This window comes from Magnetococcales bacterium, assembly GCA_015228815.1.
In the GTDB taxonomy this organism is placed as follows: domain Bacteria; phylum Pseudomonadota; class Magnetococcia; order Magnetococcales; family UBA8363; genus UBA8363.
In genome coordinates, this window is record JADGCV010000005.1 from 1 (window position 1) to 57,671 (window position 57,671).

Below are 57,671 nucleotides of genomic sequence, written 5' to 3' on the forward strand. Positions count from 1 at the left end.
CTGGACGAAGAGTTCCGCGACATCCCCCAGGAAGTACGCAACGTCCTGCATCCGGTACGGATGATAGGCGCGGACCTCGATCGCCTGTTGCGGGCAGATCTTGACGCAGGAATAGCACTCCCAGCATTGCTCGGGTTCCTGATTGAACCCCTTCATGCGGGCCTTGTCCAGCTTCATCAGGTCGTTCGGGCAGATATACATGCAGGCCGTCTTGTCCTGGCCCTTGCATCCGTCACATTTATCCTGGATTACAAAACTTGGCATTGGATGCCCCTCCAAATTTCGAAAGTGAGTTGAATGACTGTCTGCTTCCCGGCCACCAATTTCAGCCGGTCGCAGCCTTGTTGAGCTTGATCTCCACCTTTTGTTCGTCCTCCAGACCGGCATAATAGGCCTGGAGAATCTTGACCACTTCCGGTCGGCTGAATTCAGCCGGCGGTTCCTTGCCTTCGGAAAGAGTCTTGCGCAGCGCCGTCCCCGACAGCAGCAGACGATCATCCTTGCCATGGGGACAGGTTTTCATCGAGGCCATTCCCTGACACTTGTAACAATAGAACGTCCAGTCGATCTTGAGCGGTCGTGTTTGCAGCATCGATTCGGGAACCTGGTCGAAGATGTATTGGGCATCGAATGGCCCGTAATAATCACCGACACCCGCATGATCCCGACCGACGATCAGATGCGAACAGCCATAGTTTTGACGGAAGACCGCATGCAACAGCGCTTCTTTGGGTCCGGCGTAGCGCATGTCCATCGGATAACCCGCCTGAACGACAGTATCCTTGACGAAATATTTGTCGATCAGGACGTTGATCGCCTCGGCGCGAACCTCCGCCGGAATGTCTCCCGCCTTGAGTTTTCCAAGGACCGAGTGAACCAGAACTCCGTCAAGGGTTTCGATGGCGATCTTGGCGAGAAATTCGTGGGAACGATGCATCGGATTGCGGGTCTGGAAGGCGGCAATTTTGCTCCAGCCCTTTTTTTCGAACAAGGCCCGGGTTTCGGCGGGCTTCATGTAGATGTTCGGATACTTGGCGGGAAATTCTCCTTCCGACAGAACCTGGACTGGACCGCCGATGTTGACATCCCCCTGTCCCATGACCATCTGGACCCCGGGATGGGCGGCATCGGTGGTCTGGAACACGCTCTGGCATTCCAGGGTCTTGTCGATGGTGTACTTTTCTTCGACCTTGATGATGCCGCGGATCTCTCCGGTTTCATCATCGATCAGGGCGACTTCCTGACCGATGCCCAGGGTATCCGCCTTTTGCTTCGTGGTCGAGAGGGTGATGGGAATGGGCCAGAACACGCCGTTGGCCAGTTTGGTGTGCCGGCAAACTCCTTCCCAGTCCGCCTTGTTCATGAATCCGGGCAACGGCGTGAAGGCGCCGATCCCCAGCATGATCAGATCCCCCGCTTCGCGGGAAGAGATTCTCAGGGATTCCAACCCATGGGCTTTCTTGACGGCGGCTTCCAGAGCGGCGCCGGTCAGCAACAGGGGCTTGAGTTCTCCACCGCCATGAGGTGGAACCAGTTTGGACATGATGTAACTCCTTCCAATGAAAAACGTGTTGGTTCGTTGAACGTTCGCCCCAGTCAAGAAGAGGGCGGACTCCGGGTCAGCGACCGTTCCAGAAGGGCCAGGGCCTGTCCGCGGTGGCTGAGCCGATCCTTCTCACGGGGGGACATTTCCGCGAAGGTCTGGCGATGCCCTTCCGGGACGAAAACCGGGTCGTAACCAAAACCATTGTCGCCGCGCGAGGCATCGATGATGAATCCAGAGACCGATCCGGAAAAATGCGCAACCTGCCCCTGGGGGTCGGAAAGGCTCAGAACACACTCGAATCGCGCCTTGCGATCGGCGCCGCCGTGATTTTTCAGGTTGTCGAGCAGAAGGTTCAGGTTCTGTCGATCGCTCGCCCCGACCCCGGCGTACCGCGCCGAATGGACGCCGGGGGCGCCATCGAGGACATCAACAACCAGACCCGAATCGTCGGCCAGGGCATGCCTCCGGGTGTGACGCGCGATGGCGCAGGCCTTGATGTCGGCATTCTCGGTGAAGGTGGCGCCGTTTTCTTCGACGTCGGGGCTGTCGGGGAAATCATTCAGGTCGAGAAAGGTGATCCCGGTTCCCATGAACATGCGTCGAATCTCTTCCACTTTTTTCTTGTTGCGCGTTGCCAGGACAATTTCCAATGGATGATACCGTGTCGCCGATCTTTAAGTTTTGTCCCTGAACACGGCCACCCGGTCGCATGCCGCGATGGTGCGGTTGGCCCGAACCCGTGTTTGACCATGCATCGTTAATCATGGCAAATGTGAATGGGAATGCCGACCGTGTCAAGATACCGTGAAGGGGCGAGGGGATTTTTTTCGGGACCGATGGACCGGGTATTCATTCTGGTGCGACTTTCCCCGTTTCATCGCTGAAGAATATGGAGAATGTGGGGGGTGAAATAGATGATGATTCCGAAGGCCACCGCGATGACGACCCCCATGAAACCGATCCACAGCTTGATGATCCATTCCGCCACATCGATGCGTCCCGTCAGTTTTCCGGTGATTTCGACGAATTCCTGACCCAGGTAGATGTTTTCGATCACCATGCCCAGGTGTCGCGCCGCCTTTTCGAGAACGATCCGATCCGCTTCGGTGAACCCCTCGTTTGCCGTCGTTCCCCTCTTGTTGAGCAGTTGGATGGCCCCCGGGATTTCATCGCGATTGGGACTTTTGATCGGAACGCAGAGCATGTTCCGGGTGGTGAATCCGGTGACGATTTCGACTTTGCGGGCAAAACTGGATTTTTCCTCTTCGGTGGTGATGCTGATCGACTGTCCGGTGGCGATCACCTTGCCGACGTTGGAGCCGGTCTTGGGGATGACGATGGCGCGTTCTTCCAGTCCGGTGCCGCATTTGAGCCAGACGCCATCGCTGACCGGATCGTGAATGAAAATGCTGCACCGTTCGGCGTCGAGGGCCGACGCCAGGATTTCCATGAAAAATTCGAGCAGTTCCCGGTTCTGGGTGGGATGCCAGTTCTTGTTGATGCACTCCTGCCAGGCGACCAGTTGCTTGAGGCGTTGTCCCAATTCCTGTTTCTTGATCATGTTCCCCTCCGTCCGACCTTCGAGCAGTGCTGCCCTTCGCGGCGATGCGCCCCCTGGCCGCGCGGTTGTTTCCGGGGTGTCGCACGGGTGAAGGCTGCGATTGGAGCACGGACAACCCATCATGTTAACCCGGTTTGGGGATGGAACTAAGGAAAATTCGCCATTGGTCTGGTCGGAACTCCTGGCTGGATAAATGCAATGGGAGACCTTGAGTGTCGTTTCCTTTCGCGCCATCACGCTTTTCGGGGAGTCTCTCCATGAACGAACAGACATCGTTTGCCGTGCCGGGCATCAAGGAATCTCTGCGTCAATCCCTGATCATGATGACCGCCATCGGCGGTTCCATGACGCTGGCCGTTGCCATTTCCCACGGGGTGGAGTATGCGTTCGGCCTGGTGAGCGATGTCTTGATCAAGTAGCGCGACGATGTCGGTCGTGGCCATCGCGGGTGATCATCGAAAGGGGGTTCCGGCGACATGAAGGATCTTTCTCCCGTTTATGGCAACCGGCGCACCTTCGCCATCATTGCCCATCCCGATGCCGGCAAGACGACTCTGACGGAAAAACTGCTTCTCTTCGGCGGCGCCATCCAGATGGCGGGCCGCGTCAAAGCCCGCGGACAGGCGCGCCGCGCCCGGTCCGACTGGATGAAGGTCGAACGGGAGCGGGGAATTTCCGTTACCGCCTCGGTCATGACCTTCGAGCATGAAGGCAATGTGTTCAATCTTCTCGACACGCCCGGACACGAGGATTTCAGCGAGGATACCTACCGCACCCTGACAGCCGTCGATACCGCCGTCATGGTGCTCGATGCCGCCAAGGGGATCGAATCCCAGACCTTGAAATTGTTCGAGGTGTGTCGCCTGCGCAATGTTCCCATCATCACCTTCATCAACAAGCTCGACCGGGATGGACGCAGTCCCCTGGAGCTGCTCGACGAAATCGAAAACCAACTGGCCCTCGAAGTGACGCCCGCCTCCTGGCCCATCGGCATGGGACGTGATTTTCTTGGCTGTTACGACATCCTTCACGACCAGTTGATGTTCATGCAGCGGGGCGACGGCTCGGAAATGCGCGAGGCCATTCCCTGTCGCGGTCTGGATGATCCCATTCTGGGGTCGCTTCTTTCGGAAGACACCTGGAACGCCTTGCGCGATGATGTCCTCATGGCCCGGGGGTTGTGTCCCCCCTTCGATACCCGATCCTTTTTGCGTGGCGATCTTTCACCGGTCTTCTTTGGCAGTGCCGTCAACAATTTTGGCGTCCGTGAACTCCTCGACGGGCTGGCGACGATGGCCTCTCCCCCCCGACCGCAGCCGGCACGGGAACGGCTGGTCGATCCCGGCGAGGAGACGGTGACGGGGTTCGTCTTCAAGATCCAGGCGAACATGGACCTCAAGCATCGCGACCGCATCGCCTTCCTGCGCCTTTGTTCCGGGCATTTCCGGCGCGGCATGAAACTGATCCATCAGCGGACCGGAAAAAGTGTCAACGTTCACAATCCCATGATTTTTCTCGCCCGGGAGCGGGAGACCCTGGAAGAGGCGTGGGCGGGGGACATCATCGGTATTCCCAATCATGGGGCGCTGCGCATTGGCGATACCCTGACCGAAGGGGAGACGCTCCGGTTCACGGGGGTTCCGAGTTTCGCCCCGGAATTGTTGCGACGCATCCGTCCCGATGATCCCATGCGCACCAAACATTTGGGACGGACGTTGATCCAGTTGGGCGAGGAGGGGGCGGCGCGGGTATTCAAGACCCGTTTGGGGTCCGATTGGATCGTCGGCGTCCTCGGGGCGTTGCAATTCGAGGTATTGGCGGATCGGATTCGGACCGAATATGAAATGGTGGTTCATTTCGATTCGACCCCTTTTTTCACCGCGCGCTGGGTCGATGGCGATGATGCGGCAAAGGTCAAGGCCTTTGCCGAGGCCAACGTCGCGGACATGGCCGAAGATCATGATGGACTGCCGGTCTATCTGGCCCGCAATGCCTGGCGGTTGGAGAATGCCGCGCGAGAATGGCCTTTATTGCGTTTTCTATCGACTCGCGAACAGCTTTGGTGATCTGTGTTTCGATGGAGCGCGAGTCGTTGTCCCGGTTGTCAGGCTTTCAAATCCGAAGTGCGTTTTTTAATTGCGACTCTCTTTGTGGGGTGCGTATCAGGGAGAGATTTTTTCTGATATACTCGAATGAAAAGGAGTTCGCCATGACGACAGCGACGTTTGATACCTTGAAGTTTGTGCGACGGCAATCGTTCAGAACCATCAGGAATGACGTAATCCTGGAGAGGCTCCCATGCGGATCGTTCGAAAACAACTGGTTACCGATGAGGAACACAAACCCATCGCTGTCCAGATTGACTACGATGATTGGTTGCGGATCGAACGGCAACTCAAAATACAATCCCCGCCGGTCCAAGAAGTTGACCTGTCCCGTTATGTGGGCACAGTGAACCTGACTGAATCGCCGTTGGCCTATCAGGCACGTAGCCGGAACGAGTGGTCGTGAATTACGTTTTAGACACCAACATAGGTACCCGTTCAGACGTAATCGTTCCCCCCCCTCTCTTTGGGAGAGGGGGGGGGAGGGAATGTGCGTTAAAAATCGCGACAGATCTTTGAATCATGGAGTTTTTGTTTGCCCTCATCTCGGTCCTCTCCCAAAGGGAGAGGGGGTGGTGAACGATTACGTAACTGTGTGGAGAGATTGCATTGAGCGACCATGACCTGAATCCCGACGAAGTGAAATGGTATTACGGGACGGTTTTGCAAGGGACCCAGGATCTCAAGACCAGCGCCTGCTGTATTGGCGATGGATCCCTGGCCCCGAGCGTCAAATCCGCCCTGGAACGGGTCAACGATGAGGTACTGGCCCGTTTCTATGGATGCGGTTCGCCATTACCCCCGGCCCTTGAGAACTGCACCGTTCTGGATCTTGGTTGCGGTTCGGGACGGGATGTCTATGTCGCCGCGCAATTGGTGGGGCCTGGGGGACACGTCATTGGCGTGGATATGACCGAGGAACAGCTGACCGTCGCCCGATCCAATCTTTCCTCCCAGATGCAGCGTTTCGGGTATGCCCGGCCCAATGTGACCTTCCACCTGGGACGGATCGAAAACCTTGCCCTTCTGGGCATTGCCGATGCCAGCGTCGATGTGGTGATCTCCAATTGCGTTTTGAACCTGTCGCCGGACAAACGGGCCGTCTTCGGCGAAATCTTCCGGATCCTGAAACCGGGCGGCGAATTGTTTTTTTCGGATGTTTTCGCCGGTCGCCGGGTGCCGGAGCGTTTTCTCGACGATCCGGTCCTTCGCGGGGAGTGCCTCGCCGGGGCCATGTATCGCGAGGATTTCCGCCGCTTGTTGCGAACGTTCGGGTGTCTGGACTACCGCGTTGTCGAATCCCGGCCTCTGAACCTGAAGCGTCCCGAGGTGGAACGGGTCATCGGCATGGTTGATTTTCACTCGGTGACCATTCGCGCCTTCAAACTGTCATCGTTGGAAGACCTTTGCGAGGATTACGGGCAGGTGGCCATCTACCATGGAACCCTTGCCGATGCCCCCCATTTCTTCGACCTGGACGATCATCACCGCTTTCATACCGGAAAACCCATGCTGGTCTGCGGCAATACCGCCTCGATGATTCAGGAAACCCGCTATCGCTCCCATTTTACCGTCCATGGCGACCGATCGACCCACTACGGACCGTTCGATTGCGCCTCCTCCCATGAAAAAAAGGAGAAGGAATCAGGTGTTGGCGGGAGTTGTTGCTGAGTGACGGCGCCACCCGGAATGGAGCGACCGTTCCGGTGGGAGGTGGATCCCATCGGGGGCGCTCCGGGCAGTGCCATCCTTCCGGGCGAGCCTACCCGTGGTCAAATGGGTTATCGATGATCAGGGTCTGGTCCCGGTCGGCCCCGGTGGAAAGAATGGAAATGGGGACGGCGGTAAGTTCTTCCAGTCGTCGGATGTAGGCCAGGGCTTCGGGGGGAAGATCCTCCAGCCGTTGGGCATTGGCAACCGATCCTTTCCACCCCGGCATTTCCTCGTAGACCGGCTCGCAGACTTCCAGAACCGAGGGATCGGCGGGCATGGTCCGGAGTGTGCTGCCATTGCGTCCGTAGGCGACGCAGATGCGCAGTTTTTCCAATCCATCCAGGACATCAAGTTTGGTCAGGGCCATGCTACTCAGGCCATTGATCCGGGCAGCGTGGCGAACCACCACCGCGTCGAACCAGCCGCAACGCCGTGCTCTGCCGGTCGTCGCGCCGAACTCGTGCCCCACCTGGCTCAGGTGTTCTCCCGTGGCGTCCTTGAGTTCGGTCGGCATCGGGCCGCTTCCGACACGGGTGGTGTAGGCCTTGGTGATTCCCAGGACATGGTTCAAGGCCATGGGACCGATCCCTGAACCGATGGCGGCATTGCCGGCGACGGTGTTGGATGAGGTGACGTAGGGATAGGTGCCATGTTCCACATCGAGCATCGTCCCCTGGGCCCCCTCGAAAAGAATCGATTCTCCCCGACCGATCGCTTCATGCAGCAACTGTCCCACATCTTCGATGAAAGGGGATAGAATATTGGCCATCCGCATCGTTTCGTCGCGTATGGTTTCGAAGGTGAAGGTGGTGGCGTCGTAGAAATTTTCCAGCATGAAATTATGATAGGCGAGGTTGTCGCGCAATTTTGCCTCGAACGCCTGTCGGTTCGTCAGATCGCTCAGACGAATGCCGCGCCGGGCGGCGCGATCCTCGTAGGCGGGTCCGATGCCCCGTCCCGTGGTGCCGATCTTCCCTTTTCCTTTCCGCTTTTCCCGGGCGACATCCAGTTCGCGATGGTAGGGCATGATCAGATTGGCCTGTGCTGAAATCTTGAACAGATTGCTGTTGACCGTGACCCCCATTTCCGCCAGATGCTGGATTTCCTCGATGAGCGCCCCGGGGTCGAGGACGACACCATTGCCGATCAGGCACCGCTTGTTGGCACGCACAATCCCGGAAGGTATCAGGTGCAGGACATACTTTTTTCCATGAATGACAAGAGTATGTCCCGCATTGTGTCCCCCTTGAAATCGGACCACCGCGTCGGCGAATTCGGTCAGAAGATCGACGATCTTTCCCTTGCCTTCATCTCCCCATTGGGTTCCAACGATCACGACATTTGGCATTGTTCCCGGAACTCCCTGCGTCCAAATTAATGTTTTTCGCGACTATAAACCAATTTGCGAGGGTTGGAAATTTTTTTTTCAAATGGTTGAATATTATTGTAATTTGGACCAGTTTCCTCGCGACTGTCGATTTCGCGTGGGCGATCTGGTGGGGTGAGAGGCATGATTAAAATGGTCCATTAATTGCATTAAGCCGATTGTCAAATCGATCGCCGAAGTGTGTCCGTTAACTTTAAAATATTGAAAGACAATGATTTTATCAACATTCGTGTCCGCAGGGCCGTTTCGCCCCGATGGGCGGGCGACAGAAAATTGACCCGTGGCTGCGTTCATGGGACAGTCCGCAACGGTGGCCAGACAGGTTCGGATGCGTCGATAGGGACCGATGGAGTTTGCGATGAATCGTCCGTGGTTGGCATTGAAGGTCGGAGTCGCGGCGGATCCGTGCGGAAGGAAAGGGCGATGGAGTTCGATCCGTTCCTGGGGGCTGGCCGGTCTGCTGGCCCTGTTGGCATGGAATGTTTCCGGGAGTGCCTGGGCGTTTCAGGCTGCCGGGACCAACGGTTCCGGGGAGGGGGCCATCCACGCGGTGACCGATCCTCCCGGGGCCGGAATTCTCATGGATGGCCATTTCGTCGGCGTGACGCCGGCCCGATTCGCCTGGGAACCGGGAACCCATCGACTGGAACTCAAGAAATACGGTTATCACGACCTGGTGTTGGACCTTCAGGTGGTTCGGGGACGAAGGATGGAGGTGGATCTCAAACTCTATCCGCAACAACCGACCCGGCCCCAGGGAAGTCCCTTGATGGACCGCTTCGGCGTTTCCGACCCTTCCGTTTCCGCGTCCGGTGAATCCGCACGTCTGGTCGATGCGCCGGTGCATGCCCCATCCATTCCGGTCCGGCAAGTGCCTCCGGTCGGGACCTCGGTGCCATCCGAAACCGCCAAACCGTCTGCCTGGGTCGTTCAGCCGGGACAGGGGGATTCCTTATCGTCGCGGAAGTCGGAGGGGGATGCCAAGGATCGCGATTCCGGCAGGGTCTATACGGTCGAAGAGGGGGGGAGTCAGAAAATTACCGGACGGGTACAGGAAATGACCCGCAGTGAAATGCCGTTTCGCTATTCCATTCAGGTCGGCGCCTTTCTGGATCGCGAAAGCGCATTGAAACAGGCGGCTCTGTGGCGGCGCAAGGGATACGATGCCTATCTGCTCGAATTGTATGGGATCAAGGATCCGAGCCGATTGTGGCAAAGCGTCCGCATTGGCCGCTTCGACAGTATCATTGAGGCGCGGCGGTTTCTCGATGATTTTCATGCCAGGGAAAAAAGTGATGGCTACGTTGCCATGAGCGATTCCTTCGCTCCGCCAACTCAGGCTCCGATCGTTGTCCAGGGAAAAGAAAGTCGAACACCCTTCCCGGAACCCGGGGAGATCAAGGAGGCACAAGCGTCGGGTGAAACCGGTATCCCGGTCGCAAAGTCTTTCGCGCCAGGGGCAAAGGAGGCAGGGGCGGCAGCCGGCGGGGATTCCGCCTTCGGGAAAATGCCGCCGTCATCTTCCCAAACGGTGGCAACCGCGGGTGTGGCGGATACGGGACCGGCTTTGGCGTCATCGGGAGCGATGGACCGGGCCGCGACGCCGAATCGTCCCGGACCCGAAATGACCGGGGGGGCTGCCATGCCGGCGGTTGTCCCGGTATCGGAACCGGGGAAGGCTGAATCCGGGAAAGCTGAATCCGGGAAGGGATTGGAGTTGGGACCGGTCGTGTTGTCGTCGGAAGATGGGCGTCCCAAGGTGGGGATCGGGGAAATAATGGACAAGGGGACTGCCGGTCCGTCCACGGGTTCGACGCCGGTGATGGATTTGAAGGTGGATCTGGCGCGAACCGCGGACCATTCGGTGGCGCTTGGTGACGTGGCCGCGGGGCAGGGGACCGGTGGTGGAAAGGAACCCTCTGGTGAAAAGGACCAGGTCCCGGCAAGGCCGGAAAAGGTTGCCGCGGTGGGCGATACATCCCAGGACGGGGCCAACGGAGGGGCGTCCGAGGGACAAGCTTTGTACGACCAGGCGAACGAAGCGGAGAATAAAGGAAATGTCTCCTCGGCGATGGAACTCTATCGACGGGCTTTGGAACGGGATCCGAACCATCTCCTGGCACGTCAACGTCTGGCGCGCATCCATGTCGAAGGAGGGCGTCCGGCCGAAGCCTTGGCGGTCCTCAAACCGGCGGTCGCGGGTCGGGACAGCCGTGGACTGGCCAACGCCGATCCCAATTTTTCCGCGTTTCTCGCCGCCCTCTACCAGAGGCAGGAGGAACATTGGAAGGCAGTCGATCTTTACGAAGCCTTGTTGCGGATTCATCCCGAACGGGGAATCTGGCAGATGGGAATGGCCATTTCATTGGAAAAACTCAATGAACCGGCCAATGCGTTGCGTTATTACGAGAAGGCGCTGGCAAGCGGCGACTTGAGTTCGCGCTTGCGCGGGTTCGTCCAGAAGCGTATCCGTAATCTTCGTTGAAGGGTATCCAAAGAGTTGTCTGTTCGATTGTTCACGGGTCATGTCCCATCATTCGGAAGAGGGGGTGTTTCTCAGGGGATGGTGGCGGTAGGCGGGGTTTTCCCACCAGTGCAACTTGTCGCGCAGAACGGAAAAATAGTCACGGTCCATGGCATGCAACACCCGCAGTTTATGCTGCGATTGCCGCACGAGCACCCGGTCGTTGTCGAAGAGGGCGAATCCTGCCTGACCATCCAGGGTCAGCAGTCGATCCAGCCCATCCCGGGCCAGGGTGACGGTGACGCAACCGGTGCCGGGGACGGCGATGGCGCGGTTGGCGAGGGTATGGGGACAGATGGGGACCAGAAGAATGGCGTCCAGGGCGGGATGAATGATCGGTCCTCCCGCCGAGAGGGCGTAGGCGGTGGAACCGGTGGGGGTGGAGAGGATCAGACCGTCCGACCGGGTCGAGAAGGCAAACATGTCGTCGATGGCCACTTCGCATTCCATCATTCGCGCCAGGGCCTCCTTGTGGACGACCGCGTCATTGAGAACCCGGGTCTTGAGAACCTGCTCTCCGTTACGGATGACCACGACATCGAGCAAGGTCCGGAATTCCTCGCGGAACTTTCCTTCGAGAATGCTGCTCAGGGTTGCGATCATGTTGTCCCGGACCACTTCGGTCAGGAAGCCGAGCCGTCCGACATTGACCCCCATCAGGGGGGTGTTGCGGTCGCCGACCGCACGGGTGGCGGCAATGAAGGTGCCATCGCCGCCGATCACCACCACCAGATCGCACTCGGACGGAATCTTCGACTGTGGCACCCCATCGGCGATGGTTTCATCGATTCCCGCATCACGGGCGGTTTCGATGGAGACGGTTGCCTTGAGTCCCTGCTCATGCACCCACGAGGCCAGTTGCGCACTGGCCTCCAGGGCCATGGGGTCGGAACGTTTGGTGATGATGCCGATGTTTTTCATGACGGTTCCCTGGGGTTTGGGGCTTTGCCATGGTTGAAACGGATGTTGTGGTCTTGCCGGAAGGCCGGTTGGGGCATACAATGCCCCTTTTTTCATGGAAATGCCAATGAATTCCCGTCATCGCCGGTCCATGTGATGCGGTCCGGGGTCGTGATCAAACGTCCGATGCAAGATCATAATGATGAACCTTCAAGCCACAACCGTCGATTCCGCGCCATTGACCGATGTCCAGAGTCGCGGCGACAGTCGCCGCATCGACATCGACAAGGTCGGGGTGAAGAATATACGTTATCCGATCATCGTTCGCGACCGCAGCCGGGGCAATCAACATACGATCGCCTCGGTCAACATGTATGTCCGTCTGCCGCACCGGTTCAAGGGGACGCACATGTCGCGTTTCCTGGAGGTGTTGAGCGCTCATGATCAGGCGGTCTCGGTCGAGAACCTTCCCAATCTCCTTCAGGGAATTCGCGACCATCTCGACGCCGAAGAGGCGCACATCGATCTGGAATTTCCGTTCTTCATCCAGAAGAAAGCCCCGGTGACCGGGGCCCAGGCAATGATGGACTACCAGGTCCGGTTTTCGGGCATCCAGAGCGGCGACGATTTTCGCATGACCCTGGGCGTGGTGATCCCCGTGACCACCCTGTGTCCCTGTTCCAAGGAAATCTCGGAACGAGGCGCCCACAATCAACGTTCCCATGTCACGGTCAATCTTTCCTTTCATCGTTTCGTCTGGGTCGAGGAGGTGATCGAACTGGTGGAACGTCAGGCTTCGTGTCCCCTGTACGCCATCCTCAAGCGGCCCGATGAAAAATATGTCACCGAGCGGGCTTATGATCATCCGATGTTCGTGGAGGACATGGTTCGCGCTGTCGCGGCGGAACTGGAAAAAGATTCCAGAATTGCCTGGTTTACCGTGGAATCGGAAAATTTCGAGTCGATTCACAACCATTCGGCCTATGCCTTCCTGGAAGGGGGCGGAAAAAAAGAAAGCCGGGACCTGTTACGTTACGGTTCGGATGCCTTCGGGGAAAGGAGACAGCGATGATTCAGTCGGTCGAGGCCGAGATCGGTGTTGATGGCATCGTGGTTCTGAAGGAGCCCCTGTTCCTTGCCGAGAGACGGCGAGCCGTGGTGACGGTTCTCGAACCAGTGGAGGATATGGCTGGAAAAAGCAACGCCAAACAGGTTTTGGAACTTCTCGATTCCATGGAGTTCCGGGGAACTTCCAGCCTGGGGCCGGAAGAGATCGATTGGATCATTTGCGAAAACCGTCATGCCTGGAGTGAATGGTCAGGATACCGGCGGAATGTTCCATGATGATCCGGATTCGGGGTTGGCGTTTTTTTCATGTCTTGACACGATGAAGAATAAATTTATCGAATGGCAGGCGGCTGTTTCCTGGAACATCAACACGTCGCGAACACGAGCGAGGGGCTATGCGTTTTGGCGCCACATTGATTCCCACATTGAAGGAAAATCCGGTCGAGGCGCGGGTGGAGTCCCATCGCCTGATGTTGCGGGCTGGTTTGATTCGGCAACTGGGGGCGGGGATTTATACCTGGCTTCCCCTGGGGTTGCGGGTGTTGCGCCGGGTGGAGGCAATCGTCCGTGAGGAGATGAACGCCGCGGGGGCCCAGGAAATACTGATGCCCGGAGTGTTGCCCGCCGAATTGTGGCGTGAGTCGGGACGATGGCAGGTGTATGGACCTGAACTGCTTCGCTTTCAGGATCGCGGCGGGCGGGAATTCTGTCTTGGCCCGACGCATGAAGAGGTGGTGACCGATCTGGTCCGCCGGGAACTTCGCTCCTATCGCGACCTTCCCGCCAATTTCTATCAGATTCAGACCAAATTCCGCGATGAGGTCCGTCCGCGCTTCGGCATCATGCGCGGACGGGAATTTTTGATGAAGGACGCCTATTCGTTCGATCTTGACGAAGAGGGATTGGAACGAAGCTATCGTTCGATGGTGGCGACCTACAGGCGCATCTTTGACCGCTGTGGCCTGCGTTACCGTGCCGTCGAGGCGGACACAGGGGCCATCGGCGGGGCTTTTTCCCATGAATTTCATGTATTGGCCGAGAGTGGCGAGGATGTCATCGTCTCCTGTGACGGGTGCGGCTACGCAGCCAATCTTGAAAAGGCGGAGGGGACGCCGGTATCCGCGATGACCGAAGTGGACGAAATGTCGCCGCCGCTTCGGGCGGTTGAGACCCCCGGACAAAAAACAATGGAGGAAGTCGCTTCCTTTCTGGGGGTGCCGCTTGAAAAAACGGTCAAATCCTTGGTGGTGGCGGGGGATGAAGGGGCGTTTCAACTGTTGTTGCGCGGCGACCATGAACTCAATCTTGTCAAGGCGGCGCGCGCCCTGGGGATGACCGTGGTCCATCTGGCGGAACCGGAACAGGCGGAACGATGGGCTGGGGTTACCGTCGGATCGATGGGACCGGTGGCGGGACGGTTGCCGATGGTGGCGGATTCGGTGTTGCGGAATCTGTCCGGTTTCGTCGCCGGGGCCAACATCGAGGGATGGCACCATGTCGATGTTGCGTGGGGGCGGGATTGTCCGGTTCCGCGCTGGGCCGATCTGCGCAATGTCGTGGCGGGTGATCGTTGCGGGCGTTGCGGCGCGGGGACGCTGCGGCTGGACCGGGGCATCGAGGTGGGCCATGTGTTCAAACTGGGCGATAAATATACCCGGGCCTTGAAGGTGACGGTTCAGGATGCCCAGGGGCGCGAACGGACACCGATCATGGGATGTTATGGAATCGGTGTTTCGCGGATCGTCGCTGCCGCCATCGAGCAGAATCATGATGACAATGGCATCGTCTGGCCTCTTTCCCTGGCACCGTTCCCGGTGGAACTGGTGGTGGTCAATCCTCGCGACGGAGAATCGATGCGCATTGCCCAGGATGTGGAGCGGGAATTGCTTCGGGGGGGCATCGAGTCGCTCGTCGATGATCGGGATGAGCGACTGGGGGTCAAATTCAAGGATGCCGATCTCCTGGGGATCCCCTTTCGCGCATTGATCGGCGGACGCTCCCTGAAGGAGGGGACGGTCGAAATTCAGCAGCGCGGCGGCGCGGAAAAAGTATCAGTCCCTCTGGGGGACGTCGTGGCCCAATTGCGTGCCCGGATTCGGGCGGCGGCGGATACGGCGGGCGACGACACCCATCTTCGATCCGTGGAAGTCCCGGAACATGAATGACCTTTTGTCGATGGCACTGTCCGATGCCGTGACCGAAATCGCCCAGACCATGTTGTTCACGGATATTGGCATCGGACCGTTCGAGGTCCAGGGCAACCTTCAGACAGCCGATTTCAGTGCCATCGTTGGTTACGGTGGCGGCTTGAACGGCAGCCTCAGACTTGGGGGATCCCTGAACGCTTCCCTGCGATTGGCTGGGGCTTTGTTGGGTGAAACCCGTGAATCGTGGGACCAGGAATTGGAGGATGCGTTTGGTGAAATGGCCAATATGATCGCCGGAGGGGTGCAGACCCGGATCGAGGGGTTGGTCGGGACGATCACTCTGACCCCGCCCATGGTGATTCAGGGGAAAAACCACCAGATCGCGGGCCAGCAGCCTTCCCACAGGTTGTGTCGCCACTTTGAAATCGATGGGATGGGCTTTTTCTGTGAAATTCACCGTACCGATCCTGCCTGAAGGCGGGCGGGCATGACCTTTGGGGAGGACGCATGAATCGGGATCAGGAGCGGAATCGGACCCGGAATCTGCATCGGAATCCGATGCAGAATGGCGGTCGGGGAAATCGGGATGCGTTTTCGGAAGCGGCGCGCGTGGACGCGATTTTTCCTGATTCGACCCGGGATGTGGTACGGGCGTGGGTGCGCGGCATGTTGCCCAGTATCGCCGAACCTTTGATCCGTGAGGAAATCGCCCGTTTGCGGGATGAGGAACTGCGACGGGTGCCCCCAGGGGAATTGGCGGAGGCGGTACGGGACTGGCTTGAACCGAGAATCGATTCGATGGCCCGGCAAACGATTCGGGACATGGTGGTTTCCATCCTTCCCGATATTGCCGCCTCCTTGATCGAGAAGGAGATCCAACGCATCCGCGAAGGGGGCTGACGGCGGCGCGTCTTGAGGGCGATCGGAAGGCAGGCTTGATTCGGGTTTGCATTTCCCGGAAGGGTTGATTGGGAATCGGGGATCCGATGGAAAAAGAAAACCTGATGATTCGGTTGCGGCAGGCTTTGCGGATTCACGAATCGGGTGATGTCGCCGCCGCCGAGACTGTTTATGCGGAGGTTGTTGGGGTTCTCCCCCATTTTTCCGATGCCTGGCATCTCTGGGGATTGGCGGCCCAGGACCTTGGACGCCATGAGGATGCGGTTTTTCGTTTGGGCCGCGCCATCGCCAAGGGGGGCGAACAGGGGCAAACTCTGTATCACCTTGGGGTATCGCTCCACGCCCTGGGACGGTGTTTGGCGGCGGTGGCGTGTCTTGAAAAAGCGGTTCGGCTCGAACCCGACAACCCGGAGTTTCTGGCGGAACTGGCCAATGCCATGCTGGAACAAAAGGACCTGTCGCGCGCGGAGTCGCTGTATCGACAGGTGTTGGCGCTCAAGGAGGCTTTTCCCCAGGTGCATTACAATCTGGCCACGGTGTACCGGGAAACGGGACGGGATGCGCAGGCAGTGCATCATTGGCTGCGAACTCTGGAACTTGATCCCGGACACTGGAAGGCCTGTTTCAGTCTGGGACTCACCTTGCAGTTCGACAATCGAATCGAGGAGGCGGTATCCTGTTTTTCACGCGCAATAACCCTCAAACCCGACTATCTGCGTGCGCGATGGGCGCTGCATCTGGCTTTGCCCACCTTGTTTGCCGACGAAGAGGAGATGATACGCGCCAGGCAACGTTGGATGGCGGGGGTGGACGAACTGCAACGCACCTTTTTTCCCGCTTCGGAAGTGGAACTGGAAGAAGCGCGGTACGCTTGTGAATCGACGACCAATTTCCATCTTCACTATCAGGGGGGCAATGATCTGGAGGCACAGAAGGTCCAGGGGGCACTTCTGACGCGACTGGCCCATCGGATTTATCCGGGCCATGAGGGACCGTTGCCTCCCGCCGTTCTTCATGAGGGGCGGATTCATGTCGCCTTTGTTTCTTCCTTTTTGTACGGCCATTCCGTATTCAAAACCCATTCCCGCTTCATCACCCGTCTCGACAGGAGACGATTTTTCGTCCGTGTGTTCTATACCGGGACCGTTCATGACGAATACCTCGGGTCGATCATGCGCGAATGCGATGTCTTTCACGATATTGGGCATCGGAGTTCCCGTCTGATCGAAGCCATTTGCGAGGTCGCTCCCGAGGTCCTGATCTATACCGATCTGGGGATGGATCCATCACTGAATCTGGTATCCGCGCTGCGGTTGGCACCGATTCAGTGCAATGCCGGGGGGCATCCGATCACTTCGGGCCTTGCCAACATGGACTATTTCCTGAGCAGTGATGATATGGAATGCGAACATGCGGCGGCTCATTACAGCGAAACGCTCATTCGCCTGCCACACCTGGCCCACTGCTATCCCTCCCCCAGGGTCGAACATGCCATCATTCCCCCGGGCGCCGAGCGGGAGGAGGGTACGGTGGTTTATTGCAATCTGCAAAACCTGATCAAACTGTTGCCACGACACGATCATGTCTATCCCGCCATCGCCCGCGCGTTTCCCCAGGCCCGTTTCTGGTTTATCGATGTCGGGGGAGGGAGCGGCAGCGTTTTTCGGCGGCGATTGCAGAGGGTTTTTTCCCGCTACGACTTGGACCATGAACACTATTGCCGTCTGTTCCCGAAGATGGATCTGTACCGTTTTTTTGGGTTGATCCGGCAGTCCGACATCATTCTCGACGGGATTTCGTGGTCCGGCAACAATTCCAGCATGGAAGCGCTCGCCCTGGACAAACCGATTGTCACCCTGCCGGGAGAGATGTTTCGCAGTCGTCATACCCATGGAATTCTGAAGCGTTTGGGGCTTTTTGAAACCCAGGCGGAAAACCTGGAGCGCTACATCGCCATTGCGGTTCGTTTGGGGAAGGATCCGGCCTTTCGTGCATCGGTCACACGGTCGATCGCCGAGCGAAAACATGTTCTCTACGAGGATCCCGAACCGATCCGGGGGTTGGAACGGGAATTGGAACGCCTGGTCGCCCTGAATCATGGTGGCTGAGCGGAAGTACCGGATGATTGGTTTTGGTGTTTGTTTTGGTCATGATCCATGCCGGCTGTCGAGACCCGAGACGATTTCCCGTTGCAGCATGGAAACGACAGCCAGGGGATCGGCGGCATCCTTGATGGGACGACCGACGACGACATGATCGGCTCCGGCATGGATGGCGGCGCGGGCGGTGGCGATTCGCTTTTGATCGTCGCCACCGTCGCGGTCGGAAAACGATCCGGGGCGAATCCCCGGGGTGACGATCAGGAAGCCGTCGCCGACCGCGGCACGCATGCGCGACACCTCCAGCCCCGAGGCGACCACCCCGTCACACCCCGCGGCAATGGCCCGCCGGGCGCGACTTAAGACCAGCTGTTCGACCTCGACTCCCGCAAGACCCAGGTCGTCAAGGTCGTGACGGTCGAAGGAGGTCAGGACCGTGACGGCCAGAATGCGCACCGATCCCCGCGCCGCAACAGCGGCACGGACGATGGATTCGGGGCCATGAACCGTGGCATAGGTCACCGGACGCTTCGCCAGTTCGCGCACCGCCAACGCGACCGTTTTGTCGATGTCGAACAGTTTCAGATCCACCATGACCTTGTGGCCGCGTTGGGCGATTTCTTCGATCAGCCCCAGCCCCCCCGCCAGAAAAAGCTGCAATCCGACTTTGTAGAAGCCAACGTATCCATCAAGGCGATCCAGCCAGTTGCGCGCCTCCTCGGGGCTGTCCACGTCGAGGGCGAAGATGATCCGGTCCTTGAGTGGAATGTCTGGTTTCATCGGATATTCCTGGAGGGGAAGGACATGTCAGTGAAGCGGCATGTAATTTTGGACGGAGGAAGGTTGTTGATCGTAGATCAGGGGGTGCGTTCCCCTTCGGAGGGTCGGATGCGGCTGGTGTTCGATGAAGCTCTGCCCTTCGACCAGATGGATGACGCGGTGTCCTTGAAAGGTGAGATAGTCGGCGATCAGGGATCGATGACATTGGCTGGGATGGATGGGAGCCCCCATGATCACCGTTCCGAAACGAAACGAAAGGTTGAGCAGGAGTTTGATGCCGGTGGCGAAGGTGCCTGATTCCATGTGATGGGCATAGGCCATTTTGTCAGGCGTCTGGAGACCCCAATGGCGGTCGATGTGCATCGGGGTTCGTTCTCCAAGGTGCTGTCCCCCCAGATGGTAAATGATTTCCATGTCGTTGAGGACCGGTCTGAGATTGGTTTCGTGGAACCAGAAGGGGTAGTCCGAGGCGTTGGGATTGGAGCGGATGTCGATCAGCGTCTGGGCATCGATATAGGTGAGTATTTCGATGAAGGTATCCAACGGCATACCGCCATGGCCGATGGTATAAATCGTCTGCCACCTGGAATTCATGAATTCTGACCCCTTGATTACGGCAAGAAAAAATCGTTTCCGTTCCGTCGAAGAAACATCTTCCCGCGCCTGAAATGCCATCCCGTTGCTCGATGTTGCATGCGTGAGGGGTGCATTTTGATCACCTGTATAATTTTCGTACCCGATTCATGGATGATACGAGTGTTTCATGGCGGAGACATCCATGATTCACACGCTGGCTCCGGCGCCGGGCCATCGGCGTATTCGGGACTTTGAAAATGCCGGGAACAACCACTTCGATCGGGCTTTTTTACGCCATTCGCAAACGGGATACAAGGAAACAGCGAAAAAAAAATAAGTCCATGATGTATTATAATAATTTCAGCTTGTTATAATCGGGGATGGGAGGGGGAAGGGTGGGGCTCCCAAAGGGGCGCGGTGGGTATGGGATGGGGTGGGATTCGCTTGTGGCATCGGTGGGGAAGTGTCGGTGTTTTTCCAGGGGTTGACTTTGCGATTTTTCCGAGAGGGATGGCGATGGGCGGATGCCACAATGGTTGTTTGACGCCCTGCCATCCGATCGGATCGCGCCGATGGATGCCTGGTCTTGCGGTCGGGTTGGCGCGGGAGGGCGAAGGAAAGACTGTGCATTCGTGGAATCGGTTCTGCTAATATCGGATCGAAGATTTGGTTTTACAAATGTTCAATCACCCATGCGCTTCAAGGCATCCGGGAGAACGAAAGATGGATCATATTATTAAAATACCCGTAATCAAAGGTGTCTATTGGGTCGAGATTCCCGAAGCCGGATTACAGATTCTCTGTGGATGTCCCGCCGATTGCGTCAAGCATCTGATGAAGCGGGGATTGATCATTCAGCGTGAGATCGAAGGGGTGATGTGTGAAACCGGGCCCAATGCCATTCTTCTGTCGGATGTCATGATCCAGCATGGTGAATTTTCCAATCTGGCCGAATTTCCAGTCCTGCAAATGCTCTACAAACAGGGACTGATCATTCCCAACCATCCCAACAATACGGGGCTGAAACCACTGCTCATTGGTTTGGGCGAGCAGGTTCACGCCCAGATGCAATATATTTTCCGGGGAAATTACGGGCTGGTCACGCAACAGGAGATCGAGCAGGCGGGGATCGACGAAGAGACGGCCCGGGAAATGATGCGACTGAAAACCCGTTTCGCGTTTGGTCAGATCAAGCCTTCCCACATGTTGCTCGACAGTTGCATTCTTGATCGGGGACGCAGGGAAATACGCAACGGGGTTGAAATCGAACGACTGGCAGTCAACGAATTCGAGATTTTTTATCGCGGCGCAAGTGTCCATGTGGACCTCAACCTGTATGGCGAGGACCGCTATGAACCGCCTTATCCCCTGGGATTCCAGAGCATTCCCAGGGATTATTTCGCGATCATTCATTCGGGGGACGGCGATGGTTGGGACGTCAACCGTCCAACGATGTCGAGTGTTTTGTTGTTCCAGGGGAAAATTTACCTGATCGATGCGGGGCCGAATCTTTATTTCAATCTGACGGCGTTGGGAATCGGCATCAATGAAATCGAGGGGGTGTTTCATACCCATGCCCACGACGATCATTTCGCCGGTATCACCACGTTGATGCGTTCGGAGCACAAGATAAAATATTATGCCACCCCGCTGGTGCGCATGACCGTGGAAAAGAAACTCGCGGCCTTGCTGTCCATGGAGGAAAATCAGTTTCGCGATTTTTTCGATTGTCGCGACCTGCCATTGGATCAGTGGACCGATATCCAGGGGTTGGAGGTCAAACCGATTTTTTCGCCGCATCCTCTGGAGACGACTGTTTTTGTTTTTCGCACCCTCTGGTCGAGTGGCTACTGCACCTACGGCCATTTTGCCGACATCGTCTCCCTGGGGGTCCTTGAAAAGATGATCACCGAGGATCCCCAGGCCCCTGGGATCCGGCGTTCGTTTTACGAAAAGACCAAGGCGGGCTATCTGGCCCCATTGAACCTGAAGAAGATCGATATTGGCGGGGGGATGATCCATGGGTGCGCCGAGGATTTTCGCCATGACCGTTCCGACCGGATCGTTCTGGCGCATTCATCCAGTGGACCCACCCCCGTCGAAAAGGAGATCGGATCGTCCGCTCCCTTTGGTATTTGCGATGTGCTGATTTCGGGCAAGAACGATTTTGCCCGCCGTCTGGCGTTCCAATATTTGCAGAGCCATTTTTCCCGGGTTCCGTTTCATCATCTGCGCATGTTGCTTAACAATGATGTGGTGACGATGAATCCGGGGGCGATCATTCTCAAGGAGGGGGAGGTTTCCTCGGATGTGCTGCTGATTCTTTCGGGATTGGTGGAAAAAATATTTCCGGGTGAAAACCGTCTGAGCCGTCTGATGGCGGGCGCTTTGATCGGTGAATTGTCCGCCCTGACCCAGGTCCCCGCGCAGTTGACGTTTCGGGCGGCCAGTTATGTCACCGCCATGAAGATTTCATCCGGCCTGTATCAGCAGATCGTTCACAAGAACGGATTGTTCGACCAGATCGAACGGACCGCGACCCTGCGGTCGTTTTTCGAATCGATGGATCTGTTCGATGAAGGGTTGTCCCATCCGGTCATGGCGGGCATCATTGCCCGCCTTACCCATAGCATTGTGGCTCCGGGAGCATCCCTGCCCGAGGAGGAATTCGGGTTTCTCAATGTCGTTCAGCGGGGAAAAATGCGTCGGTTTCTCGGGGGAGAACGGATGGAAGTCCTCGAATCCGGACGGTTCTTTGGGGAAGAGGGGGCGATCTTCGGCATGCCGGCCCTGCATCGGGTCGAGGCTCTGGAGGAGACGGAAGTGCTTCGGATCCGGGGGGACCTGCTCAAGGACATTCCGATCGTCCGTTGGAAGCTGATCGAATCCTACAAGGCCCGAACGATGCAGAATTATTGTGATGGCGATGATACCCTGGCCTTCCAATGGCGCGAGGAGGATGCCACCGGCATCGCCGCCATGGATGTCCATCACAAGCGGTTGTTTGAAATCGGCAACAGCATCGTCGCCATCCTTCGTTCGGGACAGTCCGGAGGATCGCTCATCGCCGCCATGACCGCCCTGGTCGATTATACCGAATACCATTTCGAGGCGGAGGAACGATTGATGGAACAATATGGTTTCCCCGAATTGCCAAGGCATCGTCAAGTGCATCGCGGGATGGCCCTTCAGGTCAAGGATCTCCAGGAACGACTTCATGGCGGTTCCTTGCCAGGCTCTGCCGAATTCCTTTCCTTCCTGAAAAACTGGATGGAACAGCATATCTCCATGGAGGACCGTGCCTATGCCGTCTTTCTCCAGTCGAAGGGAGTTTTCTAAATCGTGTCCGGGGCCATGGGGGGGCCGTGGCCTGGGTCACGGCATCGCCGGGAAAAAATGGCGGGCGATGTCGGGATTCCTTGACAAACGGAGGTTGGAAATCTATCAAGGAGCACATCGGTAACGATTAATCCGTTTTTGGTTGAACAAGACCATTAGGGACGCCGGTCATCCACCGGAATCAGTCCCCAAACCTGTCAAGAAAGCGCAAGGAGGCAGTAATGACCATCAAGATTGGCATCAACGGCTTTGGCCGTATCGGACGCAGTGTTTTCCGTGCGATTCAAAAGAATCCGGCATTCAAGGATGTCTCGGTTGTCGCCATCAATGATCCGGTGCCCAAGGCCACCTTGATCCATCTTCTGAAGTATGACTCCGTGATGGGAGTGTTCGGTGGTGAAGTCGCCGAGACCGAGAAGGGGTTCAGCTGCAACGGCAAAGGGGTTGCGGTCTATGGTTTGCGCGAACCCGCCAAGATTCCCTGGGGTGAAAATGGCGTGGAATTCGTGATCGAATCGACCGGGTTTTTCGTCAAGAAGGAAGATGCCGGCCAGCACCTGACCGGTTCGGTCAAACGGGTGATCATCTCCGCCCCCGCCACCGGCGATGTCAAGACCATGGTCGTGGGTGTCAACGAACACGAATTCAACCCCGCCGAGCATTCCGTGGTTTCCAACGCCTCCTGCACCACCAACTGTCTGGCCCCGTTCGCCAAGGTCATTCACGAGAAGTTTGGCATCGAGTGTGGCCTGATGACCACCACCCATGCCTATACCGGCGACCAGAGACTGGTCGATGCCCCGCACAGCGACCTGCGCCGTGCCCGTACCGCCGGCGTGTCGATGATCCCCACCAAGACCGGTGCCGCTGCCGCCATTGGCTTGGTCATGCCCGAACTGAAGGGCAAATTCGACGGTCTGGCCATTCGCGTCCCCACCCCGAACGTCTCCATCGTCGATGCCGTCATGCAGGTGAAGAAGGCCACTTCGGTCAAGGAAGTCAACGAGGCCCTTCGGCAGGCGGCGGACAACAAGGTCCTGGGTTACACCGACGAGCCCCTCGTCTCCGTGGACTTCCAGGGCGACCCCCGTTCCTCCATCGTCGATGGCGGTTGCACCCGCGTCACCGGTGGCACCACCGTGAAGGTCATGTCCTGGTATGACAACGAATGGGGCTATTCCAATCGTGTCGTTGACCTGATTCTCCATATGAAAAAGGTCGCTGGTTGATTGTCTGTCCGATCCGCGCAATGAAAAGACGCACCCTTCGGGGTGCGTTTTTTTTATCGGGTTTCATGCCTGTGGTGTCGTTGCACTGGGTATTTTCTTGAAAAACGTGTATTCTTTCCTTTTTTGACGTTTCGTTGACGTTGATTGGGGGTGGTTCATGGTGAAAGTCGGCATCATCGGTGGTTCCGGTCTGGACAATCCCGATATTCTCAAAGATACTGGATCGGTGGCGGTGGACACGCCGTATGGCCGACCTTCCTCGGCATTGACGACGGGGCGGATCGGTGGGGTGGAGGTGGCGATTCTGGCCCGTCACGGCCATGGGCATACCATTGTGCCGTCCAATGTCAACTTTCGCGCCAACATCGCCGCCCTCGAATCTTATGGGTGTACCCATATTCTGGCAACCACGGCGGTCGGATCCCTGAGGTTTGAAATCGCTCCGGGACATCTGGTTTTTCCGTCGCAGTTCATCGATTGGACCAAAAAGCGTGCCGGGACGTTTTTCGATGGCGACCATGTGGTTCATACTCCGATGGCTGAACCGTTCTGTCCCGGTTTGCGGTCTCTGTTGGCCACCACCGCTCGTGTGCTTGGATTGACCGGTCATGAGGATAAGACGGTAATCACCATCGAGGGACCACGTTTTTCCACGAGGGCCGAAAGTCATCTGTTTCGTCAGTTGGGGGCGGACATCATCAACATGAGCACCGTTCCCGAGTGTGTCCTGGCGCGCGAGAAGAAGATCCACTATGCTGCCGTCGCCATGTCCACCGATTATGACTGTTGGCACGAGGAGGAGGCCCCGGTGACCTGGGAGATGATCCAGAAAACCATGCATGCCAATGCCGACCGGGTGATTCGCCTGTTTCTCGAAGTCATCCCGAAAATTGCCGCGGAAGCGGATGTCTGCACTTCCTGATTGTGTTTTCCAAGCGCCCCGTCACTCAAGGACATGACCATGAAAAATTTGATCCGGACCATTCCTGATTATCCCAAACCGGGGATCATGTTTCGCGACATCACGACCTTGTTGAAAGATCCCATGGGGTTGCGCCAGTCGATCGATGCCCTGGCCCAACGCTGTCTGGCTGCGGACATGGCGTTCGATTGCGTTGTCGGCATCGAAGCGCGCGGGTTCATCCTGGGCGGGGCGTTGGCATATACCCTGGGGAAAGGGTTTGTCCCGGTGCGCAAGAAGGGGAAACTTCCCGGAGCGGTGGTGACCCAGGAATACCAGTTGGAATATGGTACCGACTCGATCGAAATTCACAAGGATGCCATTGTTGCCGGTTCACGGGTTTTGTTGGTCGATGACCTTTTGGCAACCGGGGGGACGGCCCTGGCGGCGGCGGCCCTGGTGGAAAAATTGGGAGGAATCGTGGCCCAGATGGCGTTTATCGTCGATCTTCCCGATCTGGGAGGCGGGAAAAATCTGGAGAAACGGGGCTACCGCTTCTTTACCCTGGTCGAATTCGAGGGAGAGTGATCGCAGGGGGCGGTCCTTGATGTATGCATGGGAGTGAGCGAAGCAATGCGCGTTTTTCCGGTTGTGGTCTGGATCGAGGATCATCTGCGTATGCTGGACCAGCGGCGGTTGCCGCACGAAGTGGTTTCCATCGATTATTACAGTGCCGTGGAGACGGCACAGGGGATCCGGGACATGGTGGTTCGTGGGGCGCCAGCCATCGGTTGCGCCACGGCCTTCGGCGTGGCGGTCGAGGCGTTTCGCATCGTCACCCAGGGGATTCCTCATTCATGGTCCGAGGCGATGGCCCCAGGATTCGATGCCCTCGAAAAAAGCCGTCCTACCGCGGTCAACCTGCGCTGGTCGCTTGAACGGATGCGACCGCTGCTGACCACAACGCTTCCGGAAGTGGTGCCACAACGCCTGTTGGCGGAGGCCCAGGACATCCTGCGCGAGGATCACGATGCCTGTTTGCGGATGGGACGACTCGGGGCCCAGGTGCTTCCCGAGGTTGGCGGGCGTCCCCTGACCATCATGACCCATTGCAACGCCGGGGCGCTCGCAACGGGTGGGGTCTATGGAACGGCGCTGGGGGTCATCCGCGGCGCTGTCGATGCCGGGCGCCAGGTCCGTGTCATCGCCTGCGAAACCCGTCCGTTTCTCCAGGGGGCCCGGCTGACTGCCTGGGAACTGCTTGAGGATGGCATCGATACCACCCTCGTCACCGACAACATGGCCGCCCACCTCATGAGCCAGGGCGAAATCGATGTCGTCATCGTCGGTTCCGACCGGGTGGCGGCCAATGGCGATGCGGCCAACAAGATCGGAACCCTGGGTCATGCCATCTGCGCTGCCCGCTATGACATTCCGTTCATGGTCGCCGCCCCATTGTCCACCATCGACCTGAAAGCCCCGGACGGGCGTCATATTCCCATCGAGGAACGTCCGGAGATCGAAGTGACCCACCTGGCCGGAAAACGGATTGCCGCCCCCAATGTCCGGGTACGCAATCCCGCCTTCGACGTGACACCGGCAGCGTTGATCACATGGTTTGTTTCGGAGCAAGGGGTGGTGGACAAACCTTCCGCGGAAAAAATCAGGACCTTGTTTCATGGTTGACCTGAAAACGGGATGGTTCTATCCTTGTATTTGACCCCGATGTCCAGGGATGGGTTGAGGACAGGACCGGGGATGCGTCGTTATTCATGACTTTGATGGTGGTTCCCCGAAGGACTGGGTGTTCGAGGTTCTTTCCATTCCCTGTTGATTTACTGTCATTCATCATTGTGTACTGGCGTTTTTGTTCTATCGTCATGCCGGTGGGCGTTTCCTCGGAGTCGATCATGGAGGAAAACGTTGCGCCATGTCTTGGTTCAATCGCAACAGATCGGGGTTATTATCGTGGCTGATGCCGTCCAGAAACATTGTTGGAAATGTCAAACAAACCTGGGAGAAATGGGGTTTTCAAGGGGCGAAACCTGTCCAAAGTGTGGTTTTTCGGTCCGGGTATGCAAAAACTGCCGCCACTATGACCCAAGGGCGTACAATGCCTGCCGGGAACCGCAGAGCGAACGGGTGGTGGATAAGGAAAAGGCGACGTTTTGCGAATTTTTCAAGCCCGGTCAACTGCAAAAGGTCGATAAGGTCGCCAATCTCCGCAAGGATGCCCGCAAGGCGGCCGAAGCACTGTTCAAATGATCTGGGAATGGTCCGATGCTTGTCAACGAAAGGACATATTTTTCCTCCTGGGGAGCGAAATTTGCCCTGTTGAAGTTGTCATGTCGGTTGTTCATCACGGGCGGAAGTATTTCCATCACGGCAGATCAACTTGGAACGTGTTGAAATAGCATGACAACATGATGATGCTTCCTTGTGATGGATTTATGGCACGCTATTTGAATAACCTTAAGGCAAATCAATAAGACTCCCTCGGGATGGTCCCAAGGGGCATAAAGCGTCCAGGAGAGCAGGAATGGCCAGCATTGCAAAACTCGTAGCGATGGAATCCATTCTGGAACAGATGACGGGAGAATTGGTCCTTGATGTGCAGAGTGGCAGGATGAGCGTGAGCGAAGAGCTGATGCAAGGCCTGGAAGCCCTGGTGGATGCCACCCGAAAGATCCAGATCGTGCGTGAAAACATGGAAGCGGAGGCGGGGGCGACTGCCGGACAGGATGAGGTCGAGGAACCGTTGTACCGCTTCCGCCTCGCCTCCTAAAGGGGCGATGATCCGTCTGGGGAAAAAAAAAGGGAGGCAGGATGCCTCCCTGAAGTCACCGGGATGAACCGGAACGTGGTTATTTCTTGAGAATTTTCGCAACCGCCGGCGCCTGAACGCGGGACCACACGGGCAAATCCCCTCCGAGAAGCGGGCGGAGGTAGTCCATGAAGGCGGGGGTGATGTCATTGCTGCTGCTGTTGATGAAGTTGTCGGACATGACTTTCGTCTTTGCGGCAACATCTTCCAACGCGCTCAGGCGGTATTCCACGGCATATTCCGCGACGCGGTGGATGGTGACGGTACCTGATTTGCCGCCATACATGGCGAACTGCACCCCTTTTTGACCGACTTCGCGGGCTTCTCTCTGATCGACATCGGAGACGACGCCGAGGAAGGAGCGTTGCAGGTAGCCGAAGGTATCGCCGCGGACCCGTTTGATTCCCAGCTTGCCCTTGATGGAATCGGTCAGCAGGTCGGCGAGGGCGCCGGTGCCGGAGAGTTGCACATTGCCATGGGCGTCACGTTCGACCTCCTTGGCAAGTTTGGTGGCGATGGCGGCACCCGACTCGTCGTGAATCCCCTCGGAGGCGGCGACGATGCAACGACCGTATTTGGCGTAGGCGGTTTTGACATCGGCGAGGAACTGGTCCATGGAAAAGGTCCGTTCCGGGACATAGATCAGGTGGGGACCGTCGGAGTCGTAGCGACGAAGGCCAGCGGCGGCGGCGGTGAGGAATCCGGCATGGCGGCCCATGACCACGCCGACATAGACGCCCGGCAGGGCACGGTTATCCAGGTTGGCTCCGGCGAAGGCGGAGGCGACGAAACGGGCAGCCGAGGGAAAGCCCGGGGTGTGGTCATTGATCATCAGGTCGTTGTCGATGGTCTTGGGAATGTGGATTCCCACGAGTTCGTAATTTTCCTTCTTGGCGAAGTCGTTGACCAGACGGATGGTATCGGAGGAGTCGTTGCCGCCGATGTAGAAGAAGTAGCGGATGTCGTGGGCGATGAGTACCTTGAGAATTTCGGCGCAATAGGCGGCATCGGGTTTGTCGCGGGTCGAGCCCATGGCGGAGGCGGGAGTCTCGGCGATGAGTTCCAGGTTGTGGTCCGACTCCTGGGTCAGGTCGAGGAGGTCTTCCTTGATGATGCCGGAGACGCCGTGGTGAGCGCCATAGATGCGATCGACGTTGGAGAACCTGCGCGCTTCCTTGACGATACCGACGAGGGACTGGTTGATGACCGCCGTTGGACCGCCTCCCTGGGCGACCAGTACTTTCCCTTTTTTCATTTGCCTTGCTCCTGTCATGAGTAGTTGTTGACGAAACTCCCAAAGCGCATATGCCTTGGATTTCATCGAGGTTTGGCCGATAAAGGGCCTGAAGGAAAGCGCCAATCCGTCCCTTTCCATTCCAATGGATCCATCCTCGGGGGCATGGCGAAATCCCGTGTGCGATGCCTTACTATAACCGCAAGAAAATCGTTTTGGAAGGCCGGGCGACAGAGAGGTTTCATGTCGTGGCGTTCCGGGACGCCGTGTGCCGTGCGACGCATGATGAATGGGGGGGTTACCGGGAGAGAAGGAGAATGATTGCCAGGTAGCGTCCCCCTTTTCCGATGGCGACGAGCGACAGGAACGGAAAAAAGGGGACGCGAAGAATGCCGGCGGCGAAGGTGAGCGGATCACCGATCACCGGGACCCAGGCCAGGAGAAGCCACCAGGGTCCATGACGGGCCAGGCGTTGTCGGGCGGTGTCCAGGGTGTCGGGGGCGATGGGAAACCAGGGTCGGTTTTGAAACCCGATCGCGAATCGTCCCAGGAGCCAGTTGACCACGGATCCGGCGACATTTCCCACCGTGACGCTCATCCACGGAAGAAACGGGGACTGTGTCTGTTCCATCAACACCGCTGAAAACCACAATTCCGAGGGAATCGGCAGCAGCGTCGCGGCAAGAAAGGCGTTGAGGCACAGGCCAAGGAGGGTGGTATCGGGCATGGAGCGTCCATGATGTTGGGCGAAACGATGGAAAGACAATCAGAAAATTGTATGATCATGTCGTTTTATCGCGGGCAGTCCGTTGCCGTGGTCCCGGCGCGGCCAAAAAAGACAGGATGATTGCGGTTTGAGAAAAAAATCAAGGATGCGGAAGATTTTTCCGAAGGTTGAGAATAGGGAATGCCGGGGCATGGCCATGAGGCGGGAATGATCGGTGGGGGGGAGACGGAGTGATGCCATGGACGTAGTCGAAGCCATCCTTGACAGAAGGTCGGTTCGGGGGTTTCTGGATCGTCCCGTGTCCCGGGAGACACTGACGTCCATTCTCGAAACAGCGCGTTGGTCGCCGTCGGGGGTCAATCTGCAACCCTGGCGGGTGGTGGTGGCGACGGGAAGGACTCTGGCAGTCCTGAAGGAACGATTGACGGCCCAGGCGTTGTCCGGTGCGCCGGCGGCGCCTGATTATCGGTTTCACCCGGAGATCTGGAAGGAACCCTATCTTGGGCGCCGACGGTCCTGTGGTTTTGGTCTGCTTGAGGCGATGGGAATCGATCGGGCGGATGGAGTGCGGCGCAGGGCGGCGTGGCTTGCCAACTATTCCTTTTTCGGAGCCCCTGCGGCGCTGCTGTTGTTCATGGACCGCGACCTGGGACAGGGTGGATGGATGGATATGGGCATGTTCATTCAAACAGTCTTGTTGGCCATCCACGCCCATGGCCTTGGCGGCTGTCCCCAGGCGGCGACGGCTGATTATCCCGACGTGGTGCGTTCGATTCTGGGTGTGGAGCGGCAGTTCTTGTTACTGGGCAGTCTTGCGGTGGGCCATCCTGATCCTGGGGCTTTGGCGAATGGATGGCGAACGTCACGAATGACGGTCGCGGAGTTCGCGACGTTTCTGGATTGACGGGCTTGAGCGGCGTGCGTCCTTTTTCGCGGTCTGCAAATGTTGGACTGGTGTTTCTGGTATGGATCTGGCAGTGTCTTCTTCACAGCTTGGGTCCGGGGTGGTGGGGTGATGGAATGCGTGGATGATGGTGGTTCTTACCTGGCAAGGAGTTCGATCCATGAGGTTGCGGTTTGTTGCGGTCACCGGATGGCGGGTGGTTTCGGCGTTGATGGTGATGTTTCTGTTGCCTGGGGCGGCGTGGTCCGAAACCTTGCAGGAGGCGGTGGATGCGATCCTGCAACAGCACGACCGTATCCTGGCGGCGCGAATGGATCTCGATGCGGCCCAGGAGCGCAAGGATCAGGTCTTTCGTTCCACCTTCATGCCGACGTTGACGACGACGTCGCATGTCGGTCATGAGCGGCAGAGCGATCAAACCAGTGGTCCCGACACCGACATGAACTCGCGGGAACTGGATGTGGCGCTTAAGCAGCTCTTGTTCGATTTTGGCAAGGGGATGGCGGATGTCTCGGTCCAGGAGTGGCAACAGCAGCAGATGCGGGCGGCTTTGGACCATGCCAGTCAGGGGTTGATTCTCGACGCGGTTGTTTCCTATCTGAACCTTGACCGTTCGACGAAGGTTTTGGACTTCGCCAAGAAATCGGTTGCCAATATTCGCCGTCAGGGGGAGGTCGAAAGCGCCCGGGTTTCCCTGGGGAAGGGATATTCCACCGATGTCCTTCAGGCCAAGGCCCAGCTTGCCGGGGCCGAGGCGCGTCAGGTGCAATCCCGGGGTATCCTCATGCGTGCCGAGGATCATGTCCGCACCGTTTTTCTTCGGGATCCGCGGGAGGTTCTTGGTCTGACGCCACCTGACGAATCATTGGTCGTCCTGCCCAAATCCATGGATGATGCGATGACCGCCGCCGTCAGCGGCAACCCCCAGTTGCGTCAATTGGCCGCCCAGGTCGATGGTTTGGATGCGGTTCGCCGTGGCACCCGGATCAGTGGTTTTCTCCCAACGGTGAATGGCGTTTGGGAATACAAGATGAAAAACGATGTCGCCGGGGTCGATGGGTTCGAGCGGGAAAATTTTATCAAGGCAGAGATGTCGTTTCCTTTCAATCTCGGTCTTGCCAGCGTCAGCGCCGTTCGTGCGGCGGAGCGTGATCTGGCGGCGGCGCGGAATCGTTACAACGACACCCTGCTTCTGGTTCAGGAACAGGTGCGGACCTCGTGGCACAACCTGGAAACATCGCGGGAAAATGCCGAACTTTTGACGACCCAGGCGGGATTGGCGGAAAAGTTTCTCGAACTGGCCAAGGAGGAACGGGCCATGGACAAGAGGACTTTGCTGGATGTCCTCAATGGTGAAACGGCCCTGATCAATGCCCGGAGCGATGCCCTGTCGGCGACGACCGATGTCCGTATCGCGTCCTATTCGATGTTGCAGGCGATGGGGGTGTTATCGACCGAGGTGTTGCGTCCGGTGAAGCCGCGAAAAGGCTTGTGAACTGTTGTGGGTCCAGGGGGATCATCCCCCTGGTGGGGTCCAGGGGCGAAGCCCTTGGTGGGGTCCGGGGCGAAGCCCCGTCAAGGTTCACGCAAGCATGCCATCAATAACGGTGGCTGGCGGGATGGAGCCTCCGAGGTCTGGAAGGGAAACGCATCATGAAAAAGACATTGGATACCTTTCTTCCCACCCCATCGCGTCTTTGGGCGCCGCAGGTGATGGAACCGGAAGGGGACCGCCCCCTGGTTCTGGACCATGGGGATTTTCTCCTTTCGGCCCAGTATACCCGGCAGGGTGGGGATCTGTTGTTGGAGGGAGGGGACGATCATCCGGGGCATTCGGTTTTGATTCCCGGCTATTTCTCCATGGATACCCCTCCCGATCTGGTCACGGGTTACGATGCGCGGATTCCAGCGGGTCTTGCGGGTTATCTGGCGGGACCGGCGGTGCCGGTGGTATATGCTGCCAACGAAACGGCGGCGCCCGTGGTATCGGCCAGTGATGGGGTGGGGCAGGTCGCCTCGGTGGAAAAGGGGGCGACCATCGTTCGTGCCGGGGTGCGCATGGCCGCGGAACCGGGGATGGCCATCAAGCAGGGGGATGTGGTCGAGACGGTCAAGGGGGGGGGCATCGGTCTGGTCTATGCCGACAACACGACCATTTCGCTGGCCAATTCGGGACGGATGGTGGTCGAGGAGATGAAATTCGACCCGGCAAAGGGGGAAGGTCGATCCACAACCAATGTCGTTCAGGGGGAGTTTTCCTTCGTCAGTGGCCAAGTGGCCAAGATGGGGGCCGATCGCATGGTGTTCAAGACCCCGGTCGCCGTCATTGGGGTGCGCGGCACGACGGTGGCGGGAAAGGCATCGGCGGAAGGGTCGGAGAACAGTTTTACCCTGTTGCAGGATGCCGATGGCAAGGTCGGTCAGATCGCGGTGACCAATCAGTCGGGGACCATTCTTCTGTCGCAGCCCAATCAGACCACGACCATCACCAGTTTTTCCGCCAAGCCCACGCCGCCGGTCATCCTTTCGCCCCAGGAGGTGCAATCGCGTTATGGCGCCGCCACGCGGAATCTGCCACCGCCGCCTGTCAATAATGACGCCGGAAAATCTCCGAAGGATGGTGGCGATGCCGCCGCCTCGGGCAAGGAGGGCAGTCCGGACGGGGGAGAGGGCAAGGAGGCCAAACCGACCGCCGATGGGGAAAAACCACCCGAAGGAGAAGCGCAACCCAAAGAGGGAGGTGAGGCCCCTCCCAAGGAAGGGGAAGGTGTGGGCGCCGAGGGTAAACCACCCCTGGCGGGAGAAGGTCAAACCGCTCCTGGCGCCGAGGGCAAGCCCCCGGGAGAAGGTCTTTCAGGCGCTCAGGGAACGACTGCACCCGTCGATGCGAAAAATGTCGCGCCGCCATCGGCCAAACAAGATGCCTTTTCACAAGTGACCGGTAATCCACTGGTGCAAAAATCGTTGACAACTCTTATGGGAGGCAACGACAACCCGATCCTGGGAGGGACCCAGCTTTCCACATCGCTGCGAACCGACGCGATGAACCTTAATCCTTCGCAGTCGGGTATCAATTCCGTCGGCGGTCTGAATCTTCAGGGAATGCAACAGGGAACGTCGATTCTTTCGAATCCCTTGGCGGAAAACAAAAGCGTCCTGCCTGCCGCAACACGGGTGGAAACGACGACTGTCGTGCCGCAGAACAATCAGCAAAACAATCAGACGACCCCGGCTCGGGATGCGCAACAGGTCTCCGCGCCGACAGGGGATTCGACCACTCCCGCTTCGCAGACGGGTCAGCCGGGAGGATCGACAACGACGCAACCGGGAGGATCGACAACGACACAACCGGGAGGATCGACTCCAAGCGACACACACCCTGGAACTTCCGGAGGGGATTCGGTGACTCCCGTGGTGACCGACCCCGTGACCTCCGATGCGATCATGCTGTCGGTCAAAGATGGGTTTGGTTCTGTCGAGGGACCGTTTTATCTCGACATCGACGCTTCTCTGGGAAATAGCACGGGCATGGGGCCGCTGTCGCTGACCGTGGGAGGATTGCCAGCGAACAGCACGCTGTCCGCCGGGTCGATGGGGAGTGACGGATTGTGGCATCTGACAACGGAACAACTGCCGGGTTTATCATTGTCGTTACCGCAAACCGGAGTGTCCGACACCTTTGCCCTGACGGTGACAGCCTCCTCCACCGAAACGGCCAGTGGCCAGGTCAAGACCGCTTCCGACACTCTGGGGGTCTGGATGGCGGGCCAGAATGATATTTACTACCAAAGCTATAGTTATTCTCCAGGAACGAACAACGAATCGGCGGTGTGGGAAAGCCACCGTTCCGCTACCGGTTCGGCGACGGTGGATCTGCTCCATCAATCGTTGACCTACCAGGAGGAATTCGCTACCGATTCTCCGATTACCAGTCCTTTTGGGAGCATCGTCAGTCAGGATGACGGCTCCTTTGAAATCGCCCTGGGGACCAATGGAACCGCGTTTGGCGCGGTGACTGAAACGGGAACCCTGGGGGCTTTTTTCTTCGATCAGGCAAGCTATCAAACGACGACGCCCAGCACCTTGTTCGGTTTGATCGTTCCTGATGGTGTCGGTCACGACCTCGCTTCCGTGGCAGGGACCTATCGTTTTGCCGCCGTGGATGACGATTCCGTGTCAGGACCAGCAACCTCCTACGGGGTGGTGACTTTGGATGGGGCGGGAAAAGGGACCGCAGTGGAACATGGTTCCTCCGATGGCCATCCAACGACCGAGGCATTCGACTATCAGGTTCAGAGCAATGGTGAAATTTTGATCACCGAGGCGGATGGAGGCATGATGCGGGGAAAGATTTCTCCCGATGGCTCGGCCTTTGTGCTGATGGATCTGCAAACCAATGCCTATAACCTTGTGATCGGCCTGCGCCAGGGGACGGGAACGCCTGATCTTGGCGTTTTGGATGGCGGATCCTATGCCTACGGAGCGTACAAAACGGTCATCAACGATTCCGCCGATCCGTCGATCGTCTACAACAATTGGTTCACCAAGACCGGGATTGCCGATTTCGAGGGGAATGGAACGACAGGATTTCTCGATCAAAGGATTGGTGACGACTATCTGGTGACCTGGGACGACGTCAATCTGATGACCGATTCCCAGGGATGGGTCCAGGTATCGAGTCTGTCGAACCCGCAACACAACGGAGTGGGATTTCTTTCCAGCGATGGCAATATTCTGATCCGGGTCGATACCACTACCGTCGATGGCAGCGACAGTGTCCTCGGGGTCGAGATTGCCTTGCGTCAGGATGTCGTCGAGAGCCAGTGGCAGGGTGAGACGACATCCACCGGGATTGCGCTACCCAAACTTGTCGCGGACGGGTCGGATCAGGGGGAGGGGGTTACGGGTATTGCGGTCACCAGTGTCACCGACGTGTCGGGAGGGGGCCTTTGGCAATACTCGTTGGATGGAGGAACGACATGGGGTGATGTTCATCAGCCCTCGACCGCCTCGGCGCTGTTTCTGTCCAATGATGCCAATACCCGGGTTCGGTTTCTCCCGGACGATGATTTTTCCGGTGACGCCACTTTGGACTATCAGGTTTTGCGGGGCACGGGAAGTTATCTCAACGGGCAGTCCGGGGTCGATGTCAACGCTCCCGGCGCGCTGTTTTCCAAGGTGACCGAGGAGGCCACGGTCGTGGTCCATTCTGAAATTCACGATGATTACCGTGTGGGGATCAATGGTTACGATACCGGTCTGGTCGGGACGACCGAAAAGGATCTCCTTCTGGGTCAGAACGGCAACGATGCGCTGCGCGGCAATGGCGGGTCGGATACCTTGGTGGGGGGGAGTGGAAACGATACCTTTTACTATTATTCCGCTGCCGATTCGACGGTCAACGCCCCTGACCGCATCGTCGATTTTGGCAATGGCAGTGGTGACAAGATCAACTTTGCGCCATCCATGATTGTCGGTTCGTTCAATTATATCGGTTCGTCCACGTTCCATTCGTTGGGGTATACCGAAGCCCGGTTCGACGCAACTTCTGGAATTCTCCAGGTGGATCTGGGTGGGGATGGGACGGCCGACATGGGGATTCAACTGGATGATGTATCCCTCGTGAACCTTGATTCCAGTGACTTTGGAACATCCAGTTTTACCATTTGATCCTGGTCAAAGTTCCGACCGGTGTGATGTCCGATCCTGGAACGTTCCTGATCATTGTGTGGGGTACAGGCCTGGTTGCCATGGAACGATTGATTCGCAGGTTGTTGGTCCGGCCGGGTCTTGTGGTGGAGGTTTTGATTGCCTCGCTCATGATTCATCTTCTTTCGCTGGGGACTTCGATCTATGTCATCCAGGTGCTGAACCGGTATGTGACCAATGGGGTCGATTCGACGTTGGTGACGCTGACCTCCGGGGTCGTTCTGGCGGTTGTCCTGGAGTGGATTCTGCGTCGGTTGCGTTTTCGGATGATGGACGGGTTTACGGTTCGTCCCGACGCGCAACTGGCGGGACGGGGATTTTTTCAGTTGACCGGCGCTCGTGGGGGGATGATCGACCGTTTGGGGGAGGGGGGGCGGCGCGAGGCGATGGCAGCCATTGGGCCGTTGCAACAGGCTCTGGGGCGGGAAAACCTGTTGGCCCTGGTCGATTTTCCGTTTGCGCTGTTGTTTGTCGTGGCATTGTTTTTTTTGAACGTTCGGATTGGCGTGGCGGCGGTTTTCTGTTTGTCGCTGGTTCTGGTCGCGGCGACGGTGGTGCAATGGTTGCTGAAAGGTCCCATGCGCCGGCAAAACCAGCGCAACCGCGAGCAGATGCACCTGTTGCAGTCGGTATTGCGGGCGATCGAGGAGACCCGCGTCTTCAATGCCCAGGAAATGTTGCGTCGTCTGTGGGGGGAGCGGCAGACCCGATGGAATCGGGAAAAGGCCCTGGTCGCTTCGCGACAGGACCTGTTGCGGCAGGTCATCCAGACCGGTTCGGCATTGATGAGCGTGGTGGTGGTGGCTCAGGGGGCGGTCCTGGTGGTTGGTGGGGATATGAGTGTTGGCGCCATGATCGGCGCCAATATTCTGTCAGCCCGGGCCCTGGCGGTGATTTCCCGGTTTGCCCAGCTGGGTGGGGCTTTGGAACAGGGAGCGTCGGCGGCGGAAAGCCTGGAACGATTGATGAGTCTTTCGCTGGAATCCTTCCAGGGGACGGCCTTGAATTCCTTTACGGGCCATCTGGAATTGAACGATTGCGCTTTTGCCTATCCCGGAAGCCATACCCCGTTGTTCGAGTCCCTGTCTCTGCGTTTGGTCCCTGGAAGCCTTGTGGTCGTGGTGGGCGACAACGGGGCAGGAAAGACGACCCTCGCCCGACTGCTCACGGGACATCTGGAGCCGATTCGTGGACGCATTCTGGCGGATGGTTTGGAATTTCGTCAGATGGCGCTCCCCTGGTGGCGGCGGCAATTGATCTATTTTCCGCAGGAGCCGGTTTTCTTCGACGGAACCCTTTTGGAGAACATCACCATCAACCGCCCCGATCTTGCTCCGGATCGTTTGAACATGATGGTCGATATTGCCGGATTGCGCCGTTTCGTCAATGAAAGTCCCGATGGTTTGCAAACCCGTCTGGAAGGTGGCGGCGGGTATCTGTCACTGGGATTGAGGCGCCGCATCGCCCTGGCCCGTGGCTTGGCGAGTGACGGGATGGTGGCCATTTTCGACGATCCCCTGGAAGGATTGGATGCCCCGGGGATTGCCGCAGTCCGGACACTGATTGCCTCGTTGAAGGAAAACCGGCGCACGGTCATCGTCATGACCCACGACGTGCGGCCTTTTCAAGAATTGGCCGATGCCTTTCTCGATCTGAACAGCAAACCCAAACCTTTGTTGCGACGGACCATGCCCGGCGTCGGTGGAGGGTGATCATGGCGGAAATGATCGACTACATCGAGGTCGAGACCGGTTTTCGGGGGCAACATCGTCGTTTTTTCCTTTTTTCGATACTGGTTTTTGCCCTGTTCGGCGCCTGGGCCCATTGGGGGGTGTTGGACATCATCTCGCTGGCGGAGGGCGAGGTTTCCCCTTCGGGCAAGGTCAAAATGGTCCAGCATCTGGAAGGGGGAATCGTTCGCAGCATTCACGTTCGTGAAGGGGATGAGGTGCAAAAGGGTCAGCAATTGGTGATCCTGGAGCCAACGGCCCCCGATTCCGATGTCCAGGAATTGGAGGCGCGTCAATGGTCGTTGCAGGCGGAGGAACGCAGATTGGCCGCCGAGGTGTCCGGAGCGACGAACCTGGAATACGATGCGGAGTTTCAGCGCAAACATCCCGAACTGGTCGCCCAGGGGCTGGAATTGTTTCAGAATCGTCGGCGACATTTGGACAATCTGTTGTCGGAACAGAGGGAACTGGTCCAGCAGCGGCAGCAGGATATCGAGGAAACCGAATCACGGATTGAAAATCAAAAGAAAAGACTGGCATTGTTGCGGGAACAGGTGTCCATCAGCACGTCCCTGCTGAAGCGGGACATTACCAATCGCTACGGCCATTTGGACCTGTTGAAGGAGACCAACGCCCTGGAAGGAAAGCTCGACGAGGACAGGGTTGCCCTGGGGCGGGCGCGGTCGGCGCTCAAGGAGGCCCAGGTCCGGTTGGGGGGACGCCAGAGCGCCTTTGTCGCCGAATCCCAGACGGAATTGCTTCGGGTGCGTCGGGAGTTGCAGGAAATTGCCGCCCGTTCGGGCAAGTTTCGTGACAATCTTGATCGGACGGTGATTCGGGCGCCGGTGGAAGGGGTGGTCAAGACGCTGAATGTGTTTACCATCGGCGGCGTGGTCAAGCCGGGCGATGTGGTTTTGGAACTGGTCCCCAAGGGGGATCGTCTGGTGATCGAAGCAAAGCTGCCGACGCGCGATATCGGCTATGTGCAACCGGGGCAGGTGGCGGAGGTGCGTTTGATCGGGGCCGATGCGGCCCGCTTCGGTAAGATCGACGGCGTGGTGGCGGCGATCAGTCCCGATACCCTGATGACCGAAAAGGGGTTGCCGTTCTACAGGGTGCGCGTGGAAACAGAACGGACGTTTTTCCAGAACGGCGAGCACCGCTACCTCCTCTATCCCGGGATGATCGTGCAGATACTGATCCATACCGGACAACGCACGGTGCTGGAATACCTCCTTTCTCCGTTTCTTTCGAGCGCCCGACTGATCATGAAGGAACCATGAGCGCAGGGAGGTTCGGGGATGACGGATCACGATTCCATCTACCATCGTCTTTTTTCCCATCCGGAAATGGTTGCCGAGCTGCTGCGGGGGTTTCTGCCGTCCGAGTGGATCGAGGAATTCGATTTTTCCGGGATGAAGCGGATGAACACGAAATATACTGCGACGACGGGAGAACGCCGGCGTGGGGATCTGGTGTGGGAGATTCCAACCCGTGCCGGAGGGAGTGTATTCATTCTGCTGGTGTTGGAATTCCAGTCGGACATCGATGATTGGATGGGATTGCGCCTGGCAGTGTATATTGGACTGTTGTACCAGCAGTTGGTGGAGGAGCGGCGGTTGCGGGCGGTCGATGGACTTCCTCCGGTATTGCCTGTGGTGTTGTACAATGGGGACTCCCGTTGGAACGCTGCGACCGACCTTCGGAAGCTGATTCGATTGCGGTGTGGTTCGGCGTTGTGGCCGTTTCAATTGCGGATGGGGTATCATGTCATCGATGAAGGGCGTTATTCCGAGGAGGAGTTGAAGGGACAGGGATCGTTGGTGGCACTTTTTATCCGGATGCAACACCCGACGACCCCAGAGTCGCTGTTGGAATCGGGTCGGGAGGTGGTGTCCTGGTTTGCCGGGCATCCGGATGGGCCACCGGTGAAACGATTGTTCCGGGAATTGATCGCATCCGGTTTGCGTCGGTTGGAGGATACGGTCTCCTTGCCCGGCATACCCGAAGACCTTGAGGAGGTGGTGAACATGTTGGCAACTCAGGTCGAGAAATGGTCGAGGGAAATTGAACGCAAAGGCCATCGTGAGGGCCATCGTGAGGGCCATCGTGAGGGTGAGGCCTGGATGCTGATGCGCCAGTTGCAACGTCGTTTTGGGATTTTGCCCGAATGGATTGGGGAAAGAATCGCCCAGGCCAAACCGGAACTTCTGGAGGAATGGGGTTTGCGGATTCTGGATGCCCGGTCGCTGGAGGAAATTTTTTCGGGGCGAGACTGAAGGACCTTTTCTGGAACGATGATCCAACATTTGGTCCATGTCGTCCAAGAGGAGGTAGTGAACATGTTGGCAACCCAGATCGAGAAATGGTCGAGGGAAATTGAACGCAAAGGCTATCGTGAGGGCTATCGTGAGGGTGAGGCTTGGATGCTGATGCGCCAGTTGCAACGTCGTTTTGGGATGTTGCCCGAATGGATTGGGGAAAGAATCGCCCAGGCCAAACCGGAACTTCTGGAGGAATGGGGTTTGCGGATTCTGAATGCCCGGTCCTTGGAGGAGATTTTCTGGGTCGGGACCGATGGCGATGTCTTGAGATAATTGATAATTATCAATAACCCTGAAAAACAACGATCCATGGCATGGGAGATGAACGTGGGGTGTTGCGTTGATGCGGGTGAAATGGATCGGGAGGTGGCCCGGGGATTGGGAATAACGGTGGCGGAATATGTCGATGCCCTTCTCAAGGGTCGGGTACGGGTGGAACGGATGGAACGGGGAGATGTCGTCGATGGCGCCACGCTCCTGTTTCCCCGGGTTGTATTTCATTATCAGGGTCGTTGGACCCGGTTGGACCTTGCGGGATGATGGTCGTTCCTTATGCGTCGGTCTGCCACAAGACACAGCAGCCTGACCGAAAAGGCGGCGCTGTTATGCAAGGCGCTGCGCCAGGCTGGATTTCATCCCCATCCCGGACCGATCAATGCCCGTGGTCGCGGCGGTGGCGATTGTCGTGTCAAGATCAATTCCGAACCGGGCCGGATTCGTTTGCGGGTGACCGGGCACGGGGTACAGGAGGTGTTCCTTTATGGTCCGGTGGCCATGGACCGGGTGGTCGCGACCATCAAGGAAATTCAGGGGGTGCGCATCGAATCCATCGCCGATGCCCGTCTTGTGAACAAAAAGGTCCTGGCCTCGTCGAAGGAACGCTGACCTCCGCATTGGGATCTCGTTTTGGTATTCCCTCATCGTCGGATTTCCCTCGTGGACGCTTCGATCCACCCTTTTTTCATGATTGAATTCACTAAAAAAGGGTGGGCAAGGGAGGTGAAATCGGGTAAAGTTCCAATCATCAAGGTATTGATCCGTCATCAAGCCCGCGGTCGATCCGGACCGCGACACTGCCAAGAAAAACACACGATCCCTTCATGAGCGACGCCGACAGCGCCAAACAGATTCCGGTCAACATCGAAGACGAAATGAGAACCTCCTACCTGGATTACGCCATGAGCGTGATCGTGGGTCGGGCGCTTCCCGATGTGCGCGATGGCCTGAAACCGGTGCATCGTCGGGTGCTGTTTGCCATGAACGAGCTTGGCAACGATTGGAATCGTGCCTACAAAAAATCGGCCCGCGTGGTTGGCGATGTCATCGGCAAATACCATCCGCATGGCGACGTTGCCGTATACGATACCATCGTGCGCATGGCCCAACATTTTTCCATGCGCTATCCCCTGGTCGATGGTCAGGGAAACTTCGGTTCGGTGGATGGCGATTCGGCGGCGGCCATGCGCTATACCGAGGTGCGCATGACCCGTCTGGCCGGGGAACTTCTGGCCGATATCGACAAGAATACAGTCGATTTCGTGGACAACTATGATGGATCGCTGATCGAACCGGTCGTTCTGCCGAGCAAATTTCCCAATCTGTTGATCAATGGTTCTTCCGGAATCGCCGTAGGCATGGCGACCAACATTCCCCCACACAACCTGGGGGAGATCATCGATGCCACCTGTGCCCTGATCGAGAATCCTCTGCTCGATGTGCGGGAACTCATGAAGTTTGTTCCAGGACCCGATTTTCCCACCGGGGGAATCATCCATGGCCGGGCGGGGATTCGCAGTGGTTATGAAACGGGCAGAGGATCGATCATCGTCCGCGCCCGGACGCATGTTGAACAAAAAAAAGATGGGCGCGAGGCGATCATCGTTTCGGAGCTGCCGTATCAGGTGAACAAGGCGCGCCTGGTGGAACGGATCGCCGAGTTGGTCCGGGAAAAGAAAATTACCGGCATCTCCGATCTGCGCGACGAGTCGGACCGTGAAGGGATGCGCATCGTCATCGAACTCAAGCGGGATGCCCAGCCCGATCTGCTGCTCAACCTTCTGTACAAGCATACGGCGCTGCAATCGAGTTTCGGCATCAATACCCTGGCGCTGGTTCAGGGAAAGCCGGAACTGTTGAGCCTTTCACGCACGCTCAACGAATTCATCAATCATCGCCGCGAGGTCGTCACCCGGCGCACCCAGTTTGAACTCGACAAGGCCCTTGCCCGGGCCCATCTTCTGGAGGGACTGGCGGTTGCCCTGGCCAATATCGATCGGATCATCGAACTGATCCGTCGCGCTCCCGATGCCGCCGTTGCCAAAACCTGGCTGACGGCGGAAGTCTGGGAGCGCGGATCGGTCGAATCGATGCTTGCCCGGGCCATGGGCGAGGGAGAGATCGCTTCGCCGCAATTCGTTCCCGGAGGATACCACCTGACCGAAACCCAGGCCCAGGCGATTCTGGACATGCGGCTGCACCGTTTGACCGGGTTGGAACAGGAGAAAATCCACAAGGAATTCGAGGAAACCCTGGGACAGATCGCCCGTTTTCGTTCGATTCTTGCTTCCGACGGGGTGTTGATGGGGGTGATCAGGGACGAACTGCTGGAGATCAAGGCGATGTTCGGCGATGCCCGCCGCACCGAGATCGTCGATGGCGGGGCCGATCTTCTGGCCACCGATCTGATCGCCGACGAGGAGATGATTGTTACCGTCAGTCATGCCGGGTATATCAAACGTCAACCCAGCGATGAATATCGAACGCAAAAACGGGGTGGCAAGGGGAAATCGGCGACGGGGATGCGGGATGAGGATTTCATTTCGCAATTGTTTGTCGCGTCCACCCATGACACCATTCTATGTTTCACCGACCGGGGGCGGGTTTTCAAGTTGAAGGTTTATGAAATTCCTCAGGCCTCGCGATCGGCCCGGGGACGACCGATCGTCAATCTTCTGTCGTTGGAGCACAACGAGAAGGTGCGTCAGATCCTTCCCGCGCCGATTGCCGACGAGGAATGGGGGCGCTGGGAATTGTTGTTTGCCACGAGCCAGGGTCTGATCAAAAAAACCGTCCTTTCCGCTTATGCCAATATTCGCGGCAATGGTTTGCGGGCAGTGGATCTGCGCGAGGGGGATGATCTTGTGGGGGTCGCCCTGTTGCCAATGTTGCCCGAGGAGTTGGGCGGCGGGGATGAGGAACGGAGTGTCGATGGGGTCGAGGAAGAGGAGGAGGAGCCGGTCGAGGAGGGCGATGACGAGGAGGATGGGGGCGATCCGGAGGGCGTCGATGCCCAGGGTTCCGGTCGCATCATGTTGTTTTCCCGTGGCGGCAAGGCGGTTCGGTTTCGCACCCAGCAGGTGCGGCGCATGGGCCGGGTGGCGCGTGGGGTGCGCGGGATGCGCCTGAAGGGCGATGATCGGGTGATCGCCCTGAACGTCCTGGAACAGGGGTCGGGATGCCAGGTACTGACGATCACCGAGAACGGATTTGGCAAACGGACCGCCGAGGAACTGTTTCCCACCAAGGGGCGTGGTACCCAGGGGGTCATCGGCATCGGGGTCAGCACGCGAAACGGTCCGGTTGTGGACAATCTGACGGTTTGGCCCGGAGATCAGGTGATGCTGATCACCGACAAGGGGACGGTTTTGCGCACCAATGTCGATACCATTCGCCTGACAGGCAGAAATGCCACCGGGGTGACCATCCTTGATGTCGCCGAAGGGGAGCGGGTAACCTCGGTCACCCGGATTGCCGAGGCGGAGGAACAGGAATCGGACGAGGATCCGGAAGAGGTGTAAACACGGGCACAGCCGCAATAACGATTGTGGGTCCGGGGGCGAAGCCCCGGTAAAGTTTGCATGCGACCGCATCGACGGATGGGTCATTCACTAAGGAGAATGTCGGGCCGTGTTGGATATCAAGTTGATTCGCGAACAACCCCAATGGGTTGAAGATCGGTTGAAACGCCGGGGTGGCCGGATCGATCTGTCGGGGTTTCATGCCTCCGAGGCCAGGTTGCGGGAGATCCGTGTCGAAACGGAACGGCTTCAGGCGCGGCGCAACGAGATTTCCACTGAAATCGGTCGCGGAAAAGCGAAAAAACTGGATATTTCCGAATTGTTCGAGGAGATGAAGACCCTGGGGCCCCGGTTGAAGAATCTGGAAACCCTGCTCCGGGAACAGGAACGGATCGTCGAATCGTCGCTGGCCCTCATCCCCAACATTCCCCTTGATTCGGTTCCCGACGGGAAGGATGAACACGACAATGTGGTTCTCAGGTATTGGCCCGGGGAAAAAAGTGCCGGACAGGAAGTGTCTACACCCAAACCCCACTGGGAGATTGGCGAGGCCCTGGGCATCATGGACTTCGATGCGGGGGTGCAGCTTGCCGGGTCAAGATTTACCGTGCTCAAGGGGTTGGGGGCGCGGTTGTCGCGTGCCTTGATCAATTTCATGCTCGACCTGCATACCGGCGAGCATGGTTATACCGAAATCATGCCACCCATGCTTGCCAACGAACGGACCCTGTTTGGCACGGGCCAGCTTCCCAAGTTCGAGGAAGATCTTTTTTCCTGCCGCGACAACCCGTTGTTCCTGATTCCGACCGCGGAGGTTCCCCTGACCAATCTGGTGGCGGACCGCATCATCGAGGAGCGGCAACTGCCGATTCGAATGACCGCCTGGACCAGTTGTTTCCGGCGGGAGGCGGGGGCGGCGGGAAAGGATACCCGCGGTTTGATCCGGCAGCATCAGTTTGACAAGGTGGAATTGGTCTGGGTGACCCGTCCCGAGGAGAGTGCCGCGGCCCTGGAACAGTTGACGGCCCATGCCGAGGAGGTCTTGCGCCGGTTGGAACTGCCGTTCCGGACTGTGGCTCTGTGTGCCGGCGACATGGGATTTTCCGCCGCAAAAACCCATGATCTGGAAGTGTGGTTGCCGGGCCAGGGGTGTTATCGCGAGATTTCCTCGTGTTCCGACACCCAGGCTTTTCAGGCACGGCGCATGAAGGCGCGTTTTCGCCGCAACGGCGAGAAAAAAACCGAGTGGGTCCATACCTTGAACGGATCCGGGGTCGCGGTGGGTCGTGCTTTGGTGGCGATTCTGGAAAACGGACAGCAGGCGGATGGCAGTGTCGTGGTGCCCAAGGCTTTACGTCCCTTCATGGGCGGCATCGAGGTCATAACGCCCGTATCAGGGTGATCCGGGAATGCGTTTCAAGGAGCGTCAGGAGAGAAATTTTTTATAATCCGTGGACCTTCGGGGCCAGGGTTCCTTGAATTCGCCACCGCTTCTTTTTTCGTTTCGGTTATGATGGGCCTTGAGAAAGGCTTCGACGACGGCAGGATCGAAATGAGTCCCCGATCCCCGTTGGATTTCGGCCAGGGCCTCGGCGACCGGCCAGGATTTTTTGTATGGGCGGACGCTTACCAGGGCATCGAATACATCGACCACCGCCACGATTCGGGCGGCGAGCGGGATTTCGTCCCCTTTGAGCCCCATGGGATAACCCGTCCCGTCCCAACGTTCATGATGGGACAAAGCGACCTGCAAGGCTACCTTGAAGCGGTCGTCCTCGGAGAGAATTGCCGCCCCGATGCCTGGATGGGATTTGATCATTTCGAATTCGTCATCGGTCAGGCGTCCGGGTTTGAGCAATACCGCGTCGGGGATGCCGATCTTGCCGATGTCATGCATCATGCTGGCCTGTCCCATTTCCATGGCTTCCTCGGCAGGACATCCCAGTTCCAGGGCGGTTTCCACCGTCTGGCGCGCCAGACGTTTGATGTGGTCGCCTGTTTCGCTGTCCTTGAATTCGGCGGCAACCGCCAACATGCGCATGGCATTGCGGTTGGCCCCCTCCAGGGCATCGTACAGGCGAAGGTTTTCCAGGGCGTTGGCGCATTGAATGGAAAAAACCTCCAGAAGGTGGCGTTCGTTTTCCGCCAGGGGACCGACCTGTTCCAGGAAAATCAGACCGATCGGTTTATGGTGTATCATCAGCGGCAGAAATACCTGGTCGGGAGGGAATGGTTGTCGCGTTTCATGGGGGGCCAGTTCCGCCAGACGATCCTTGAGGGATTGTATTTTCGCGTCATCGCCGATCTTTTCGCCCCACCAGGATTGGGGGGTCAGGAGACCATGGGCATAGGTGGCGATGAAGCCGCGGACATTGTTTTCTTCGACCTTTTCCTTGTCCTGGAAGCGACAGCTGATTTCGCACAGGCGGATGATCTGGGTCAGGGCATCCTTGAAGAAGGTCGTCGTTCCGCCAACCGGGTGCAGATACATTCCGGGGGCGGCGTTGAGGACCATCTCCAGGCCTTGACGGCTGTTTTCGATCTGTTTGATGTCGCGATAGGATTTGATGGCGGAACGGATCGTGGTATACAGTTTGATGGCAGTGAGTTCGGTTTTTTCCTTGTAGTCATCGATGTCGTAATTGTCGATGACGTAGCGTTCCGGGGCGTGTCCGGGTTGACCGGTGCGAATGATCAGACGAATGGCCGTATTGCCGAACTCCTCACGGATCGTCCGGACCAGTTTAAGCCCGGCATCGTCGGTTTCCATGACCACATCGATCAGCGCGACCGCAATTTCGGGTTCGCGGCGATAGAGTTCCAAGGCTTCTCCAGCCCCATGCGCCAACAGCAGGCGAAGTCCCCTTCCGGCGAATTGAAAATCCCTGAGACTGATCCTGGTGATGGCCAGTATGTCCGGATCATCGTCAACGACAAGAATCGTCCATGAAGTTCGGCTGCCGCTTTCCCGGGATGTGACAATCCCGGGTTGGACGATGGATTTGCGGATGATTTTCATTCATTCATTCCGGAATGGGAAAGGATATGTGAAACTGGGTTCCATGTCCCGGTGAACTTTCGCATGAAATGGAACCATTCAGCTTGGACGTCACAATATTGTAACACAAATAAAGCCCCAAACCACTCCCTCCCTGATTTCTGATGGTGGTGAAAAAAGGTTCGAACACCAGACCGCGAACCGATTCCTCCATGCCGCATCCGTCATCGGAATAATCAAGGAATAGTCTGTTGTCGAACCTGTGGGAAGAGATGACGATCGTTCCCGCGGGAGATTCTCCCTTGTAGCCATGGGTGAGGCTGTTGATGATCAGGTTGGTGAGGATCTGTTCAAGGGTTCCCGGCCAACTGAGGACTTTGAGCGTGGGTTCGATGGTGACCTGAATGGTGATGTTTGTTTTCTTGAGTTGATTGTGGAGGGAGCGGACGACATCCATGACGACCTCGCGGACATTGAACGATCGCTGGATGTCGGCGCTCTGATCGACGGAGGTTCGTTTGAAGCTGGCCACCAGTTCTCCTGCCCGTGAAATGTTGGCCATCGCCAATTCGGAAGCCTCCCGGATGGTGGCGATGATCACCTGAAGTTCCTCTTCGCGGACTTCGTCCTGTTCCAGCAAGCGTTCCAGGGAACGCAGGGACTCGCCGACAAGCGAGAATCCGGTGACGGCGACGCCGATGGGGGTATTGATTTCGTGGGCGAATCCGGCGACCAGACGTCCGAGGGAGGCCATTTTTTCACTTTTCACCAGTTCGTTGCGCGTCTGTTCGAGTTCGTCGATTTTGGCGTTGAGTTCCCTGGTTCGCTCCACGACCTTGATGTCGAGGGTGCCGAGCAGTTCGGCAAGCGAGGCTTCCAGGTGTTTGCGTTGGGAAATGTCCTCTTTGACCGCGAGAAAGAAACGGATGCCGCCGCTTTCGACACGAATGGGGGAAATGGAGGCGTCCTCCCAGTAGAGTTCACCATTTTTTCGGCGATTGAGCAGTTCTCCATGCCAGACCTGCCCGGCGAGGATGGTTTCCCAGAGTGTTTTGTAGATTGAAGGGGGCATTTCTCCCGAATTGAAAAGTTTTGGATTCCGCCCGATCAGTTCGCTGGTGTCGTAGCCCGAGACCCGGCAACAGGTCGGATTGACGTATTCGATCAAACCCTGGGTATCGGTGATGACGATGCTGGAGGGACTTTGTTCGAGGGCCTGGGACAGATAGCGCAATTTTCGTTCGGTCATTTTGCGGTCGATGATTCCGGCCAGGGTCTGGGCGATGGTTTCCAGGAACCGGACCTCTTCGACATCGCGGGCATGACCGACCTGAAGATAGAGGTTGATGACGCCCAGAAGGCGATCGCCCAGGAGGATGGGGACGCAATAATGTCCGTGATCGGACATTCCCTCGAATTGGAAGGAATGATCTTCGTTGACGTGGGATGCGAAGATCAATTGTTGGGTCGAGGCTGCCCTGCCGCACAGGCATTGCCCCATGAAAATTTCCCGGCATTCTGCCTTGACCGGGTCGGCAAGCCCGTGTTCGACGAGCATGTCGAGTTTTCCTGTTTTGTGATTCAACAGGAAGATGGCCCCTTTGTATTGCAGGGCGAGCCAGGGGACGGCGAGGAGGATTTGCAGGGACTTTGTCAGTTTTTCGTTGAGCGTCAGAGGTTTGAGGGCAACTTCAAGAATATTGTTGATGGCGACGCGGGACATGAAGTCGCGGTGGTTTTTTTCCGCGTTTCGTTTGCGTTTGCCGATGTCGCGCATGATGGCGCAAAAATAGCGGCGTCCGCCGATCGACCAGGTGGACAGAGCCGCCTCGACGGGGAGAATCTGGCCGTTCTTGTGCAGTCCCTGGAGTTCGAAGGTTTCCTCGCGGCGACGGGTGACGCCGGCGGCGACGGCGGAGGCGTATCCGTTGAGGTGCGCCGAAAGATGTTTCGCGGGGATCAACAATGCCACTGCCTTGCCGAGGATTTCCGCCTCCTGATGACCGAACAGGCGCTCGGCGCCGCGATTCCAGGAAGTGATGAATCCCTCTTCATCCGCCGAAATGATGGCATCGGTGGCGGATTGTGTCAGGGCGCGGAATCGGTTTTCCTCCTCTTCGAGTTCCTTGAGCCCTGCGTTCAAGGACAGTTGGGCGCGTTTAAGTTCCCGCCCCAGGTGTTCGAACATCCGGTGCTGGGATGCCAATTCGTCCCAAACCTGCCCCTCAGAGGCCAATCCCTGTTCCGGGGCGGCGGTGAATCGTTCCATGGCGCGACGGCTCGATGCCAGGGGATCAAGCACCAGTTTTCTCAGCAACAGCCACAGGAACAGGGAAGCGAGGATCACCCACCCCATGAGCGAAAGCGTTATGGCGTCGGAAAGGAAAAAATCGGCGTTGGAAAAGGTCGATGGATCCAGAAGGACCAGGGTTGCCGCCAAGGTCGCGGGGGAGGATAGGGGGGGGGATCCCTGATGCGCATCCTTCGTTGTGTCCAAGGCGACAGCGTCGCGGACGCCCTCGTGACATCCCAGGCATCGTGACGAATAGTGGATCGGTCGTGCCAGGGCATACCAGTCGGTCCCCTCGATGGGGACCCATCCTTCGGCACGGTTTTCAAGAATCGACGGCGCCAGGGAAGACAGGATGTGTCGTTCCTGGGGCGAAGGATGGTTCAGGGGGTTGAGCGGATGGAGACTGATGTCGCGGATGAGATAGGCGTTATGTGATCCTGTTGCGAAATGGCGTGTTGTCATGCACCAGGGGTTGCCTGGATCATCCCCGTGTTCCGCAGGTCGGGCGGCGCGGTATTGAAATACCATGTCCAGAATTTGATTGGCTTGAACGTTCAGCATTCGCTGCCAATCCTGGGTGCGATGATGGTGGGACAGCATCAGGAGCCCGGCAAGAAAGACGATGCCGAATGCCGTGATCCATCGTGAAAGCTGCGTTGCCAATGACATTCAGTTTAATCCGGCTCCCCCTCCGGGAGGAACAAAACAGGGGTTAAAAATTTACATTTTGTTACGGCATGCAGACATTGAACACCATCATGGTCAGGTTTTCAATCGAATTTTCCGGTTTCATGTTCAATTCATGGGCGTAATGGGAGGGAGCCTGCGATGAAATGGACATCCATTTCTGGCGGAAACAGGATCATCGCACGGATTATAATTGATAAAATGTTTTATTTGATGATATGGAATAAAAATTGCTCGATGGATCGAAAGCGGCATTATCGAATGTTGAACCCAAGCTTTCGGGGAGCCCGGACGATGACCATCGACATCCAACCTTCCGACCTGGCCAAGCTCAAGGAACTCGACGATTATGAAGAGTGGCTGGAGTTTTTCATCGAGATTGGCGAAATACAGGTCATCGATGGGGAGGATTCCTCAATGTGAACAAGGGGATGCCATCCGGAACGTAAAGACACATCCCCTTGAACCAGGCACTTTCCCGGGGAGGGAAAACGGGATAGAATCCTCGTTCAGTCTCCGGTGCTGCGTCGGGGAGTTTGGGGAACGCACATTTTGAGGTTTCCTGGCGCCGAAGGCCCGAGGGGCTTGGCTTCCGGTATTCCGGGATCTGGCTGCCTGGAATCGGATGGTCTCCTGGCATGCCACCGCGCAAAATTCAACCTGAACCTCAATCCCCATGCTTGATTCCCTCTTTTCCCGGTTTACCATCACCTTCTGGATCCGCTGGATCGCCGTCAGTTCCCTGGCGATATTCTTGACGGTCATCGGGTTGAACTATTCGTCGATCGGAGCGGTCCAGGAGATGAACCGGGCACTCCAGGAAGGCCCGCTGGATGCTCGGGGGCGATGGTTGTCGATTGCCTTGCGGTTTGCCCAGATGGAGGCCATTCGCATGGCCTTTCTGGCCCATCCATCCGCCGAGACCGCGGCGAAGGTTGAACCGATTCAGGAGTCCATGGCTGTGGATCTGGCGGCGCTTGGCGGGGCCGCCACGGACGAGGTGCGGCGGGAAGCGCGGAACTATTCCCAGGCCTACGCGCAGATTGTCGAAGCGGTCGATGAGAAAGTGCGATTGAACCAACTTCTGGTCAAGGATCGGGAGGAGGTCGAAACGCAGGTCTATGAGTTGGACAACAAGACCATGGAGGAGGTACTGGTCGAATTTCAGTTGGCCGAGTTGGGATACATGGCGCGGCAGACTGCGGAACGGGTCAATTCGATCCGGGTGATCCTGGACCGCATGGCCCGTGATGTTTCGGCGCATCCCAAGGCGGTGCCGGTGCTTGCGGCGGTGACGGGTTATCGTAAACGGTTCGAGGAGATCGTCGCCAAGGATCAACGGGTGACGGAGCGGACCGGGTGGATGTCGTTGACCGCCGAAAAGGTGACGCGGCTGGTCACCGAGCGGGTTGCGGAGGCGGATCGGCAGGCGGAAGCGGCGGCGCGAATGGCCCGGGACAAAGCGGCATCGGCGCAACGGATCGCCCTGGTGTGGACGGTGGTCGGGACGGTGGTGGCGATGGTTCTCTCTTTCCTGTTCGATCGTGTGTTCAAGGAGCGGATTCGTTTGACGCTGGAGGGGTTTTCGGTGTTGTCCCAGGGTGATCTGCGTTTTCGTTTTGCTGGCACCGGTCAATCTTCCAACGAACTGTATCGGATCAATGCTGCCGCCAATCGGATGGCCGATACGTTGTCGGCCTTGTTGACGACGATCACCACCCGGGTGAATGCTCTGAACAGCATGATCGACATCCTGAACGCCACCCAGCATGCGTTGCAAAAGAAGTCACACGACGGTCTGGAACGAATTGGCGCCATCCATGTCCGCAACGAGGCCGTCGAGGATTCGTCGCGCAAGGTGGATGACCATGCCCGGGCGACACTCGGACAGGCGGAGGAATCCAGGGATGGGGCGTTTTTGGTCCTCAACCATATCAATACCATTGCCGCGGCTTCCGAGGAGGCCAGCAGCAATGTTTCGACCATGGCCGCCGCCGCCGAGGAGATGACCGCGAATCTGGCGGGGGTCAACACCAGCCTGGCAGACACGACGCGATCGGTCGCCGATGTCGCCAGGGAGATCCGGCAATTGGATCAATCCCTGGATCAGGTACGGCAGCGTTGTGAAATGGCGGCCCATGAGGCCGGCAGATCCATGGAAAACGTGGAGAAGGCGCGGGAGATCATTCAGGTATTGACCGACGCCAATCAGGAGATTGGTTCGGTGGTCGAGCTGATCAACAACATTGCCGACCAGACCAACATGCTGGCGCTCAACGCTTCGATCGAAGCGGCGGGGGCGGGAGAGGTCGGGCGCGGGTTTGCGGTGGTAGCCAACGAAGTCAAGGAACTGGCCAAGCAGACCTCCAACGCCACCCTGACCATCACCGACCGCATCATGGAAATGCAGTCCCAGGCCAGGGATGCCCGGACCGTGATGGTGGACGTGGTTGCCAGCATTGTCAAGGTCAATGACATGAATGCCCAGATCACGTTGACGGTGAATGAGCAGAGCCAGACCACGCGCAGGATTTCCTCTTCGGTGGGTGATGTGGCTCAGGGGGCCGAGGCAGTCAGCGTCAATGCCCAGGAGTTGAATCTTGCCGCCAACGAAATCGCCCGGGCGGCGGGTGAAGCGGCGGCGGGGACCTCGGAAATCGCCCGGGTCGCCGCCGATACCTCGACCCAGACCCGGTTGCTCCATGGCAGCGCCGAAACGACCCGTGATCAGTCGCAACAGGTTTCCGGAATGACCCGGGAAATTTTTACCGCGAGCGACGAGGTGCGCAATCTGGGTTTGCGCATGATGGAGGAAATGAACGAACTTCAGGTCGTGACCGATACCATCAGCGCCATGGTTGACAAACTGCATGAAGTCGCTTCGGAATTGCATCAGGCGACGACGGTGTTCCGGGTTGTGGGATGAACGCCTCGATGTATCCGAAGAAGAAACCGTAACGTACCCGTCTCCCGTTTCCATTATTCATGTTTGATTGTCCGATGCGATTGCCATCATGACCTATAATGCTTCTCATATCGAGGTTCTCGAAGGTTTGGAGGGGGTTCGCCGTCGTCCCGGCATGTATGTCGGGGGGACCGATCTCAAGGCGCTGCACCATCTGGTCGCGGAAATTCTCGACAATGCCACCGATGAGGTGGTGGCGGGACATGCCGACCGGATCGATGTGCTCCTTTCCCGGAGCGGATCGATTGCGGTTCAGGACAATGGCCGGGGTATTCCGGTCGATCCCCATCCACGTTATCCCGACACCTCGGCGTTGGAAATCATCCTGACCCGACTCCATGCCGGCGGGAAGTTTCACAACAAGGCTTATGCGACGTCGGGAGGATTGAACGGTGTCGGCATTTCGGTCGTCAATGCCTTGTCCAGCCATACCGAAGTCACCGTCGAAAGGGATGGCCACTGTTGGCGTCAGACGTTTTCCAAGGGAGTGCCGAGTTCGCCTCTGATCGAGGTCGGCCCGACGAAAAAGCGTGGCACCCGGGTTGAATTTCTTCCGGACGTGGGCATTTTTCCCGATGTGGCGTTCCATGTGGAGCGGATCCTGGAGATGTGTTGCGCCAAGGCTTATTTGAATCGCGGGGTTCGGATTCATCTGACGGTCGAGGAGACGGGGGTGGGGCATGAGTTCCATTATCCCGGTGGCGTCCGGGATTACATGGATCAATGGCTGGCGGAAAAGAGCTTTGTCATCGACAAGAAGTTTTCCGGGAATGTGGATCAACAGGGGGAGGGGACCAATCCGTTGCGTCTGGAATGGGCCATGGCCTGGACCCATGAAGAGAAGGGGAGGATTCTGTCCTATTGCAACACCATTCCGACGCCGGATGGCGGGACGCATGAAGCGGGACTTCGTTCGGCTCTGCTCCGGGGGATTCGTGAGTATGCCGAAACGCGCAACCTGTTGCCCAAGGGGGTTGCCATCATTGCCGATGACATTTTCGATGGTTTGTGGGCGATCGTGTCCCTGTTCATTCATGAACCCGAGTTTTCGGGACAGACCAAGGAGAAACTGGCGGCGGCCTGGGTTGCGCGGCCCGTGGAGAGTGTGATCAAGGATCATCTGGATCATTGGTTGCATGGCGACGTGGAGCAGGCGACCCGTCTGGTGACGGTGATTGCGGATCGGGCCCAGGAGCGGCAGAACCGGCGAAAGGATTTGAACGCCGTCAAGCGCAAGACGGCGACCACCCGTCTGACGCTTCCTGGAAAACTGACCGATTGTTCCGTCGGCGACAGTTCCCAGTCGGAACTGTTCATCGTCGAAGGGGATTCGGCGGGGGGGTCGGCCAAGCAGGCGCGCAATCGTTTCAATCAGGCGGTTTTGCCGCTTCGGGGCAAGATTCTCAACGTCGAGCAGGCCAATCTGGAAAAATTTGAGAAAAACTCCGAAATACAAAGCCTGATCACCGCCATCGGGACCGGATTTGGACAACGATTCGATTTGGGGGGGTTGCGTTATGGTCGAATCGTGATCATGACCGATGCCGATGTCGATGGTGCGCACATTGCGAGTCTTCTGTTGACTTTTTTCTTTCGCTTCATGTTTCCGCTGATCGAGAATGGCCATTTGTACCTGGCGCAACCGCCTCTGTACCGGCTGACCTGCGGCGCCGACTCCTGGTATGCCCTGGATGATGCCGAAAAGGAGGTTGTGATTGCCAGGATCCACAAGAAAAAGGCCAAATCGGGCAAGGTCAAGATTGATCAATCAAGGTTCAAGGGATTGGGCGAGATGGATCCCCGGCAGTTGCGCGAGACAACCATGGATCCTGCATCGCGGCGATTGATGCGGGTGTTCGTTGACGATGGCGATTTGACCCGGGACACCTTCAACCGGCTGATGGGAAAAAAACCGTTGGAACGGTTCAGGTTCATTCAGGAGAAGGCGCCGTTCGCGGAAGGGAGTCTGGATATCTGACGACGTGGGATCGGGTTCGGACCGTCATGTTTCTCGGGTTGATCCATGGGGGAGGAACGTGACGGCTATGGTTCTGTCCGGATCCGGTGGCGTTCCGTCCATTGCACCATTCCCAGTGCCCCCAGACCCGACAGGACGAAACCACCGACCAGTGGCATCACGGTGCCATCGTACATTTGGCCGATTCCGGATCCCAGCGACAGGGAGATCAACGAGGAGAGGGAACCGACGACGCTTGCGGCAACGCCTGCATGATGGCCCATTGGTTCCATGGCCAGTGCCGTCAGGTTGCCGAAGAGTATTCCCATGCAGAACAGACTGCTTCCCCCCCACGCCAGCCACCCGCCCAGGGGCAATGCGGTTCCCTGAGTCACCAGCAACAGCAGGACGCCTGTTGCGATGGTGGTCATCAGGATGAGGGCGCCCCGGACCAGACGTTGCATGCCCCATTTCATGACGAGGCGGGCATTGGTCACCGTCGCCGCTCCGACGCACAGGGCCAGGAGTCCGAAGTAGACCGGAAACCGTTCTTCCAGGGCATATTGTTTTTGCAGTATTTGCTGCACCGACACCAGGTAGCCGATAAAGGCGCCGAAGATCATCCCCATCGCCAGGGTATAGCCCAGGGTGATGCGGTTGTGGCAGGTGTTGTTGACTGTTGCGGCAAGTTGCCGGAGGGAGAACGGGCGCTGTTTTTCCGGGGGCAGGGTTTCCGGATGTCGCAGACCGAACCACGCCAGGACGATCAGGGCCAGGAGCAGCAGCACGGCGAAGAGAATCCGCCAACTGCCGATGGCAAGGAGTCCCTGTCCCAGGGCGGGGGCGAGGACCGGGACCAGGATGAACACCGTCATCACCAGCGACATGATCCGGGCCATCCGGCGTCCGGTATAGAGATCACGGACCAGGGCGATCGAGACGGTACGTGGACTGGCCACGCCGACGCCCTGAAGGAACCGTCCCATGAGCAAGGTCGCATATGTTTCCGCGAGCGCGGCCATGAGACACCCTGTCATGAAAAGGGTCAGGCCGGCGAAGATTGTCGGTTTGCGTCCGATGCTGTCCGACAGGGAACCGAAGAACAGTTGTCCGACCGAGAACCCGAAAAACAGGAAGGAGATGACCATTTGATTGTCGTTGGGATCGGTTGTCCCCAGATCATGGCCGATGATTTCCAGGGCGGGCAACATGACATCGATGGAGAGCGCGACCATGGAACTCATCAACGCGATCAGGGCGACAAATTCTCTCTGGCCGATTCCGGGGAGCGTGGTGGCGGGTGGTGGGGCGGAGGCGGTGGCGGGCATGGACCGGATCAAGGAAGAAGGCGTCTTGGAAGTTTTCCCGATCATGTCTCATCCTGGAGCCTTTGTCCATGCCGACTTCCATATGGAAATGCGGGCGCAAAAAAGCCGCCATGGCTGTTGGAGGCGGTTGTCCTCTGTTGGTGTTTGTGGAGGTGCTCAAACTCCGGCCCCGGGCATGTCCCGGATGGCGGGGGGGGCGAACGAAAATTTTCTCGAATCTGGATTTGGTTGTGGTATGCTGTTGGTGGCATCAATCCTGGATGGAGAAACCGTCATGGCCATTGCCACCTTTGACACTCTTGAATTTGTCGCGTCTCTTGAATCGTCCGGCTTCACCAAGGAGCAATCCAAGGGGATGGTGAACGCCTTCAAGAAGGCGCAAGACGTTCAATTGAAAGAACTGGCGGCTACCAAGGGTGATCTGAAGGAACTGGGGATGCGCATGGATGCCAAGTTTGAGAAAGAACTGGCCCCCATACGCGCAGACCTGTTGCTCATCAAATGGATGTTGGCCCTGGTGATCACGGCAACCGTGCTCCCCGCATTGAAGATGTTCTTTCCGAATTGACCGTTCAAGCCTGTCTCCTTTGAATTCTCTCTGGCCGATTCCGGGGAGCGTGGTGGAGGGGGGGAGGGCATGGAGCGGATCAAGGAAGAAGGCATCTTGGAGATTTTCCTGATCATGTCTCATCCTGGAGTCTTTGTCCATGCCGACTTCCATTCAGGACTGTTTGCGTGTATCCCAGGTTTGCTGCTGACACTGCCGACACATTTTAATTGTTATATGATGTTTCGTGATGTACCATGCGTACATGAGATGTCATGGAGTCAATGTACGACATTTCCTTTCGATAACTTCTGCCGACGATGGACAGCCATGAAATTCCCCAGAAAAAACGTTTTAAGGGGTGTGGGAAGCGTGTTCTGCCTTTGTCCGGAAATCGACTATTTTCACCTTGTTCCCGATTCCCCACGCGCCCAGATTGCCCATGCCTGGTTCGCCACGGGCCATGAGATCATGAAGGCGATGGATCAGTTTGAACATGAGCAGAAAGCGGCGGCAGGCCAATCTTCCACGGGCAAACCTTCCTATCGTGTCCGTTCGGGTGTTGCCAACCATGAAGTCCGGCCACCATCCCGGGAGCTGGTCCATGCGAATATCAGTTTCGAAGGCCCCATTCCGCCTCCGAGGATTATGGAGAAATACGAGGAACTTGTTCCAGGTTCCGCGGATCGTATTCTTCGCATGGCGGAAAAGTCTGTCGATTTTCAGCATTCGATGACAAGAGACGCCCTGTCGCTTCAGGCGAACGATACCCGAAGGGGCCAATGGTTTGCCTTCCTGGTTGCCTTTGGCGCCCTTGTGGCTGGAGTGATTGCCATCCCGACGGGCAACCCTGGAACGGGGGCTGCGATCAT

46 protein-coding genes (1 of these 46 running past the window's edge) are annotated in these 57,671 nt (G+C 57.6%); 33 read left to right on the forward strand and 13 right to left on the reverse strand.

Annotation, left to right across the window (positions count from 1 at the left end; translation table 11 throughout):
- The 4 genes from HQL76_03050 to HQL76_03065 form a co-directional block, all read right to left on the reverse strand.
- Positions 1 to 264 (reverse strand): 4Fe-4S dicluster domain-containing protein (locus HQL76_03050; GenBank protein ID MBF0108138.1); only part of this gene is annotated, 264 nt, incomplete at its 3' end.
- 61 nt (positions 265 to 325) lie between these two features.
- Complete coding sequence (gene sat / locus HQL76_03055) at positions 326 to 1,543, reverse strand: sulfate adenylyltransferase (protein ID MBF0108139.1); 1,218 nt, start codon at positions 1,541 to 1,543, stop codon at positions 326 to 328.
- Between the two features lie 53 nt (positions 1,544 to 1,596).
- Positions 1,597 to 2,196, reverse strand: coding sequence for an XTP/dITP diphosphatase (locus HQL76_03060; GenBank protein ID MBF0108140.1), 600 nt, complete (start codon positions 2,194 to 2,196; stop codon positions 1,597 to 1,599).
- 224 nt (positions 2,197 to 2,420) lie between these two features.
- Complete coding sequence (locus tag HQL76_03065; GenBank protein MBF0108141.1) at positions 2,421 to 3,107, reverse strand: GAF domain-containing protein; 687 nt, start codon at positions 3,105 to 3,107, stop codon at positions 2,421 to 2,423.
- A gap of 257 nt (positions 3,108 to 3,364) precedes the next feature.
- On the opposite strand from HQL76_03065, the gene HQL76_03070 reads away from it, so the two are divergent.
- The 4 genes from HQL76_03070 to HQL76_03085 all read left to right on the forward strand — a co-directional run bounded on the left by HQL76_03070 (position 3,365) and on the right by HQL76_03085 (position 6,883).
- Positions 3,365 to 3,526 (forward strand): hypothetical protein, encoded by a 162-nt coding sequence (locus HQL76_03070; GenBank protein MBF0108142.1) that lies wholly within the window; start codon positions 3,365 to 3,367, stop codon positions 3,524 to 3,526.
- Positions 3,527 to 3,583: 57 nt separating this feature from the next.
- Positions 3,584 to 5,173: a peptide chain release factor 3 gene (locus HQL76_03075; GenBank protein MBF0108143.1), complete on the forward strand. Its 1,590-nt coding sequence runs from the start codon at positions 3,584 to 3,586 to the stop codon at positions 5,171 to 5,173.
- 232 nt (positions 5,174 to 5,405) lie between these two features.
- The gene (locus tag HQL76_03080; protein ID MBF0108144.1) at positions 5,406 to 5,618 is read left to right on the forward strand and encodes a hypothetical protein; all 213 of its coding nucleotides are present in this window, start codon (positions 5,406 to 5,408) and stop codon (positions 5,616 to 5,618) included.
- A gap of 203 nt (positions 5,619 to 5,821) precedes the next feature.
- Entirely contained in the window at positions 5,822 to 6,883 is a 1,062-nt protein-coding gene (locus HQL76_03085) for a methyltransferase domain-containing protein (GenBank protein MBF0108145.1), read from the forward strand.
- Positions 6,884 to 6,974: 91 nt separating this feature from the next.
- On the opposite strand, the gene HQL76_03090 is transcribed toward HQL76_03085, so the two are convergent.
- Positions 6,975 to 8,273, reverse strand: coding sequence for an adenylosuccinate synthase (locus tag HQL76_03090; protein MBF0108146.1), 1,299 nt, complete (start codon positions 8,271 to 8,273; stop codon positions 6,975 to 6,977).
- Positions 8,274 to 8,670: 397 nt separating this feature from the next.
- Here HQL76_03090 and HQL76_03095 point away from each other — a divergent pair, with 397 nt between their 5' ends.
- Entirely contained in the window at positions 8,671 to 10,797 is a 2,127-nt protein-coding gene (locus HQL76_03095; protein ID MBF0108147.1) for a tetratricopeptide repeat protein, read from the forward strand.
- Positions 10,798 to 10,845: 48 nt separating this feature from the next.
- On the opposite strand, the gene HQL76_03100 is transcribed toward HQL76_03095, so the two are convergent.
- Entirely contained in the window at positions 10,846 to 11,757 is a 912-nt protein-coding gene (locus HQL76_03100) for an NAD(+)/NADH kinase (protein ID MBF0108148.1), read from the reverse strand.
- A 181-nt stretch (positions 11,758 to 11,938) separates the two neighbouring features.
- On the opposite strand from HQL76_03100, the gene HQL76_03105 reads away from it, so the two are divergent.
- The 6 genes from HQL76_03105 to HQL76_03130 all read left to right on the forward strand — a co-directional run bounded on the left by HQL76_03105 (position 11,939) and on the right by HQL76_03130 (position 17,959).
- Positions 11,939 to 12,808 (forward strand): GTP cyclohydrolase I FolE2, encoded by an 870-nt coding sequence (locus tag HQL76_03105; GenBank protein ID MBF0108149.1) that lies wholly within the window; start codon positions 11,939 to 11,941, stop codon positions 12,806 to 12,808.
- The gene (locus HQL76_03110; protein MBF0108150.1) at positions 12,805 to 13,080 is read left to right on the forward strand and encodes a hypothetical protein; all 276 of its coding nucleotides are present in this window, start codon (positions 12,805 to 12,807) and stop codon (positions 13,078 to 13,080) included. The genes HQL76_03105 and HQL76_03110 overlap by 4 nt, the downstream gene beginning before the upstream one ends.
- A 119-nt stretch (positions 13,081 to 13,199) precedes the next feature.
- Positions 13,200 to 14,969: a proline--tRNA ligase gene (locus HQL76_03115; GenBank protein ID MBF0108151.1), complete on the forward strand. Its 1,770-nt coding sequence runs from the start codon at positions 13,200 to 13,202 to the stop codon at positions 14,967 to 14,969.
- Positions 14,962 to 15,426, forward strand: a complete 465-nt coding sequence (locus tag HQL76_03120; protein MBF0108152.1) for a chemotaxis protein CheX — start codon at positions 14,962 to 14,964, stop codon at positions 15,424 to 15,426. Before HQL76_03115 ends, HQL76_03120 begins: the two co-directional genes overlap by 8 nt.
- A 32-nt stretch (positions 15,427 to 15,458) precedes the next feature.
- On the forward strand, positions 15,459 to 15,851 hold the full coding sequence (locus tag HQL76_03125; protein ID MBF0108153.1) for a hypothetical protein: 393 nt from the start codon (positions 15,459 to 15,461) through the stop codon (positions 15,849 to 15,851).
- A gap of 86 nt (positions 15,852 to 15,937) precedes the next feature.
- Entirely contained in the window at positions 15,938 to 17,959 is a 2,022-nt protein-coding gene (locus HQL76_03130; protein ID MBF0108154.1) for a tetratricopeptide repeat protein, read from the forward strand.
- Positions 17,960 to 17,998: 39 nt separating this feature from the next.
- On the opposite strand, the gene pyrF is transcribed toward HQL76_03130, so the two are convergent.
- Positions 17,999 to 18,730 carry an orotidine-5'-phosphate decarboxylase gene (gene pyrF / locus HQL76_03135; GenBank protein MBF0108155.1) on the reverse strand — a complete coding sequence of 244 codons (732 nt, stop codon included), beginning with the start codon at positions 18,728 to 18,730 and terminating at the stop codon, positions 17,999 to 18,001.
- 27 nt (positions 18,731 to 18,757) lie between these two features.
- Positions 18,758 to 19,324: a DUF488 domain-containing protein gene (locus HQL76_03140; GenBank protein MBF0108156.1), complete on the reverse strand. Its 567-nt coding sequence runs from the start codon at positions 19,322 to 19,324 to the stop codon at positions 18,758 to 18,760.
- Positions 19,325 to 20,029: 705 nt separating this feature from the next.
- On the opposite strand from HQL76_03140, the gene HQL76_03145 reads away from it, so the two are divergent.
- The 7 genes from HQL76_03145 (at position 20,030) to HQL76_03175 (ending at position 27,560) form a co-directional block, all read left to right on the forward strand.
- On the forward strand, positions 20,030 to 22,645 hold the full coding sequence (locus tag HQL76_03145) for a bacteriohemerythrin (GenBank protein ID MBF0108157.1): 2,616 nt from the start codon (positions 20,030 to 20,032) through the stop codon (positions 22,643 to 22,645).
- A 221-nt stretch (positions 22,646 to 22,866) separates the two neighbouring features.
- Positions 22,867 to 23,874: a type I glyceraldehyde-3-phosphate dehydrogenase gene (gene gap, locus HQL76_03150; protein ID MBF0108158.1), complete on the forward strand. Its 1,008-nt coding sequence runs from the start codon at positions 22,867 to 22,869 to the stop codon at positions 23,872 to 23,874.
- 157 nt (positions 23,875 to 24,031) lie between these two features.
- Complete coding sequence (gene mtnP / locus HQL76_03155; GenBank protein MBF0108159.1) at positions 24,032 to 24,796, forward strand: S-methyl-5'-thioadenosine phosphorylase; 765 nt, start codon at positions 24,032 to 24,034, stop codon at positions 24,794 to 24,796.
- 33 nt (positions 24,797 to 24,829) lie between these two features.
- Positions 24,830 to 25,363 (forward strand): adenine phosphoribosyltransferase, encoded by a 534-nt coding sequence (locus tag HQL76_03160; GenBank protein MBF0108160.1) that lies wholly within the window; start codon positions 24,830 to 24,832, stop codon positions 25,361 to 25,363.
- Positions 25,364 to 25,408: 45 nt separating this feature from the next.
- Positions 25,409 to 26,461, forward strand: coding sequence for an S-methyl-5-thioribose-1-phosphate isomerase (mtnA, locus tag HQL76_03165; GenBank protein ID MBF0108161.1), 1,053 nt, complete (start codon positions 25,409 to 25,411; stop codon positions 26,459 to 26,461).
- A gap of 336 nt (positions 26,462 to 26,797) precedes the next feature.
- A complete protein-coding gene (locus tag HQL76_03170) occupies positions 26,798 to 27,040 on the forward strand; it encodes a hypothetical protein (GenBank protein ID MBF0108162.1) in 243 nt (80 codons plus the stop codon).
- 274 nt (positions 27,041 to 27,314) lie between these two features.
- Complete coding sequence (locus HQL76_03175; GenBank protein ID MBF0108163.1) at positions 27,315 to 27,560, forward strand: hypothetical protein; 246 nt, start codon at positions 27,315 to 27,317, stop codon at positions 27,558 to 27,560.
- A gap of 79 nt (positions 27,561 to 27,639) precedes the next feature.
- On the opposite strand, the gene HQL76_03180 is transcribed toward HQL76_03175, so the two are convergent.
- Both HQL76_03180 and HQL76_03185 read right to left on the reverse strand, forming a co-directional pair.
- Positions 27,640 to 28,854 (reverse strand): 6-phosphofructokinase, encoded by a 1,215-nt coding sequence (locus HQL76_03180; GenBank protein MBF0108164.1) that lies wholly within the window; start codon positions 28,852 to 28,854, stop codon positions 27,640 to 27,642.
- A gap of 277 nt (positions 28,855 to 29,131) precedes the next feature.
- The gene (locus HQL76_03185) at positions 29,132 to 29,560 is read right to left on the reverse strand and encodes a DedA family protein (GenBank protein MBF0108165.1); all 429 of its coding nucleotides are present in this window, start codon (positions 29,558 to 29,560) and stop codon (positions 29,132 to 29,134) included.
- Between the two features lie 238 nt (positions 29,561 to 29,798).
- On the opposite strand from HQL76_03185, the gene HQL76_03190 reads away from it, so the two are divergent.
- From HQL76_03190 to serS, 11 genes are all read left to right on the forward strand, one after another.
- Complete coding sequence (locus tag HQL76_03190; GenBank protein MBF0108166.1) at positions 29,799 to 30,464, forward strand: nitroreductase; 666 nt, start codon at positions 29,799 to 29,801, stop codon at positions 30,462 to 30,464.
- Between the two features lie 160 nt (positions 30,465 to 30,624).
- Positions 30,625 to 31,959 carry a TolC family protein gene (locus HQL76_03195; protein MBF0108167.1) on the forward strand — a complete coding sequence of 445 codons (1,335 nt, stop codon included), beginning with the start codon at positions 30,625 to 30,627 and terminating at the stop codon, positions 31,957 to 31,959.
- Positions 31,960 to 32,117: 158 nt separating this feature from the next.
- Positions 32,118 to 36,134: a FecR domain-containing protein gene (locus HQL76_03200; protein MBF0108168.1), complete on the forward strand. Its 4,017-nt coding sequence runs from the start codon at positions 32,118 to 32,120 to the stop codon at positions 36,132 to 36,134.
- Between the two features lie 26 nt (positions 36,135 to 36,160).
- A complete protein-coding gene (locus tag HQL76_03205; protein ID MBF0108169.1) occupies positions 36,161 to 37,885 on the forward strand; it encodes an ATP-binding cassette domain-containing protein in 1,725 nt (574 codons plus the stop codon).
- A gap of 2 nt (positions 37,886 to 37,887) precedes the next feature.
- Positions 37,888 to 39,186, forward strand: coding sequence for an HlyD family type I secretion periplasmic adaptor subunit (locus HQL76_03210; GenBank protein MBF0108170.1), 1,299 nt, complete (start codon positions 37,888 to 37,890; stop codon positions 39,184 to 39,186).
- Positions 39,187 to 39,204: 18 nt separating this feature from the next.
- Positions 39,205 to 40,182, forward strand: a complete 978-nt coding sequence (locus tag HQL76_03215; protein ID MBF0108171.1) for an Rpn family recombination-promoting nuclease/putative transposase — start codon at positions 39,205 to 39,207, stop codon at positions 40,180 to 40,182.
- Positions 40,183 to 40,245: 63 nt separating this feature from the next.
- Positions 40,246 to 40,500 carry a DUF4351 domain-containing protein gene (locus tag HQL76_03220; protein ID MBF0108172.1) on the forward strand — a complete coding sequence of 85 codons (255 nt, stop codon included), beginning with the start codon at positions 40,246 to 40,248 and terminating at the stop codon, positions 40,498 to 40,500.
- 54 nt (positions 40,501 to 40,554) lie between these two features.
- On the forward strand, positions 40,555 to 40,767 hold the full coding sequence (locus HQL76_03225; GenBank protein MBF0108173.1) for a hypothetical protein: 213 nt from the start codon (positions 40,555 to 40,557) through the stop codon (positions 40,765 to 40,767).
- A gap of 12 nt (positions 40,768 to 40,779) precedes the next feature.
- Entirely contained in the window at positions 40,780 to 41,112 is a 333-nt protein-coding gene (locus HQL76_03230; GenBank protein ID MBF0108174.1) for a hypothetical protein, read from the forward strand.
- Between the two features lie 215 nt (positions 41,113 to 41,327).
- Positions 41,328 to 44,024 carry a DNA gyrase subunit A gene (gene gyrA, locus HQL76_03235; protein MBF0108175.1) on the forward strand — a complete coding sequence of 899 codons (2,697 nt, stop codon included), beginning with the start codon at positions 41,328 to 41,330 and terminating at the stop codon, positions 44,022 to 44,024.
- A gap of 109 nt (positions 44,025 to 44,133) precedes the next feature.
- A complete protein-coding gene (gene serS, locus HQL76_03240) occupies positions 44,134 to 45,426 on the forward strand; it encodes a serine--tRNA ligase (GenBank protein MBF0108176.1) in 1,293 nt (430 codons plus the stop codon).
- A 24-nt stretch (positions 45,427 to 45,450) separates the two neighbouring features.
- Here serS and HQL76_03245 read toward each other — a convergent pair whose 3' ends face one another.
- Together HQL76_03245 and HQL76_03250 are read right to left on the reverse strand one after the other, a co-directional pair.
- On the reverse strand, positions 45,451 to 47,043 hold the full coding sequence (locus tag HQL76_03245; protein ID MBF0108177.1) for a DUF3369 domain-containing protein: 1,593 nt from the start codon (positions 47,041 to 47,043) through the stop codon (positions 45,451 to 45,453).
- A gap of 4 nt (positions 47,044 to 47,047) precedes the next feature.
- The gene (locus HQL76_03250; protein ID MBF0108178.1) at positions 47,048 to 49,984 is read right to left on the reverse strand and encodes a PAS domain S-box protein; all 2,937 of its coding nucleotides are present in this window, start codon (positions 49,982 to 49,984) and stop codon (positions 47,048 to 47,050) included.
- 694 nt (positions 49,985 to 50,678) lie between these two features.
- On the opposite strand from HQL76_03250, the gene HQL76_03255 reads away from it, so the two are divergent.
- Together HQL76_03255 and parE are read left to right on the forward strand one after the other, a co-directional pair.
- The gene (locus HQL76_03255) at positions 50,679 to 52,928 is read left to right on the forward strand and encodes a hypothetical protein (GenBank protein MBF0108179.1); all 2,250 of its coding nucleotides are present in this window, start codon (positions 50,679 to 50,681) and stop codon (positions 52,926 to 52,928) included.
- 88 nt (positions 52,929 to 53,016) lie between these two features.
- The gene (gene parE, locus HQL76_03260) at positions 53,017 to 54,945 is read left to right on the forward strand and encodes a DNA topoisomerase IV subunit B (protein MBF0108180.1); all 1,929 of its coding nucleotides are present in this window, start codon (positions 53,017 to 53,019) and stop codon (positions 54,943 to 54,945) included.
- A 65-nt stretch (positions 54,946 to 55,010) separates the two neighbouring features.
- On the opposite strand, the gene HQL76_03265 is transcribed toward parE, so the two are convergent.
- Positions 55,011 to 56,252: a multidrug effflux MFS transporter gene (locus HQL76_03265; protein ID MBF0108181.1), complete on the reverse strand. Its 1,242-nt coding sequence runs from the start codon at positions 56,250 to 56,252 to the stop codon at positions 55,011 to 55,013.
- A gap of 274 nt (positions 56,253 to 56,526) precedes the next feature.
- Between HQL76_03265 and HQL76_03270 the strand changes: the two genes are divergently transcribed.
- Together HQL76_03270 and HQL76_03275 are read left to right on the forward strand one after the other, a co-directional pair.
- Entirely contained in the window at positions 56,527 to 56,820 is a 294-nt protein-coding gene (locus tag HQL76_03270; GenBank protein ID MBF0108182.1) for a DUF1640 domain-containing protein, read from the forward strand.
- Between the two features lie 351 nt (positions 56,821 to 57,171).
- Positions 57,172 to 57,671: the 5' portion of a DUF2335 domain-containing protein gene (locus HQL76_03275; GenBank protein ID MBF0108183.1), read on the forward strand. 97 nt of this gene lie beyond the right edge of the window; only the first 500 of its 597 coding nucleotides appear in the window; it begins with the start codon at positions 57,172 to 57,174; its stop codon lies off the right edge, out of view.

Coding starts and splice junctions, on each gene's coding strand:
- HQL76_03090 (MBF0108146.1), bottom strand. CDS start 8,273: ATGCCAAATGTCGTGATCGTTGGAACCCAATGGGGAGATGAAGGCAAG.
- HQL76_03105 (MBF0108149.1), top strand. CDS start 11,939: ATGAACCTTCAAGCCACAACCGTCGATTCCGCGCCATTGACCGATGTC.
- HQL76_03070 (MBF0108142.1), top strand. CDS start 3,365: ATGAACGAACAGACATCGTTTGCCGTGCCGGGCATCAAGGAATCTCTG.
- HQL76_03215 (MBF0108171.1), top strand. CDS start 39,205: ATGACGGATCACGATTCCATCTACCATCGTCTTTTTTCCCATCCGGAA.
- HQL76_03190 (MBF0108166.1), top strand. CDS start 29,799: ATGGACGTAGTCGAAGCCATCCTTGACAGAAGGTCGGTTCGGGGGTTT.
- parE (MBF0108180.1), top strand. CDS start 53,017: ATGACCTATAATGCTTCTCATATCGAGGTTCTCGAAGGTTTGGAGGGG.
- HQL76_03065 (MBF0108141.1), bottom strand. CDS start 3,107: ATGATCAAGAAACAGGAATTGGGACAACGCCTCAAGCAACTGGTCGCC.
- mtnP (MBF0108159.1), top strand. CDS start 24,032: ATGGTGAAAGTCGGCATCATCGGTGGTTCCGGTCTGGACAATCCCGAT.
- HQL76_03220 (MBF0108172.1), top strand. CDS start 40,246: ATGTTGGCAACCCAGATCGAGAAATGGTCGAGGGAAATTGAACGCAAA.
- HQL76_03175 (MBF0108163.1), top strand. CDS start 27,315: ATGGCCAGCATTGCAAAACTCGTAGCGATGGAATCCATTCTGGAACAG.
- HQL76_03160 (MBF0108160.1), top strand. CDS start 24,830: ATGACCATGAAAAATTTGATCCGGACCATTCCTGATTATCCCAAACCG.
- HQL76_03230 (MBF0108174.1), top strand. CDS start 40,780: ATGCGTCGGTCTGCCACAAGACACAGCAGCCTGACCGAAAAGGCGGCG.
- HQL76_03200 (MBF0108168.1), top strand. CDS start 32,118: ATGAAAAAGACATTGGATACCTTTCTTCCCACCCCATCGCGTCTTTGG.
- mtnA (MBF0108161.1), top strand. CDS start 25,409: ATGCGCGTTTTTCCGGTTGTGGTCTGGATCGAGGATCATCTGCGTATG.
- HQL76_03075 (MBF0108143.1), top strand. CDS start 3,584: ATGAAGGATCTTTCTCCCGTTTATGGCAACCGGCGCACCTTCGCCATC.
- HQL76_03100 (MBF0108148.1), bottom strand. CDS start 11,757: ATGAAAAACATCGGCATCATCACCAAACGTTCCGACCCCATGGCCCTG.
- gap (MBF0108158.1), top strand. CDS start 22,867: ATGACCATCAAGATTGGCATCAACGGCTTTGGCCGTATCGGACGCAGT.
- HQL76_03145 (MBF0108157.1), top strand. CDS start 20,030: ATGGATCATATTATTAAAATACCCGTAATCAAAGGTGTCTATTGGGTC.
- HQL76_03245 (MBF0108177.1), bottom strand. CDS start 47,043: ATGAAAATCATCCGCAAATCCATCGTCCAACCCGGGATTGTCACATCC.
- sat (MBF0108139.1), bottom strand. CDS start 1,543: ATGTCCAAACTGGTTCCACCTCATGGCGGTGGAGAACTCAAGCCCCTG.
- HQL76_03250 (MBF0108178.1), bottom strand. CDS start 49,984: ATGTCATTGGCAACGCAGCTTTCACGATGGATCACGGCATTCGGCATC.
- HQL76_03195 (MBF0108167.1), top strand. CDS start 30,625: ATGAGGTTGCGGTTTGTTGCGGTCACCGGATGGCGGGTGGTTTCGGCG.
- HQL76_03130 (MBF0108154.1), top strand. CDS start 15,938: ATGGAAAAAGAAAACCTGATGATTCGGTTGCGGCAGGCTTTGCGGATT.
- HQL76_03120 (MBF0108152.1), top strand. CDS start 14,962: ATGAATGACCTTTTGTCGATGGCACTGTCCGATGCCGTGACCGAAATC.
- HQL76_03210 (MBF0108170.1), top strand. CDS start 37,888: ATGGCGGAAATGATCGACTACATCGAGGTCGAGACCGGTTTTCGGGGG.
- HQL76_03265 (MBF0108181.1), bottom strand. CDS start 56,252: ATGCCCGCCACCGCCTCCGCCCCACCACCCGCCACCACGCTCCCCGGA.
- pyrF (MBF0108155.1), bottom strand. CDS start 18,730: ATGAAACCAGACATTCCACTCAAGGACCGGATCATCTTCGCCCTCGAC.
- HQL76_03170 (MBF0108162.1), top strand. CDS start 26,798: ATGGGGTTTTCAAGGGGCGAAACCTGTCCAAAGTGTGGTTTTTCGGTC.
- HQL76_03080 (MBF0108144.1), top strand. CDS start 5,406: ATGCGGATCGTTCGAAAACAACTGGTTACCGATGAGGAACACAAACCC.
- HQL76_03270 (MBF0108182.1), top strand. CDS start 56,527: ATGGCCATTGCCACCTTTGACACTCTTGAATTTGTCGCGTCTCTTGAA.
- HQL76_03115 (MBF0108151.1), top strand. CDS start 13,200: ATGCGTTTTGGCGCCACATTGATTCCCACATTGAAGGAAAATCCGGTC.
- HQL76_03180 (MBF0108164.1), bottom strand. CDS start 28,854: ATGAAAAAAGGGAAAGTACTGGTCGCCCAGGGAGGCGGTCCAACGGCG.
- gyrA (MBF0108175.1), top strand. CDS start 41,328: ATGAGCGACGCCGACAGCGCCAAACAGATTCCGGTCAACATCGAAGAC.
- HQL76_03095 (MBF0108147.1), top strand. CDS start 8,671: ATGAATCGTCCGTGGTTGGCATTGAAGGTCGGAGTCGCGGCGGATCCG.
- HQL76_03255 (MBF0108179.1), top strand. CDS start 50,679: ATGCTTGATTCCCTCTTTTCCCGGTTTACCATCACCTTCTGGATCCGC.
- HQL76_03140 (MBF0108156.1), bottom strand. CDS start 19,324: ATGAATTCCAGGTGGCAGACGATTTATACCATCGGCCATGGCGGTATG.
- HQL76_03125 (MBF0108153.1), top strand. CDS start 15,459: ATGAATCGGGATCAGGAGCGGAATCGGACCCGGAATCTGCATCGGAAT.
- HQL76_03185 (MBF0108165.1), bottom strand. CDS start 29,560: ATGCCCGATACCACCCTCCTTGGCCTGTGCCTCAACGCCTTTCTTGCC.
- HQL76_03205 (MBF0108169.1), top strand. CDS start 36,161: ATGTCCGATCCTGGAACGTTCCTGATCATTGTGTGGGGTACAGGCCTG.
- HQL76_03110 (MBF0108150.1), top strand. CDS start 12,805: ATGATTCAGTCGGTCGAGGCCGAGATCGGTGTTGATGGCATCGTGGTT.